Source organism: Halogranum amylolyticum, from assembly GCF_900110465.1.
In the GTDB taxonomy this organism is placed as follows: domain Archaea; phylum Halobacteriota; class Halobacteria; order Halobacteriales; family Haloferacaceae; genus Halogranum; species Halogranum amylolyticum.
Map to the genome: position 1 here is coordinate 384350 of NZ_FODV01000002.1, position 55045 is coordinate 439394.

Here is a 55045-nt window from a genome sequence, read left to right on the forward strand (position 1 = left end):
CGTCGTCGAGTCGCGGGACGAGGTCCGCCGCGGCGATGGTCGGTCCCGCGTCCGTCCCGAACAGGACGTAGACGCCGATGAGCGTCGCGACGACTCGCGAGAACACCGTCGCGACGGCCGCACCCTCGATCGCCATCGCCGGGAACGGCCCCCAGCCGAAGATGAGAAACGGGTCGAGGACGACGTTGACGACGACGCTAACGAGCATGACGACGAGCGGCGTCCGCGTGTTGCCGTAACCGCGCATGAGCGACGTGAAGATGAAGAAGCCGAACAGCGCGGGCATCCCGAGGAAGAACAGCCGCATGTAGTCGGCCGCCAGCGGGACGATCTGTCTCGCCGTCGCCGCGTCGGCGGGAAGCAGACCGAGCATCGAGTCCGTCAGCAGGAAGCCGGCGACGGCGATGCCGACGGCGACGACGGTGACGAACGAGAGCGTCTGCCCGGCGATGTGGCCCGCCGCCCGCTCGCTGTCCGCACCCATATGCTGTGCGACGAGGATCGTCCCCGCCGTCGTGAACCCGCCGCCGACCGAGATAAGGAGGAAGATGAGCGGGAACGCGAGACTCAGCGCGCCCACCGCGTCCGCCGAGAGCGCACCCAGCCAAAAGGTGTCGGCGAGGTTGTAGGCGACCTGCAGCAGTTGGATGGCGACCATCGGCCACGCGAGGTTCAACATCGGGCGAACGAGGTCGCCCTCCGTGAGAGTCGAAGTGGAGGACGAGGAGGTCACTACAGACGGGACACGCTGGGGGTACTTCAACGCTCCCGACGTGTGGTATCAGCTGACACAAACGCGGAGAGGCGTGGAGTGTCGCCGAGGACGCGCCGCGAGCGTCTCCAGAAGCGGACGATTTAGGTGGCTGCTGGCCGCATCTGCTCGCATGACGATCGGTTTCATCGGCGGCAGCGGCATCTACGAGGCGCTCCCGCTGGAGAACACTCGCGAGGAAGAGATAGACACCCCGTACGGCGACCCGAGTGCGCCGGTCACGATCGGCGAGTTCGGCGACACCGGCCGCGAGGTGGCGTTCCTCCCCCGCCACGGGTCGGAACACGGCCGTTCGCCGACGAACCTCCCGTACCGCGCGAACATCTACGCGTTCAAGAAGCTCGGCGTCACTCACATCCTCGCCAGCAACGCCGTCGGCAGCCTCAAAGAGGAGCTACCGCCGGGAACGCTCGTCGTCCCGGACCAGATCTTCGACCGGACCAAACACCGGACGTCGACGTTCTTCGGCGACGGCATCGTCGTCCACCAACCGATCACGGAACCGTACGCGCCCGAACTCGTCGACCACCTCACCGAGGCGGCCGGGGAGGCGACCGACGCGGACGTCCAGCGGGGCGGCACCTACGTCTGCATCGAGGGGCCGCAGTACTCCACGCGCGCCGAGAGCGAGTTCTACCGCGAGCAGGGGTGGGACGTCGTCGGCATGACCGCCGTCCCCGAGGCGAAACTCGCCCGCGAGGCCGAGATCGCCTACGCGACCGTGGCGGGCGTCACCGACTACGACGTCTGGAAACAGGACCACGAGGTGACGCTCGAGGAGGTGCTGGAGAACGCCGAGAGGAACCAGGAGGCGATCAAACGGACCGTCGAGGAGGCGATCCGGACGCTCCCCGAGGACCACGAGTGCGCCGCACACTCATCGCTCGAAGGCACCATCAACACTCCCGCCGACGCCATCCCCGAGGCGACCCGCGAACGTGTCGACCTGCTGGTGGGCGACTACCTCGACGACTGAGTGGTTCCGGTCGCCCCCGTTCGGCCGCGTCGACGGGTCTCGGAGGCGACGACGCCCGACACGACATTATTTCGGACGCTCCGAAGTTCTATATAGTCGGCCGCAGAACCCTCTGCCGATGGAGGGAGACGTCGAGCGACTCGATACGCATCTGCAGTCGCTCAAGCGACGCGGTGCGAACGTTCTCGTGCTCACAGACCCCTCTGAGACGACCGTCTGCAGCCAGCTGCTCGGGTCGGAGTCGATGCTCCGCCGACGACTCCTCGTCAGGACGCACGGCGACGAACAGCTCGACCCGACCACCGACCCGACCCGGTTCGGACTGCTCGACGTCCCCGGCATCGAGACGCGGACGGCGCTCGCCGACACCGCCCTCGGTGGCGACCGGCCAGCCGACACCCGGGCTGTCGAACCGCAGACGCCGCACAGAACCACGTCGACCGTCGACGCACCCGACTGGTTCAGTCGACTGGAGCCACGACCGGAGCCGTCGTTGTCGACGCTCGCTCGACACCTTCACGACCACCTCACACGGTTCGAGGCGGCGGACCCCGACCCCGGCGAGATACGCGTCTGTTTCGACTCACTGGATCCGCTCGTCGACGACGTCGCTTACCCCCGGCTACACCGGTTTCTCCACGTCGTGACCGCCCGCGTCCGTACCGCCCGCGGCATCGGCCACTACCACCTCTCGGCGTCGGTCGGCCGGGAGATCGACGCCGACTTCGAACGACTGTTCGACGCGACGGTCGAGACGCGTCCGTCGGTGTCCGGTCCGCAACAGCGCTGGACGTTACACGAACCGGGAATACAGACCGACTGGTTACAGCTGGGCTGACCGGGAGCGCCGTCTCGAAACGGTCGCTCAGTCGGCGACTGCTTCGAGTTCGTCTCGTTCGGAGGCGGTCGGGTCCTGTATCCAGAGGTCGCCGAACAGTTCGTCCTGTTCGAGTCGGACCGCTCCGCGGTGGGCGAGAAACAGCAGCGCGAGAAACGTCTGAAACGCCCGCCCGCCGGCGTCGCGGATCTCGGCGAACAACACCTCGTCGCGGCCCTCGTCGTACTGCGTCGCCAGCGCCGCCTCGACGTCGTCGATGGTCGCCTCGATGTCCTCTTCGTGGGCGGTCCCCGTCACGTCTGCCTCGTCGGGTTCGCCCTCGCGGCGGAAGTCGTCGGCCGCGTGGTAGTCGAGCGTCTGCGTCCCTCGCCCGAACCCGCTCGGGGAGTCGGAGGTGTCGTACTCGCGGGACTCCTTCCACCACGACCCGCGTTCGGCCTCGCGGAGTTCGCGGACGAGTTCGTCCAGCGTCTCGGGCGACCCACGGGCACGCTTGCGCTCGAGTCGACGGTCCATCTCCTCTTCGAGCGCGTCGACCGGGTCGAACCCGCCCCCGTTCGTCGCGGGGCCGTCGTCGGCCGGGTCGCCGCCCTGCATCGCCATCTCCCACGGCTCCAACTCCGGTTCGTCCGGTTCGGGGTCGTCCGGCGAGAGCAGTTCGTCGCTCTTCATCCGCAGGAGGACGCTCGCGTAGAACAGCGCGCGACCGGAGGTTCGGAGGTCCGTCGCGTCCAGTCGCTCGAGGAAGGCGTCGGTGACGGCGACGATGTCGATGTCCCACGGCTCTATCTCGCCGTCCTCGGCCAGCTGGACCAGAAGTTCGACCGGTTCGACCTCGTCGTCGTCGGTGTCGACGTCGGCGTCGGTTGCGAGGTCGTCAGTGACGTCGCCGGGGAGGAGGCCGTTCGACCCGTTCGTCCGCTCGTCGCCGTTCTCGCGGGGGTCAGTCATCCGCGCTGACCTCCGCACCCTCGAGGTCGCCCAACTGGATACCCGTGACGGCGCTGACGTTGTCCTCCTGCATCGTCACGCCGATGGCGCGCTCGGACCGTTCGAGCAGTGCCGACCGGTGGGAGACGACGACGAACTGCGCGTCGCCCGCGAGGTCGTCGACCATCTGGCCGACGCGTTCGGCGTTGACCGCGTCGAGGAACGCGTCGACCTCGTCGAGCGCGTAGAACGGTGCCGGGTTGTGCCGCTGGATGGCGAAGATGAACGCCAGCGCCGTCAGCGACTTCTCGCCGCCGGACATGGCGTCGAGTCGCTGGACCGGTTTGTCGCCGGGTTGGGCCTTCATCGTCAACCCGTCCTCGAACGGGTCCTCGGGGTTCTCGAGGACGAGTTCGCCCGTCCCGGCCGAGAGTCGCTCGAAGATGTCCTGGAAGTGGTCGTTGATGGCGTCGAACGCCGTCATGAACGTCTGTTTCTTCTGGGACTCGTAGGACTCGATGCGCTCTCGGATGCCGTCCCGCTCCTCGACGAGCGTGTCGCGACCCTCCTGGAGCGTCTCGAGGTCGTCTTCGACCTCGTCGTACTCGTCGATGGCGAGCATGTTGACCGGTTCGAGCGCCTCCATCTGCTCGGTGAGCCGCTCGATGGTCGACTGCACCTCGTCGTGGTCGGGGACGTTCTCAGGGTCGTAGTCGCCGACCTCGGTCTCGAGTTCGTCGATCTCCCACTCCAGCCGTTCGACGGCGCTCTCGAGACTGGAGAGTCGCGACTCGACGGTGGAGACCTTCTCCTTCTGCGCGTCGCGTTCGTCTTTGGCCTCGCGCAGTTCCTCCTTCAGCTCGCTGCGCTCCGCTTTGAGTTCCGCGAGTTCGTCTTCGAGGTCGGAGACCGCCTCGCGTTTCTCCTCGAGGACGGCCTCCTGCTCCTCGATCGCCGCCTCGTACTCCTCGATGTCCTCCTCGGCGGCCGCCTTGCGGTTCTGGGCGGACTCGACCGTGTCGTGGAGGTCGTCGACGGCGTCCTCGGCGTACTGTTTCTCCAACTGGAGTTCGTTGAGTCGGCCGTCGAGGTCGTCCATCCGGTCTTCCAACTCGTCGACGTCGTCGCGGATCTCGTCGGCCTGCTGGGTGAGTTCCGGGATCTTCGAGTCCTTCAGCTCGGTCTCTAACTCCTCGACGTCGCTCTCGACGGCGGCGATGGTCTCGGCCTTCGCCGAGATCTGCTCGTCGAGCGACTGCATCTCGGCGTCGACGTCCTCGCGTTCGTCCTGTAGCTCCTCGAGGCGGTCTTCGAGCGACTCGATCTCCGCCTCCGCCTCCTCGACGTCCGACTCGACGCGGTCGATGTCGCTCTGGATCGAACGGACCTTCTCGGTGGCGTCGGCCTGTCGGTCGCGGACGTCGTCGATGCGTCCCTCGACGTCCTCTATCTCCGACTGCAGCGTCTGTCGACGATCTTCCAGATCCGAGATCTCCGTGGCGAGACGTTCGAGTTGGCCCTCGCCGGACTTCGAGAAGGAGTAGCGCGACCCGCCGCCGGAGCCGCCGGTCATCGCTCCGGAACGCTCGACGAGGTCGCCGTCGAGCGTCACCATCCGGTAGTCGCCCATCAGGTCGCGAGCGGTGTCCATATCCTCGACGACGAGCGTCGACCCGAGGACGTAAGAGAAGACGCTCGCGTACCGACCGTCGAAGTCGACGAGGTTGTACGCGAAGTCGACGACGCCCGGTCTGTTGGGTTTTCGCGGGAGACTCCGGTTGTCCATCTTCGTGATGGGGAGGAACGTCGCCCGACCCGCGTTGCGGCGCTTCAGGTAGTCGATACAGTTCGAGCCGACGCCGTCGTCGTCGACGACGACGTTCGCCAGTCGGCCGCCGGCGGCCGTCTCACAGGCGGTGGCGTACTCGCCTGGGACGCTTCCCAGTTGGCCGACCGCGCCGTGGACGCCGCTCATCTCGGCGTTGATGATCGTCGTCACCGCACGCGGCCAGGAGTTGCCGCCGTCGTTCGAACGCGACTCCAACTCGGCGTACTGGCTCTGCTTTCGCCGGATCTTCTCTTCGACGTCGGAGAGTTCGTCTTTGATCTCCTTGCGCTCGTCGCGGAGGTCGTTGACGACCCCCTGAACCTTCGATTTGTTCTTCTCGGCCTTGTCGAGTTCGCTGTGGAGCTCCGACAGTTTGGCCTTCAGTTCGGGGATTCGCTCGTGGGCGGCCTCGATCTCGTCGCGCGTCTCGCTGATCTCGTTGGAGCGACGACGCGCGTCGTCCAGCAGGCGGTCTTTCTCGCGCTGAAGGTCGTTCTTCTCGGTCTTCAGCTCCTCCAGCGTCTCTTTTCGGTCGGCGAGCTCGTCTTTGAGTTCGTCGAACTCGGTGTCGACGCTCTCGATCTCGGCTTGGACCTCGGCGAGTTCGACCTGCTTCGACTGGACGTCGCTCTTGACGGAGGCCTTCTCGACTTTGACGGAGCGGATCTCGTCTTCGTACTCCTCGACCTGCTCCTCCTTGCGGTCGATGCCGACGAACGCCTGTCGGCGCTCGCTCTCGGCCTCCTCGATGCGCTCCTCGGCCGTCTCTATCTTCCCCTCGAGACGGCTGATCTCGCCTTTGACCTCCTCGATCTCCGATTTGATGCGGAGCTGTTCGTCCTCGCCCTTCCGCTCGATCTCGCGGTTGAGCTCCTCCAGCTCGTCGTCGAGGCGGGTGACGCGACCCTGCTTCTCGTCGAGCACCGACTGCAGCTCGTCGAGCTCCGACTCCTTCGTCTCGAGTTTCGTCGTCGTCCGTTCGAGGTCGGCGCGTTTGTCTTCGAGTTCGGCGGCTTTGAGGTAGCCTTCGTACTCCTCTTTCTCCTCGCGGAGCGATTTGTACTCCAAGGCCGTCTCACGTTCGTCTCTCAGTTGGTCGAGCCGCTCTTCCTTCTCGGCGATGCGGAGGTCGGCCTCGCCGATGCGTTCCTCGACGGTCTCGAGTTCGCCGAAGGCGTCCTCTTTCTTCGCGTCGAACTCGGCGACGCCGGCGATCTCGTCGATGATGCCTCGCCGCTGGTAGGGCGTCATGTTGATGATCTCGGTGACGTCGCCCTGCATGACGACGTTGTACCCCTCGGGCGTGACGCCGGCCTGCGCCAGCAGGTCCTGGATGTCCGAGAGGTTGACCGAGCGTTCGTTCAGATAGTAGTACGAGTAGTAGTTGTCCTCGGTCTCCTTCACTCGGCGCTTGATGGTGATCTCGTCGACGTCGCCGACGTTGTCCGTGCCGGCGGCGTTGACTACCTGTGACCGCTCGAGGGTCCGGTCGCCGTTGTCGAGGACGACGGTGACGCTGGCCTCCTTCGTCCCGGGTGGCTCCTCGCCGTCGTCGTAGCCGGGGTTGTAGATGAGGTCGGTCAGTTTCTCTGCGCGAATCCCGCGGGTACGGGCGAGTCCGAGCGCGAAGAGGACCCCGTCGATGATGTTGGACTTCCCCGAACCGTTCGGTCCGGTGACCACCGTGAAGTCCTCGTAGAACGGGATTCGGGTCTTCCGCCCGAAGCTCTTGAAGTCGTCGAGGACGAGCTCTTTGATATGCATGGGTTGTCTTCACGTTCCGACGTGAACGGCTCGATGAACGTCGTTCATCGGCGCTCGCGAGGGGAGAAGTCGCGAGCTTACGCGACGATGATGTCGCTTCCGCTGGACTCTTCCTCGTCGTCTCCTTCCTTGGCGTCGTCGGCTTTATCCTCTTCGACCTCTCCGTCGTCGGCCGTCTGTTCGAGCTGCTCGCGTCGACTCGGCGCGACGTCGACGCCGACCTCCTCTTCAAGCTGCCGAACGCGTTCTTTCGTCTCGACGAGCTCTTCGGTCAGCCCGTTGACTGCTGCCTGTAGCTCCTTCACCGTCGATTCGAGTTCCTCCACCCGGTTGCTCATGGACCTACTGGCTGTCGCCGGCCGTATAAAGGTACGTCAGACGTTAAGTAGGGATGTATGATACTTCGTCACACGACCGGCCACGGAGCGGCCTCTGCGGTCCGTTCACCCCGGTAACAGGTAGTTGACGGCTGCGACGACGAGTCCCGCAAGCCCCATCCGCGCACCGGCGACGTACCACCGCTGCCGGGAGATCGTACTCAGGTACGCGCCGAACGTGAACAGGACGGCGACGCCGACTGCGACGCCGACGACGGTCGCCTGCAGCATCGTCAGCCCCCGTCCCTCGAAGAGGAACGGGAGAAGCGGCAAGAGAACGCCGAAGATTGGTCCGAGACCGCTCATCACGGCGTGTACCGACCGAGCGCTGGCCTTCCGCCGCTGGACGGCCGTGTCGTCGAGGTCGGTCAACATCGCTCGCTCCAGTCGGAGGATCGCCGCCTGCGTCTCGGCGCGTTCGATCTCCCAGACGCTCCAGACGCCAGACGTGGCGAGGCCGACGGCGGCCCCGAGGCCGACGGCGACGACGGTCGCCCCGTCGGGGACGCCCGAGAGCAGCGACCCGACGACGACGCCGATGCTCGTCAGCGTCCCGTCGAACCCGTTAGAGATGAAGTAGCGCCGCGAGATCGACCGGACCTCCTCGTCCTGCAGGAGCGACCGAAACTGGGAGACGAGGCGACGCATCGGCGCGTCAGTCCTGCGGTGTCGCGCTCTCTTCGACGACGACGTCCCCGCAGACGACCTGGTCGACGGAGTGGACCGTCGCGCCGATCTCCTCGATGGTGCCGAAGACGGCAGTCTCGTCGACGTCGTCGCCCGCGATGGTGAGCTTCAGGTTCTGGACCTCGCGGTCGGTCTCGACGAGCGCCGCGTTCACGCCCGAGACGCCGTCGCAGGCGGCCACGTGGCGAGTGAGCGTGACGATGTCGGGGTCGTGGGGTTTCAGGAGGTCGACGACGAGTCGCCTGACGGGTTCCATGGGGGGAACGTGGACAGACGGGAGCAAAAGGATACGGGACTGTTCTCCTGGGCGGACCGCAGTCCCGTTAGCCTTTAGCCATCGGCACGCAAACCCCGGACAATGACTGCTCAGGCGCTCGAACAGCGAGACCTCGCCTCCGTCATCGGGCTGGAAGTCCACGTCCAACTCGAGACGGCGACGAAGATCTTCTGCGGTTGTTCCACCGCGGCGGTGGCCGACGAAGAGCCCAACAGCCGGACCTGTCCCGTCTGTCTCGGCCTCCCCGGTGCGCTGCCCGTACTCAACGAAGGAGCCGTCGAGGCGGCCGTCAAGATCGGCAAGGCGCTCGACGCCGACATCCCCGAGGAGACGACGTTCCACCGGAAGAACTACTACTACCCCGACCTGCCGAAGAACTTCCAGATCACCCAGTACGACGCCCCTATCTGTCAGGACGGCCGACTGGCGGTCGACATCCGAGACGAGCGGCGCGTCATCGACGTCCGGCGCGCCCACCTCGAAGAGGACCCCGGCAGCCTCCAGCATAAGGGTGGCAGCATCGACACCGCCGACTACACGCTCGTCAACTACAACCGCGCGGGGACGCCGCTGATGGAGATCGTCACCGAACCCGACTTCCGGAGCCCCAAAGAGGTCCGGAACTTCCTCGCGAAACTCGAAGAGGTGCTCGAATATCTCGGCGTCTTCGACTCTACCCGTGACGGGTCGCTCCGTATCGACGCCAACATCTCGATGGTGCCGGCCGACGAGGTCGACGACAACGGCGACGTCGCCGTCGAGACGCTCGAATCGGCGAACCGGACCGAAGTCAAGAACATCTCCAGTCACAAAGGTGCGGAGAAGGCGCTGGCCTACGAGGTCACCCGCCAGAAGAACGCCATCCAGCGCGGTCGCGCCGTCGAACAGGAGACGCGCCACTGGGACGAGTCTCGTGGCATCACCGTCTCGATGCGCTCCAAGGAGGAGGAGAAGGACTACCGCTACTTCCGCGAGGCCGACCTGCCGCCGCTGCAAGTTTCAGACTGGAAAGAGCAGATCCCGATCCCGGAACTCCCCGACGCCCGCCGCGAGCGGTTCCGCGAGGAGTACGACCTCGATGAGGAGTCCGCCTCGAAGCTTACGTCGACGAAGGAGGTCGCGGACTTCTACGAGGACGTCGCCGAGTCGTTCGACCCCGATCTGGCGGCGACGTGGGTCGCCGACAACCTGCTCGGCGAACTCAACTACCGCGACATGGAGATCACCGACGTCACCGACCGACTCGACGAGTTCAAGCGCCTCGTCGAACTCGTCGACGCCGACGACATCACGACGAAGAACGCCGAGGAGGTCGTCCTCCGGCAGATGCTCGACGAGGGCGTCGACCCCGACACCGTCATCGACGAAGAAGGATTAGGAAAGGCCGACGACGACGAGATCGGCGGCTTCGTCGACGAGGCCATCGAGGAGAACCCCGACGCCATCGACGACTACCACGCCGGCGAGGGCGGCGCGCTCAACTTCCTCGTCGGACAGGTGATGCAGAAGTCCCGCGGCTCGGCCGATCCGGGGACGGTCAACGAACTGCTCCGCGAGCGACTGGACGAGTAACGCCCACTCGGCCGCCTGCTCAGACGACTACTGGTTCGTCTCTGACTCGTAGTGCGGCCACTGCTCGATGGCGACGAACTCCTCGCCGTCGCATCCTGAGCACACGTCGGGTGCTTCGTAGCTGTGACCAGTCTCTGTCTTCACGGGTGAGCCGGCATAGGCTGACTGACAGCTCGCACAGACGAACAGTTCGACGCGTTCGGGGATGTGAGACATGTGTTGACATACGTCGAGCGCGTGCTTCATTGTTGGCGTGTCGTCGCGAGCGGCCATTCACGAACGCGACACGTTTTTCGGGTCACTGTTCGACTCCAGTCACGTGTCTACGATGTCCGAGAACGAGTCTCCGCTCCCGCTGTTTCTCGCCTTCGCGTTCGTCCTCCTCCTCGCCGCCGTCGTCGCCTTCACACAGGGTGACACGGCGGTCTTCGAACACGTGTCGGGAACCGACCTCGTCGTCCTCGTGCTCTGTTTCCTCGCCGGCGTGCTCGTCGTCGTGACGTGGATGGTCCACGCGCTTCGACAGTGGTTCGAGGAGACGATGGACCGTCGTGTCGCCGCTCGGTTGGAGGACGAGGGGTCGTCTGTTCCCGAAGACGGCTAACGGGACCCGACACGAGCGAGCACGTCGACGTCCACCGTCCCGTCACTCGTCGTTCGGGTCGGGGTCGTAGCCCGGCCCGACGCAGACCGAGAGCGTCTTCGGCCGGTCGTGTAACACCAGTCGGTCGTGCCGACTCGGTTCGCCGTCGATACTGAAGTTGATGGGGTCGTCGTCGAGCGCGTCAAACGTGACCTGACTCGCCTGGAAGCGGTGGACGTGCTCCGTCTCTTGGCCAAACACGCGATGGGCGGCGGCCTCCGCGACCGCGCGACTCGGCGGCATCTGTTCGATGACGACCACCTCGAGCAGACCGTCTTCGACGTTCGCTTGTCCCCCCTCTCTCGCGAACCGACGGACGTTGCCGACGAGCGCACCCAGCACCTCCCCCTCCCACGTCCGTTCCTCGCCGTTCGAGACGGCCGTGAAGTCGATGTGGAGGCCGTCGAAGTCCGTCGCCTCCTGGACGCCGGTGATGGCGAACGCCAGCGACCCGAACCGCTCTTTCAACTCGCTGGACGTCGAGATGCTCGCCTCCGCGGTCAACCCGGCGACACAGGAGATGAGAAACGGGGTGTCGTCGGCGACGCCGAGATCGACTCGCCGCCGCTCACCCACGTCGAGTATGCCGAACGCCTGCTCGACGTCGGTGATTCCGACGTTCGTCGCGAACAGGTTCTCAGTGCCCGTCGGGACGACGCCGACCGTCACGTCGTCGAGACCGTCGGCGGCGACGAGGCCGCGGACGACCTCGTTGAGCGTCCCGTCGCCGCCGGCGACGCCGAGGACATCGACGTCGTGGTCGGCAGCCATCGCCGCGAGTTCGACCGCGTGTCCCTCCGCCTCCGTCTCCTCGACGCGGTAGCCTCGCTCGGCGGCGAGCGAACGGACGCGGTCGACGTGGTCGGCGGTCCCACTCGTCGGGTTGAGGACGAGCCAGCGGTCGTGCACGTACAGAGTGGCGTCCGCCGAGGTCATTGATGTACCGGCCGCCGCAGGGGACACGGGACGACACACACGGCGGGACGACATCTACGACACCTGTTGCACCCGCACACGTCCGTACGCATAATGCACGCTCGCTCGCGCACGTTGAGTCGACGCTGTCTTGCGGTTTTCTCGTCCGAGGCACGAAAGATTTAGGCCGTCGCTTCGCCTATCGCTGGCCAATGAGTCGAGGCCCCGAACTGATCATCACGGAGAAAGACAACGCCGCGAGGCGAATCGCGGCCATTCTCAGCGGCGACTCCGCCGAGGCCGAGCGGATGAACGGCGTCAACGTCTACAAGTGGGGTGGGAAGCGCTGTATCGGCCTGTCCGGCCACGTCGTCGGCGTCGACTTCCCGCCGGAGTACAACGACTGGCGGGACGTCGAACCGGTCGAGCTCATCGACGCCCCCATCGACAAACAGCCGACACAGGAGAGCATCGTCGCCGCGCTCCGACGACTCGCACGGAAGGCGGGGCGGGTCGTCATCGCGACCGACTACGACCGCGAGGGAGAGTTGATCGGGAAGGAGGCGTACGAACTCGTCCGTGAGGTCAACGAGGAGGTCCCCGTCGACCGCGTGCGTTTCTCGTCTATCACGAAACGCGAGGTGACCGAGGCGTTCGAAAACCGCGACGACCTCGACTTCGATCTGGCCGCTGCTGGCGAGGCGCGACAGGTCATCGACCTCGTGTGGGGGGCGGCGCTCACGCGCTTCCTCTCGCTGTCGGCGCGGCAGCTCGGCAACGACTTCATCTCGGTCGGCCGAGTACAGGGGCCGACGTTGAAGCTCATCGTCGACCGCGAACGCGAGATCGACGCGTTCGACCCCGAGGACTACTGGGAGCTGTTTGCGGGTCTGGAGAAGGATAGCGACGCGTTCGAGGCGCAGTACTTCTATCTCGACGAGGACGGCAACGAAGCCGAGCGCGTCTGGGACGAAGACGCCGCACAGGAGGCCTACGAGACGCTCCAGAGCGAGTCGACGGCGACGGTCACCTCCGTCAGGCGGCGGACGCGGACGGACGAACCGCCCGCGCCGTTCAACACGACGCAGTTCATCCGCGCCGCCGGTTCTATCGGCTACTCAGCCCAGCGGGCGATGAGCATCGCCGAAGACCTCTACACGGCCGGGTACGTCACCTACCCCCGAACGGACAACACGCACTACCCCGAGGATCTCGACCCGCGGGAACTGCTCGACGCGTTCACCGGGAGTCGGCAGTTCGGCGAGGACGCCGAGTCGCTGCTCGAACAGGAGGAGATCGAACCGACCGCGGGCGAGAAGGAGACCACCGACCACCCCCCGATCCACCCGACGGGCGAGCTCCCGTCCGCGTCGGATCTCTCGGAGGACGAACGCGAGGTGTACGAACTCGTCGTCCGGCGCTTCTTCGCGACGGTCGCCGAGGCCGCGAAGTGGGAGCATCTGCGCGTCGTCGCCGACGTCGCCGGCCTCTCGCTGAAGGCCAACGGGAAGCGCCTCATCGAGGAGGGCTACCACGCGGTCTACCCGTACTTCAACAACACCGAGAGCTTCGTGCCGGACGTCGAGGAGGGTGAGGAGCTCGCAGTCACCGACACCCGCATCGAGGCCAAGCAGACCCAGCCGCCGCGGCGCTACGGCCAGTCGCGACTCATCGAGACGATGGAACAGATGGGCATCGGGACGAAAGCGACGCGCCACGACGTCATCCAGAAGCTCTACGACCGCGGCTACATCGAGTCGGATCCGCCGAAGCCGACGCGGTTGGCGCGGGCGGTCGTCAAGGCCGGCGAGGACTTCGCTGACCTCATCGTCAGCGAGGAGATGACCGCCCAACTCGAGGAGGATATGCTCGCCATCGCCGACGGCGAGGCCGACTACGAGGACGTCACCGACGAGTCCCGCGAGATGCTCCAGCAGGTGTTCGAGGGGCTGATGGAGAACAGCGAGGAGCTGGGTTCACAGCTCAAGGAGTCGCTGAAGGCGGACAAGACGCTCGGGCCGTGTCCGGAGTGCGGCGAGGACCTCCTCGTTCGGAAGTCCCGACACGGCTCGTACTTCGTCGGCTGTGACGGCTACCCCGACTGCACCTACACGCTCCCGCTGCCGTCGACCGGCAAACCGCTCATCCTCGAGGATACCTGCGAGGAGCACGACCTCCACGAGGTGAAGATGCTCGCCGGCCGGAAGACGTTCACCCACGGTTGTCCGCAGTGTAAGGCCGACGAGGCCGACGAACAGGAGGACGAGGTGATCGGTGTCTGTCCCGAATGCGGCGAGGAGCACGGCGGCGAGCTCGCGATCAAACAGCTCCGCTCCGGCTCGCGGCTCGTGGGCTGTACGCGCTACCCCGACTGCGACTACTCGCTACCGCTGCCCCGGCGCGGGGAGATCGAAATCACCGACGAAGAGTGTGAGGAGCACGGGCTGCCACATCTGGTCGTCCACTCGGGCGACGAGCCGTGGGAACTCGGCTGTCCCATCTGCAACTACCGCGAGTATCAGGCCCGTCAGGCGGGCGGGTCGGAGCTGGAGTCGATCCAAGGAATCGGCGAGAAGACCGCCGAGAAACTGAAGGAGGCCGGTATCGAGGACGTCCCCGGGCTGAAGGAGTCGGACCCCGACGACGTCGCGGCGAAGGTGAGCGGCGTCGGCGCCGACACGGTGCGGAAGTGGCAGGCGAGTGCGGATTGAGAGCGTGAAGCTCTAGTCGGCGTTTTTTGTCGCGAGTCGTCGGACGTAGTGTTGATTGGTTTCGTCTGACACTTGGAGCACATCTTGAAAGCCCCTGCACGCTCGTGACTCCGCGAACCGCGCTGTGCGCCGCAGTCGCTTCACTCCTTGCGGTGCTTGCGGGTTCGGGCCGACGAGCGTACAGCCCCTTTCTATCCCACCCACAGCAACCGATTCGCTCACTCGCACTGCTCGTTCGCTCATCCCTTGCGAGAGCGAAGCTCTCGCCGCCCCTCACTCGCTCACGCTCGTGAAGACCTCGCAGGAGTATCACGCGCCGTGGCTGACGGTTGCATCTTGTGTGGCCCACTCTCCAAGAACACCGCGCACTCCACGGCTTCTCCGCCGACTGAGCGTCGCTACCGTACCACTCGCCGATTCGCACCCTTTTTCATCCCCTCACGGAGTATAGCCCCCAATGACTGCTCCCTGGACAGACTGGGACCACATCACCAAGATCGACCCGGACAAAGATCTCGTCGAGGGCGAGACGTTCGAAGACGTCTGTGCGACCGGCACCGACGCCCTCGAGATCGGCGGCACGCTCGACATGACCGAAGAGAAGATGGAACGCGTCGTCGACGCCTGTGCGAAGTACGACGTCCCCATCTATCAGGAGCCGTCGAACCCCGGCGTCGTCATCGACGACGACGCCCTCGACGGCTATCTCATCCCGACGGTGTTCAACGCGAAGGACTCCTTCTGGGTCACCGGCGCGCACAAGGAGTGGGTCCGCATCGAGGACGGCCTCGACTGGGACCGCACCCACACCGAGGCGTACATCGTGCTCAACCCCGACTCCTCCGTGGCGGAGTACACCGAGGCCGACTGCGACCAGAACGCCGACGACGTCGCCTCCTTCGCCCGCGTCGCCGAGAAGATGTTCGGCCAAGAGATCGTCTACGTCGAGTACTCCGGCACCTACGGCGACCCCGAGAAGGTCGGTGCCGCTCACGACGCGCTGGAGGAGTCGACGCTGTTCTACGGCGGCGGCATCCACGACTACGAGACAGCCTACGAGATGGGAGGCAACGCGGACGTCGTCGTCGTCGGCAACCTCCTGCACGACGAGGGCGTCGACGCGGTCCGAGAGACGGTCGAGGGCGTCACCGACGCTCACGCCGAACTGGCCGAACCCTGAGCGGCGGTCGGTCGTCCGTCACGTCTCCGACCCGCGAGTCGGGTTCCGAGCAGTGTCGCTTCTCGCTACGCGCCGTTCGGGTCCGAATCGGAGGCCTGTTCCTCCCCGGGCGACGTCGTGTCCTGTCCGAACCAGTAGAACGGGCAGGAGTACTCGTTGTGGACCAGTTCCTCTTCGACGATCTCGAGGCCGAGTTTCGAGAGGTCGCGTCCGATACGGCTGAGGTCGTCGCTGTCGCGGCCGACCGCGACGACGTGGAGGTTCTCCTCGCCGGTCATCAGTTCGCGGACGGAGACGACGCCGGGGACGTCCATCGCCTCGCGTGCGAGCTGTTCGCGCTTAGGAATCGGCGCGGTACAGAAGATGATCGTGAACAGCTGGTAGCCGACGAGCTCGTAGTCGATGTCGAGATGCGTCCCCTGGATGACGCCGTCGCTCTCGAGGCGGCCGATCCGGTTCCGAACCGTGCTCGGCGACACGCCGTAGTCCTCTGCGATCTCTGCGGCCGACGTACTCCGTGCGTTCTGCTGGAGGCGGTACACGATGTACCGGTCGAGTTCGTCCAACTCGCGGTTCGGCATACCCTGTCAGGTGGCCCGGTCGCTGAAAGCGTTTGTGTTCCCTAGAGCAGCTTTCGTTCGAGTCTGCGGCCGAGCCACCCCGGCGTCGTCTCCTCGCGGGGACGGACGAGCACCGAGGGGCAGTCGACGGCGACGGAGACGGAGTCGCTTCCCGTGACCAGGAGGTCGGTCTCGCCGGTCTCGAGATCGGAGGCTCCACTCTCCGGGAGGAGGAACCCGGTCCGGACGGGCGACGAACAGAGACTCGCGATCTCCTCGTGGTAGTCGTCAATAGCGTGTCGCTGGCCCTCGGAACCGAACTCGTCGACGACGTACTCGAAGCGGATCTCCGCGTCGTGTGCGGTCGCGATCGCGTCCGCGATCGCCACCTTCGCCGGGTCGTACGGCCCCTCGTCGGTGACGACCGAGACGACGTCGATCCGACCGAGACCGGCGTCGTCGACGTCGAGTTCGCCGTTCGTCGCCGGATCGCTGACGTCGACCGAGCCAGCGGGGTCGACGAGCACCGCGTCGCAGTCAGTGTGAGCGAGTACCCACTCGACGTCGGAGCCGAACAGCCGCTCCCGGAGTCCGTCGGGCTCGGTCTCCATGACCAGCACGTCGACACCGGTCGACTCGACGTGGTGGGCGAGCGCGTGTCGGGTGTCGTGGCTGACGACCTCGCTCACGCGGACGGGGACGTCGAAGTCGTCGGTCATCGCGTCGGTCCGTTCCTCGAACTCGACGTCTGCGGGCGACTGCGCCGTCGCGGCGTCGAGCGGTACCTGGTCTGCGACGTGGTCGAACCGAACCACGGAGACGCTCCCGTGCTGTGGACGTGCGAGGTCCGCTGCGACCTCGACGAGCGTCCGTTCGTTCGAGCGGTTCATCTCTTCGGGGACGGCGACCAGCACCTCGTAGCCGCCGGTCGCGGGCGTGACTGCCTCACGAGTGCGTTCGACGGCTTGACTGCCGAGTTCGCGCCGGATGGCGTCGACGGCGGCCCCCTCGCGGTCGACGCGACTCCGACCGTACGCGAGATACCACGCGATGCCGACGACGGTGATGACGACGGCACCGACGAGCGGGACCGTCCCCATCTGCGTGAGCAGGAGGAGGCCGCTGCCGACGCCGAACAGTTGGACCCACGGGTACAGCGGTGCGTGGAACTCGGGTTCGTACTCCATCGCGCCCCGACGGAACGCGACGAGCGCCACGTTGACCAGGATGAACACGAGGATCTGGAACGCGCTCGCCAACTTCGCGATGTCCGCGATGGGGACGAACGCGATGAGCAGGAGGAGCACCACACCGGTGACGGTGATGGAGGTACTGGGGGTGCCGAACCGGTCGCTGATCTCACCCAGCGACGGCGGCGCGAGGTTGTCGCGACTCATCGCGAAGGGGTACCGCGAGGAGGAGAGCACGCCCGCGTTGGCCGTGCTCACGAGTGCGAGCAGCGCGGCGACGACGACGGCGAGGACGCCGACCGTCCCGAGTGTGGCGTCGGCCGCGACCGCCATCGGTGCGCTGGAGTCGCTGAGCGACCCCGGTTCGGTGACGCCCAGCATCACGAACACGATGAGCACGTACAGCACCGTCGTGAAGGCGAGCGAGCCGAGGATGCCGAGCGGGATGTTCCTACCGGGGTCCTCGATCTCCTCGGCGACGCTGGCGATCTTCGTGACGCCCGCGTAGGAGACGAACACCAGCCCCGTCGCCTCGAGGATGCCGCCGGCACCGCTGTCGAAGAACCCGTCGTAGTACGCCATCTCGACGCTCGGGACGCCGCCGAGGGCGAACCACCCCAGCGCGACGAGCATCACGGCGACGATGGCGATCTGTAGCTGACCGGTCTGCTTCGCACCGAGGACGTTGACGACGACGAGCAGCGCCGCCAGCGCCAGCGCCAGCGGCGTCGTGATGCTCTGGGGGACGTCGAACAGGTACAGGAGATACGGGACGCCACCGACGAGCGCCAGCGCACCCTTGAACGACAGCGCGAACCACGTCCCCGCACCGGCGACCGTTCCCAGCAACGGCCCCATCCCACGTTCGATGAACAGATACGTGCCGCCGGATTCGGGCATGGCGGTCGCCATCTCGGACTTCGAGAGCGCCGCCGGCACCACCAACAGTCCGGCGATGAGATACGCGAGCACCACCGCCGGCCCGGCGATGTCGGCGGCGAGGGCAGGGAGGATGAAGATGCCGCTGCCGATCATCGCACCGATGCTGATCGCGAGCACCGATAACAGCCCCAGGTCGCGTTCGAGGCTCTTCGGCACTACGTCTCACCTCCCCGCTCTGGCGGATCTCCGAACGCCGGGGTGAGTGATGTGGTGACTGTCCTCCCGTCGTCGAGGGCTCTGTCGTGACTCATAACGAATCGTCTCTCTATTAGGTTTTATCTGCTGAATCAAGATAAAGTAGCCGTTCTAGTTGCGTAATTGTCCTCTCCATAACGAACGTTGATGAACGAGTCCGGAGAGCGCAACGCCGTCGAATCGACCGTTTTTAAGCCCCGTACGATGAAACGAGCACACATGCAGGACCGAACGTACACCGCAGACGCCGAACCCGGTGACCACGTCAAAGTCGCCGGTTGGGTCCACGAGATCCGCGACCTCGGCGGCATCGCCTTCTTGATCCTCCGAGACAAGTCGGGGAAGATCCAGGTCAAGTTCGAGAAAGACGAGATGGACGAGGAGCTCGTCGAGACGGGACTCGGCGTCCACCGAGAGAGCGTCGTCGTCGTCGAGGGCGACGTCGAGGAGGAGCCTCGCGCGCCGACGGGCGTCGAGGTCACGCCCGAGTCGGTCGAGGTGCTCGCCGACGCGGACCCCGAGCTCCCGCTCGATCCCTCCGGGAAAGTCGACGCCGAGCTCTCGACGCGGCTCGACAACCGGACGCTCGACCTCCGGAAGGACGAAGTGAAGGCGATCTTCGAGATCCGCGCGGAGGTGCTGCGCGCCGTCCGCGAGCAGTTCCGCGACTTCTACGCCACCGAGATCAACACGCCGAAGATCGTCGCCACGGGGACCGAAGGCGGCACCGAACTGTTCCCCATCACCTACTTCGGCAAGGAGGCGTTCATGAACCAGTCGCCGCAGCTGTTCAAGCAGCTGATGGTCGGCTCCGGCCTCGAGCGCGTCTTCGAGATCGGACCGATCTTCCGCGCCGAGGAGCACAACACGCCGCGACATCTCAACGAGGCGACCTCTATCGACTTCGAGTCGGCGTTCGCCGACCACACCGAGGCGATGGACGTCTGTGAGGCCGTCGTCAAGGCGGCCTACGAAGCAGTCGCCGAGAACTGCGAGGAAGAGCTGGAGGCGCTCGACCTGCAAGGCGAGTTCGAGGTTCCCGAGGGCGACTTCCCGCGTCTCAGCTACGAGGAGGCCATCGAGCGCATCAACGCGACGGGCGAACTCGACGAACAGCTCGTCTGGGGCGACGACCTCCCGACCGAGGGCGAGAAGGCGCTCGGCGACGACGTCGGCAGCCACTACTTCATCACCGACTGGCCCAGCGAGATCAAGCCGTTCTACATCAAGGACCACGACGACGACGAGCAGCTGTCGACGGGGTTCGACATGATGCACCCGACGATGGAGCTCGTCTCGGGCGGCCAGCGTGAGCACCGCTACGAACAGCTCGTCGAAGGCTTCGAACAGCAGGGGCTCGACCCCGAGTCGTTCGACTACTACACGAAGATGTTCAAGTACGGGATGCCCCCGCACGCCGGCTTCGGCCTCGGCGGCGAGCGACTCATCATGACGATGCTCGGCCTCGGCAACATCCGCGAGGCCGTGTTGTTCCCACGCGACAGGCAGCGACTGAGCCCGTAGGGCGAAGGAGTCGCCTGAGCGTGGAAACAGGGAGCAAATCTCCGATTTGCGACCACGTTCCCGCGAGACCGTCAGCGCCTGTCGCCGTATAGCGACAGACCGACAAACGGTCGCACCACCGCGGTGCGTTTATGTTTCTCACGTCCGACACTACGACTATGCATCGAGGACCGTCTTCCCTCCGTGCCGACGGCGGAGCGGACGACGAGACGCCGCTGCAGGAGCTCGTCGCCGGCGTCGTCGTCGCCCTCGTCTTCCTCGTCGGCTTCGGCCTGTTGGCGGTCGGCTATCCGTGGTTCTGGGTCGCCTTCCCCGTCGGGTTCGCCGGCGTCCTCCCCGCGGCGCTCGCGCTCACGAAACTGTACGAGCGAAGCCAGAGGACGAACGACGCCGACGACGTCGGCGTCCCCGACGAGCGTGCCGACGCGTTGGCGACGCTCCGCGCCCGGTACGCCCGCGGCGAACTCGACGAGGCGGAGTTCGAACGGCGACTAGAGCGACTGCTCGAGACCGAGAGCGTCGCCGACGCGAGCGAACACGTCGCTCGTGAGCGCGAGCGAGAGCGAGTCTGAGAGCGCCGACGGCGACGGCCCGTCGGCCCGCTGTCTCGACGGCCACGTCGCTTTTTCCGTGTTGGCCCTTACGTCGCGTATGGCCGAGTTCAACGATCACGTGCTCGCGGAGGCGGGAGACCGCGGAGAGAAACTACTCGTCGACGATCTCGTCCTCCTCATCGAACGCCACGACGGCGGCACCGGCCCCGGCGTCGCCGTCGATCGGGTCGAGGCGTACGCCGAGAAACTGGCCGCACAGGACGCCCCCGTGAAGCCGGAGAAGGTCGGGCCTGCCATCGAGGAGCGCCGGATTGACAGTTACCGCTGGGCGGCCGACGCGACCACGAGCGGCACCTGGTTCGGTTCCGGCACGCTCTACGACGTCGGCGACGGTCGCGTGAGCGTCCTCCCGGCGTACTGGCACGACGAACTCGCCGGGGAGACCGATCTGACGCGCTATCTCGAACTGATCGCCGCCGACCTCGACGATAGCCGTGAGTTCGACAGCGGCGGCCCCGACACCGGCGTCCCCGAGACGCTGCTGGTGAACGCGGCGAGCGTCCTGAGCGACCTCCGGTGGCGCGAGGCACGGGCGCGACTAGCCGACCTCCGCGAGGAGGGGGTCGTCGCCGAATCGGCCGACCAACACCCCAACGCCCGCGTCCACCTCGACGACGAGTAACCCTCTACGGCGCGACAGCAGCCGACCGAGGGGTCTCGGCGGCCTACGAACGCTGCCCTCCGGTCGGGCGGAGATAACAACCGTTAATCGGTCCCCTGTACTCCTTGTCGACGATGACCGACGAAGCCACGGCGTTCGTCCCCGGCCACGTCACCGGCTTCTTCAGCGCCCATCCGGCCGACGAACCGGTGAAGGCGGGTTCCCGTGGCGCGGGCGTGACGCTCTCGCACGGCGTCGAGGTGACTGCCCGGCCGAGCGACGAATCGACCGTACTGGAACTCGACGGCGACGCCGTCTCGATGCCGCCCGTCGAGCGCGTCCTCGACGCACTCGGCGTCGACGCCGCCGTCCGCGCCGAGACGTCGCTCCCGATCGGAGCGGGGTTCGGCGTCTCGGGCGCGATGGCGCTCGGGACGGCGCTGACCGCCAACGTCGTCTTCGACTGCGGCCGCTCGGAGAACGAGCTCGTGGCGCTCGCACACGTCGCGGAGGTGCAGTCGGGGACGGGGCTCGGCGACGTCGTCGCACAGGCCCGCGGGGGCGTCCCCATCCGGCTCGACCCCGGCGCACCCGGCTACGGTCGACTGGACGGCGTTCCCGCCAGACCCGACGTCGAGTACGTCACTTTCGGCGAACTACCGACCGAAGCGGTGCTGTCGGGCGACACCGACCGACTGTCGGCCGCCGGGGAGGACGCGCTCGCCCGACTCGTCCGCGAACCGACCCTCGCGCAGTTCATGTACGCCTCCCGGCGGTTCGCCCGCGAGGCCGGTCTCCTGACCGACGAAGTGACCGAGGCGATCCGCGCGGTCAGCGACGCCGGCGGCGAGGCGTCGATGGCGATGCTCGGCCGGACCGTGTTCGCGCTCGGGTCGGGGCTCACCGACGCGGGCTACGACGCCGTCTCCTGTCGGACCCACCCGGCGGGTGCGACGCTCCAATGACGACCGGAAGCGAGGGTTCCTGCGGCTTTTTGAGTCTCGGCGTCTCACTCGGGGTATGAGCGACATCGACGTCCCCGAAGACCACCCGCGATACGAGTCGTTGCTCACTCGACACCGTATCGAGGACGGCGTGGAGAAGGGTATCACCAGTCGACAGGGACTCATCGCACAGGGGCGCGGCGAGGCGTTCGACTACCTGCTTGGCGAGCGAACGATCCCGAGCGCCGACGCCGCCGAACGGGCGGCCGCCGCCCAACTGCTGCTCGCCGACCACGCGGTGCTCTCGGTGAACGGCAACGTTGCCGCGCTCGTCCCCGGCGAACTGGTCGAACTGGCCGAGGAGACCGGCGCGGAGCTCGAGGTGAACCTCTTCAACCGGACCGACGAACGGATGCAGGCCATCGTCGACCACCTGCGCGAGCACGGTGCCGACGAGGTGAAGGGACTCGCCGCCGACGGCCGCATCCCGAACCTCTCGCACGAACGCGCGAAGGTCGACAGCGACGGCATCGGCGACGCCGACGTCGTCCTCGTCCCGCTGGAGGACGGCGACCGCGCGGAGGCGCTGGCGGCGATGGGGAAAGTCGAGATCGTCGTCGACCTCAACCCGATGTCGCGGTCGGCGCAGTCCGCCGACGTCCCCATCGTCGACAACATCGTCCGCGCCGTGCCGAACGTGACCCGTCACGCCCGCGAACTCGCCGACGCGTCCCGCGAGGAACTGCAGGGCATCGTCGACGAGTTCGACCGCGAGGCGGCGCTCGCGGCCGCCGAGCGGGCGATTCGCGAGGGCGTCGGACGAGACGAGTGATCGAGCGAGTCTCAGTCGAAGCCGGAGACCAGGGTCGCGATCCACTGTGCCGGATCGCGTCGGTCTCTGACCTCGACCGCCTCGACCCACTTGACCCACTGGAACCCCCGTCGACCGGGGGCGACCAGTCGCAGCGGCGCGCCGTGGCCGTGGCTCAGTCGCTCGCCCGCGACGTGGGTCGCGAGCAGGGCGTCGCGGGCCTCCGCGAGCGGGAGACTCCACCGATAGCCCGTCACCGACCGGAACCGTACCCACCGCCCCGTCTCGTCGACACCGGCTTCGGCCAGCAGGTCGCCGACGCGGACGCCCCGCCAGTTCTGGACGGTGTACCAGCCGCTCGTACAGTCCAACAGCGCCCGGCGTTCGCTCCCGCCGTCGAGTTTCTCGACCCCTAGTTCGAGCGGGTCGGCGACGAGGCCGTCGACGCGGAGTCGCCACGCCTCGCGGTCGACCGGGTCGGGGTCGTCGGCGACCCAGCTGGTGACCGGGAACGCCGAGCCCTCGACCGGTTTCGACCCGGTGAACCGTCGCGTCGCGCCCGCCGTCTCGAACGCCCGGTTGACGGCCTGTTGACCGCGCCAGAGCAGCGCACCGCCGACGAGCAGACCGGTGTAACGGAGCACGTCGCGGCGGCCGTCGACGTCGGACCGCCGCGGGCGGCGAAAGCCGGGGAGCGCCCGACGCGTCCAGAGATGCGCGAGGAGCAACGGGACGACGAGCAGTCCGAACAGGATGTGGACGTTCAGCGCCCCCCAGAACAGTAGTCGGAAGTCGCCGCCGAACACCCAGAACAGTCCCGTCGCCAGCGCGCCGACGGTGACGACGGTGAGTCCGACCGACAGCCACGTTGCTCTCGTTCGGAGCCGACGGTCGGTGAGTCGATCGCGGACGCGCCAGAGTTTGACCCCGACCACGGCGACGAGCGCCACGCCGGCGACGCCGTGCGCCCAGAAGACGACCGCACCCGACGGGTCGCCGACCGTGAGACTCAGCAGTCCCGACCCGACCAGGAAGCCGGCGAGGACGAGCAGGGTCCAGTCGACGAGGCGGGCCGACGGCGTCGCTCCGGCGAGCCACCGTCGCAGTCGGTTCGTCACAGTCGAACTAGTGGCTCGACGCCTATCACTGCATCGCGAAGAAAGGGAAGTTCGGAGGCTGCAGTTCGGTTACTGCTCGTCGTCTTCGTCTTCGTCGCCTTCGTCGCCTACGTCGCTTTCATCGCCTTCGATGACGTTGGTCGTCGCTTCGTTGTCCTCGTCGGCGTCGGTCTCGGTCTCCGTGTCCGCTTCGTCCGTCTCCGCGTCGGCGTCGAGACCCGCCTCGTGTCCCCCGGTATCGGTCTCGCCGCTGTCGTCGATATCAGCTTCGTGTCCACCGGCGTCGGTCTCCTCGTCGACGTCGTCCGTCACGTCCTCGAAGGTCGACTGAGTCGTGTCGGACTGACTGCGACGGCGGTACTTCATCGCGGCGTACGCGCCGGCGGCGGCGGCGCCGACGAGTGCCAAGCGGGGGAGCGTGACCAGTCCGGACCCCGAGTCGGCGTCCTCCTCGTCGTCCGCCGAGTCGGGGGCGACGTCGGTGTCGGCCGACTCGCCCTCGACCGCCTCGACGTCGACGGCCGTCGACCGGTCGGCGTCCGCCGTGGCGTCGGCGTCGGTCTCGGTCTCGGAGGAACTCCGACGGCGGTCGATCAGGGTGGCCCCGCCGACGATAGCCGCCGAGAGCAGTTCGCGCTTGAGTTCTGCGTCGGTCATCTCGCCGAGCGCCTCGACGGCGCTCGCGACGTCCATCTCCTCATTCAACACTGCCGTCGCGATGTTGCTGTCGTCTGTTGTGTTCATCGGTAGACTACGCCAACCTTCGAGTGTCTCCCTTCCAAACGTTTCGGCCGTCTGCCGTCCGGCCGACTCGTTATACCGTCTCCCACCGTACTCTCCCCCATGACAAGTACTGACACACCAGGCCCGGGTGGCGTCGACGACACCGCGCTCGCCGAGTTACGGGCGCACGAGGCGTGGCACGGGCCGAATCTGATCCGCGGGATCGAACGCCACCATCCGGAGACGCATCCGGGCATCCCGCTGGCGCTGTTCGACGCCTACGCCGAACGGCTGGGGTACGACGTCGACCGGTCGCACGCCGACGTCGAGGCGAAACTCGTCGACGACACCGAATGGCAGTCCGACGCCGTCTACTACCGTGTCGGCGACCACGTCAGCGCCTACCCGGCGAGTTGGCACGACCAGTACGAGGAGGGCGGACTCCGAGGGCTGGTCGGAGAGATGCGGCGGCAACTCGGTCACGACGTCAGCCGCGACGAACTCCTGCGAGCGCTGGGGTCGATCGCGGGCGTCGACCGGCGGACGGCCGACGCGATGCTGACGGACGCACGCCGGAGAGAACGAGTCGTCGTCCGACCGCGGACGAACCCCGAGGCGTTCGTCTACCCCGCGAAACTCACCGAGTGAGCGCCCGAACTACGCGCCAGACTACTCGAACAGCGCCTCCGGCGGCCCGCCCGGCAGTCGGTCGCGGTCGTGTTCGGCGCTGAAGTCGATCTCCGGGCCGACCGGCACCAACCGCTTGGGGTTGACGTCGCCGTGGCTCCGGTAGTAGTGTTCGACGATGTGCTCTACGTTGACGGTCTGGGCGATGCCGGGGAGCTGGTAGAGCTCCTTCGTGTAGTTCCAGAGGTTCGGATACTCGTGGATGGCTCGTCGGTTACACTTGAAGTGAGTGTGGTAGACGTGGTCGAATCTGACGAGCGTCGCGAACATCGCGAGGTCGGCCTCCGTGAGCACGTCGCCGGCGAGATAGCGCTGCTCCGAGAGGAGGTCCTCGTAGTGGTCCAGCGCATCGAAGAGGTCCGTCACCGCGCGGTCGTAGGCGTCTTGTGACCCGGCGAACCCCGCCCGGTAGACACCGTTGTTGATCGAGTCGTAGATGTCGTCGATCAGTCGGTCGACTTCGTCGCGGTGGCCCTCCGGATACAGGTCGACGTCGTGTTCTGCGAGGCCGTCGAACTCGGTGTCGAGCATCCGCATGATCTCCTCGGACTCGTTGTTGACGATGGTCTCGCGTTCTTTGTCCCAGAGCACTGGTACTGTGACGCGACCGGTGAACTCGTCGTCGGCCTTCGCGTAGACGTCGCGGAGGTACTCCGTTCCGTAGAGGGGGTCGGGGTACTGCTCGGAGAACTCCCAGCCGTCGTCGATGCGGACGGGTTCGACGAGCGACAGCGAGACGGCGTGCTCGAGCCCCTTCAGCGCCCGCATCATCGCCGTCCGGTGGGCCCACGGGCACGCGCGACAGATGTAGAGGTGATAGCGACCGGCCTCGGCGGGGAACCCGTCCTCGCCGATCCAGTTCCGAAACGAGGTCTCCTGTCGGTCGAACTCCCCGTCCTCGTCGGTGGTCTCGTAGGTGTCGGCGCGCCATTCGCCGTCGACGAGCATGTTCATGCGCTCCCCTCCCAGTAGACGAATCGGTCGTTCACGGCGGAGATAGCGGCCGCCGCTCGAAAAGGGTTCGGGGGTCGTGCGTCGGTTGCTGCATCCGACGCCCGCTCCGGGCGTACTGTGTCATCTTCGTGAGGTTTCCCGAAAAAATGATGATGGAGACTGGTGATAGACACACGAGTCATGGTAGCAATAGACATAGAGTCACCAGAGGGACAGCGCGAGGCGCTCCGCCGGATGTTGACGATCCGAGCGTTCGACACGAAGGCGGGCGAGTTGTTCGGCGACGGCGAACTGCCGGGGTTCGTCCACCTCTACATCGGCGAGGAGGCCGTCGCGGTCGGCGCGTGTGCGGCGCTGGAGGAGGATGACTACATCACGAGTACCCACCGGGGGCACGGCCACTGTATCGCGAAGGGGCTCGACCCCGACGAGATGATGGCGGAGCTGTACGGGAAGCGAGACGGCTACTGCAACGGCAAAGGCGGGTCCATGCACATCGCGGACGTCGACGCCGGGATGCTCGGCGCCAACGGCATCGTCGGTGCGGGACCGCCGCTAGCGACAGGTGCGGCGCTCACCTCCCACCTGAAGGGAGACGACGGCGTCTCGCTGGCGTTCTTCGGCGACGGTGCGGTGGCACAGGGGCAGATCCACGAAGCGATCAACCTCGCGGCGACGTGGGACCTGCCGGCGGTGTTCCTCGTCGAGAACAACCAGTTCGGTGAGGGGACGCCGGTCGAGAAGCAGCACAACGTCCAGAATCTCAGCGAGACCGCAGAGGCGTACAACATCCCCGGGTTCACCGTCGACGGGATGGACGTGACGGCCGTCTTCGAGGCGGTTCGCGAGGCCCGGAAACGCGCCCGCGACGGCGAGGGGCCGACGTTCATCGAGGCTAACACGTACCGGTACCGCGGCCACTTCGAGGGCGACCAACAGCCCTACCGGACGGAGGAGGACGTCGCCGTCTGGCAGGACCGCGACGCGATCGAGTCGTTCAAACAGCAGCTGATCGAGGCGGGCACCATCACCGAAGACGAGTTCGACGAGATGGAGTCGGAGATCGGCGACCAGATCGAGCAGGCGGCCGCCGACGCCAAGGAGGCATCCTACCCCGACCCGAGCGAAGCGTACGAAGACATGTTCAGCGCGACAGTCCCGGAGATCAACCAGTTCGCGACGCAGATGCGGACCGACGGAGGTGACCGACCATGAGCACACAGAGTAGATCAGGTTCCGGCCCAGCACAGACAGAGGAGATGACGGTACGCGAGGCGATCCGTCTCGCACTCCGCGAGGAGCTCGAACGCGACGAGGACGTCTTCGTCATGGGCGAAGACGTCGGCGAGTTCGGCGGCGTCTTCGAGGTCACCGGCGGCCTCGTCGAGGAGTTCGGCGAGAAGCGCATCCGTGACACCCCCATCAGCGAGGCGGGGTTCACCGGCGCGGCCGTCGGTGCGGCGGCGACGGGCACCCGGCCGGTCGTCGAGATCATGTTCTCGGACTTCATGGGCGTCTGTTCGGAGCAGATCATCAACCAGATGGCGAAGAACCGCTACATGTTCGGCGGTAAGACCGAGATGCCCGTCACCGTCCGGACGACGGAGGGCGGCGGGATGGGCGCGGCCAGTCAGCACTCGGGGACGCTCCACACCTGGTTCGCCCACTTCCCCGGCGTGATGGCCGTCGCCCCCGGCACGCCCCGAGCGGCCAAGGGACTCCTGAAGTCCGCCATCCGCTCGAACGATCCGGTGTTCGTCTTCGAGAACAAGATGATCTACGAGCAGACGGGCGAAGTACCGCTCGACGAGGACTACACCATCCCGCTCGGCCAGGCGAAGGTCGAACGCGAGGGCTCCGACGTCACCGTCGTCGCGACCCAGCGGATGGTCGGCGAGTCGCTCGAGTTGGCCGAGGACCTCGAAGGCGACGTCAGCGCCGAGGTCATCGACCTCCGGTCGCTCTACCCGCTCGACACGGACACGCTCGTCGAGAGCGTGAAGAAGACCGGACGGCTGGTGATCGCCGACGAGAGTCCGCTCTCGTACGGTACGCACGCCGAGGTAGCGACGCGCGTGATGGAGAACGCGTTCTTCAGCCTCGATGCGCCGATCCAACGGGTCGGCGTCGCCGACGTCCACATCCCGTTCAGCCCGGAGCTGGAGAACGAAGTGCTGCCGCACGGGAGTGACGTCGAGGCGGCCATCCGGCGGATCGTGTGACGAGGAACAGACAGACGACGGTCGGGCTCGTCGTCAACCCGGCCGCCGGCCGCGACATCCGCCGGCTGACGGGCGGGGCGAGCGTCAGCGACAACTACGCCAAGCGCCGGACGGCCGAGTGTGTCCTCGAAGGACTCACCGTCGTCGACGACGTCCACGTGTCAGTCATGCCCGACACCACCGGACTGGCGAGCGCGCTCGTCGACGACGCGCCCGCCGACCTCGACGTCGAACTCCTCGACATGACGGTGACGGCGTCCGGCCGCGACACCCAGCAGGCGGCCGAACGCTTTGCCGACGAGGCCGACGTCGCGGTCGTCCTCGGCGGCGACGGTACCAACCGCGATATCGCCCACGGCATCGGCGACGTCCCCGTCGTCAGCGTCTCGACCGGGACGAACAACGTCGTTCCCACGCCCGTCGACGGGACGGTCGCGGGCGCTGCCGCGGCGCTCGTCGGATCGGGGATGGTTCCGGCCGACGAGGCGACGTACCGCCACGGGATGGTCGAGGCACAGATCGACCGCGATGGCGCGGACGACGGCGTCGAGTCGATCCGCGGGCTGGCGACGCTCGGCGTCCTCGACCGGCCGTTCGTCGGCACCAGAGCGATCCTCGACCCCGACGACGTGATCGGTGGGGTAGTCTCGCGGGCCTCGTCGACCGAGATCGGTCTCTCGGGTATCCCCGGCGGGTTCCTCACTCACCGCCCGGACGACCCGGGCGGGGTCGGGTTCCGCCTCGCCCCGCCGCGGGAGGCGACCCGGTGCGTCCGCTCGATCACCGTCCCGGGCGTGCTCTCGACGGTCGGCGTCGACGATTACCGCGTCCTCGACGACGAGGAGGCGTACGTCTTCGAGGTCGACCGCGGCGTCGTCAGCGTCGACGGCGAACGCGAGCTGGCGGTGCGAGACGCGACGGTTCGCGCCCGCCCCGTCGCCGATGGCCCGCGGTTCGTTCGCATCGAAGAGGTCGTCGAACGGGGTGCGGAGACGGGGCTGTTCCGCGTCGAGCGCCCGACCCCCGAGTGACTCCGTCCGGAGACCGCCGTTCTCCGACGGTCACGGGACCGTTTCCCGCTTCTAGCGATCCTTCAGCAGAGCTATCTGTGTGAGGGCTGAACGACGTTCCGATGGACTCTCTCCCACCGTTCGTCGATAGCGAGACGAGCTCGTTGGACACCAGTCGCATCTGGCAGGAGGCGGCCCCGCTCGCGGGACTGATCCTGTTGTTCGGCGCACTGGCGCTCGTGCCCTACCTCCTCGTGTTACTGTTCGCCGGCAACTCGCTGGTCGGGGCGCTGTTCACGCTGGTGGCACAGTTCGTCCTCGCCGTCGGGGGCGGCGTCGTCCTGCTGTACGTCGTCGCGCGGGGGATCCAACTGGCCGACGAGTGAGTCGCCGGCTCCACCCGAGCGAATCGTCACCGAGTGGATCGCCCTCCGTCACCCCCTGTCCCACGTCACCTCGACCGGGAGATCCTCGCGCAGCAACTCGGCGACGTGGCAGGTGCGTTCGCCGTTGGTGACGATGCGGTCGACGATGGCGTCGTCGGCGTCGGTGGCGACGCTGACGTGGACCGCGAGCGACTCGACGGAGCCCTCCGGCGGCGTCGCCTCGACGTCGACGGTGATGTCGTCGAAGTCGACGTCCCGCATGTTCGCCTGCACGCCGATGCTGGAGGAGAGACAGGCCGCCAGCGACCCGAGGAAGAAGTCGACCGGCGTCGGCGCGCCGCCGCTGCCGCCGAACTGCTCGGTGACGCCGAACTCGTAGTCGAACGACCCCGCGGAGATGGATCCGTCGAAGTCGGCGTCGACCGACGCCGAGACGTGTCCCTCGGGGAGTTCGACGGGCGTCGCCTCTCGTCGGTCGACGCCTTCGAGTAGCGGCCAGGGGTCCTCGAGGTTGTCGACGAGCGTGTCGAGGAACCGCGCGGCGTCCGCGCCGTCGACGATACGGTGGTCGAACGAGAGGTCGAGCGGGAGCGCGCGTCGGAAGACGACGCTCCCGTCGTCGCCCCTGGTCGGCCGCTCGCTGATGGCGTTGACGCCGAGGATGGCGACCTGCGGCGGGTTGATCACCGGGTCGAACGACTCGACGCCGAGCACGCCGAGGTTGGTGACGGTGAACGTGCCGCCCGAGAGGTCGTCCATCGTGTAGTCGCCAGAGAGCGCCCGCTCGGTCACCTCGGCACGCTTCTCGGCGATGTCGACGACGTGGTCCGGCCCGACGTTCCGGACGACCGGCGCGATGAGTCCCGCTTCGACGTCGACGGCGACACAGAGGTTGTGGTCCTCGTGGAGGCGATGGACGTCGTCCTCGAACGTGGCGTTGAACTCGGGGTGGTCCGTGAGCGCCGCCGAGAGCGCCCGGAGCAGCACGTCGGTGACGGAGACGTCGGCGGAGAACGTCTCGCTCGCGGCGTCGGCCGCCGCGAGCACCGCCTCCGCGTCGGCCGTCCGGTGTTCGGTGACGTGGACGGCCTCGCGGTAACTCTGCCCGAGGCGGTCGGCGATGGTCCGGCGCATCCCCGAGAGGGGACGCTCGGTCGTTCGTCCGGCGGCACCGCTCGCCTCCCCCGACTCGGCCGCCGTCTCGACGTCCTCCTCGGTGACCGACCCCTGCGGCCCGGTCCCCTCGACGCTCGTCAGGTCGACGCCGAGGTCCTCGGCGCGCTTCTTCGCCCGCGGCGAGGCGCGGACGTCGCTCGTCGAGACGGAGTCGCCGACACCCTCGGCGGCCGCGACGACGTCCTGCTCGGTGATCGACCCCTGCGGTCCGGTTCCCTCCACAGTCACGAGGTCGACGTCGAGATCGTCGGCCCGCTGTCTCGCCCGCGGCGACGCCTTCACGTCACCCGACGACCCGCTGTCGCTCCGGCGTGTGACGGACGACGACCGTTCGGACGAAGCCGCCTGCGTACTCGCCTGAGCGGGTTCCTCGGCCTCGGTCTCGACCGCTCCCGACTCGCCGACCTCCGCTTCGAGCGCCGCGATCTCCTCGTCGGCTGCGGCGACGATACCGAGGACGCCACCGGGTTCCGTCGCGTCCCCCTCGTCGAGATACCGCCGTCGAAGCACGCCGTCCTCGCGCGCCTCGATCTCGGCGGCCGTCTTTTCGGACTCGATCTCCGCCAGCGTGTCGCCCTTTTCAACCGACTCCCCCTCGTCGACGACCCACTTCGTGATGGTCCCCGACTTCATCTCCATCCCGAGTTTCGGCATCTTGACGATATATCCCATGACATAACACCACACAGTCGTTCGTGATAAATCGCTACGGTGGAGAAGACGTGACCCAAGGTTTAACTACCCAGTAATATCACTAGGTAGTATGTCGGCATTCACCGGCTTCAGCGACGCAGACGAGGCACAGGTCACACGCGCGATCGCCAACGAGTGGGGCGACGAGTTCCTCGATTTCACGGAGAGCGACGTCATCGTCGTCGGCGGCGGACCGTCGGGACTCGTCGCGGCTAAGGAGCTCGCGGAGCGCGGCGTGAAGACGATGATCGTCGAGAAGAACAACTATCTCGGTGGCGGGTTCTGGCTCGGCGGGTTCCTGATGAACACGGTCACCGTCCGCGACCCGGCACAGGAAGTGCTCGACGAGCTCGGCGTCCCCTACGAGGCGACCGAGGAGGTCGACGGGCTCTACACGGCGAAGGGGCCGCACGCCTGTTCGGCGCTCATCGCCGCCGCCTGTGACGCCGGCGTGAAGGTACAGAACATGACCGAGTTCACCGACGTCGTCGTCCGCGAGAACCACCGCGTCTCGGGCGTCGTGATGAACTGGACGCCGGTCCACGCGCTCCCTCGGGAGCTGACCTGTGTCGACCCCATCGCCGTCGAGTCGGAACTCGTCGTCGACGCGACGGGTCACGACGCGGTCGTCGTCTCCAAGCTACAGGAGCGTGACGTCCTCGACGCACCCGGTATCGAACACGCCCGCGAACACAACACCGGGATGGACCAGACCGAGGACGGCCAGTACGGTGCCCCCGGCCACGACTCGCCGGGCCACGACTCGATGTGGGTCAAAGAGAGCGAGGACAAGGTCGTCGACTACACCGGGAAGGTCCACGACGGACTCGTCGCGACGGGACTGGCGACGGCGACGACCCACGGGCTGCCCCGGATGGGGCCGACGTTCGGCGCGATGTTACTCTCCGGCAAGCGCGCCGCCCAGGTCGCCCTCGACGAACTCGAGGTCGACGCCGACCCCGTCGACCTGACCCGGCCGGTCCCCGCCGACGACTGACCACAGGTCGGCTCTCTTCTCCCTCAGACGTTTTCAGTTCTCGACGGAGCTACGTCCCGTCGAGTGCGTCGTCGGCGTCCATCGTGAGTTCGAACGACCGGAGCGCGTCGGGGTACGGTGAACGCGGCAGCGACAGATCGTCCGCCTCGACGGCATCGACGAAGGCCGCTAGTTCCTTCTCGTAGGGACGCCTGTCACCCTCGACATGGATCATCTCGCCGTCGACGGTCCCACGGAGGGTGTGAGAGACGAGATCGAGTTCGAGACGACAGTTCTCCGCGACGACTTCGAGGCTCACGTCTTTCTCCGGCGAGACGGACGTCGAGGAGACCTGACTCACCGCCCCGTTCTCGTGACGCATCGCGACCACCGACGAGTCGGCGAAGTCGATGTCGTCTGTGACGACGCGCTGGCCGCCGAAGGCGGCGTAGTCGGCCACTTCGCCACCGAAGTCGCGGACGAGGTCGAAGACGTGGACGGACTGTTCGACGAGTTGCCCGCCCGACTCGGCTTTCTGCGTCCACCACGGGAGCGGGGAGACGCCGTCCACCCAGCGTCCCTCGATGTGGGTCACCGGACGACCGGCGAGGAGTTCGTGGGCGCGCTCGACCACGTCGGCGTAGCGGAACTGGTGGCCGACCTGCGTCACGACGTCGTTTGTCTCGACGGCGTCGCGGACCTCGCGTGCAGTCTCACGCGAGAGGGCGAGTGGCTTCTCGACGAACAGCGCGACGCCGTGTTCGGCGATCAGCTGTTCCTGTCCCTCGTGTGCGAACGGCGGGACTGCCACGATAACGGCGTCGGGGTCTGCGCCTGTGAGGAGCGACTCGACGTCCGGATAAGTGGATGCATCCCGCGGTTCGGCGAGTGCGCGGGCGCTCTCCTCTGTTCGGGAACAGACGCCGACGAGTCTCGCGCCGACGGCGTCGAAATGCTCCAGATGCATCTTCGCCATCCCACCAGCACCGACGAGTCCGATATCGACTGTCATACCGGCGGCAGAGACGCCGCACAGTTCAAGATGTGGGTTCGACGAAGTCTGCAGGGGACGTCTCGGACGTCGTACCTCTCCTCCGACTAATCACCGGTCTCGACCGTGGGAGAGTCCTCGAGTCGCCAGTCCGGGGAGACGCCGACGAGACCCGCACTCACGTCCCACAGTCGTCGTCTGGCGACCTCGTCGTACGAGGCGTCCGACGACTCCGTCACCTCGCCGTCGCTGAGGTACGCACCGGTCACGTCGGCGAGGTCCGGGTCCACCGCCGCCCGGATCAGCGTTTCTGCGCCCGCCTTGACGTCTTTCGTGAACGGCAGCGGGAGTCGTTTGAACGCGCCGAACAACAGGCGGGTCCGGAGCGACGCCTCACGCGTGAGTCCGGTACTCGGGACGAAGCCCGGATTGACGGCGGTGGCGACGACGCCGGTCCCCCCGAGACGGTCGGCGAGTTCGTACGTGAAGAGCAGGTTCGCCAGTTTCGAGCGGGCGTACGCCTGCATCCCGTCGTAGTCGCGTTCGCTTTGAAGGTTCGAGAACTCCATCGACGCCCGGGTGTGAATCCCCGAAGAGACGGTGACGACCCGGGCCGGTGCACTGTCGACCAGCAGGTCGGCGAGGTCGTGGGTCAGGAGGTACGGCGCGAGGTGGTTGACGGCGAGCGTCGACTCGACGCCGTCGTCGGTCTCGGTTCGTCGGCTCCGGTGGATTCCCGCGTTGTTCACGAGCACGTCCAGTCGGTCGTGTCGGTCGCGGAAGCGGGCGGCGAGTCGACGGACGCTCGCCTGCGAAGCGAGGTCCGCACGGTAGAACTCGCTCCAGCCGTCGCCGTTTCGCTCGGCCACGTCGGCCGCCACGTCCTCGCCGCGAGCGCGGTCGCGGCCGACGACGGCGAGAGACGCGCCGCGGTCGGCGAGCGTGCGGGCGGTTTCGGCACCGAGGCCACTGGTGCCGCCGGTGAGGAGGACGACCGTTCCGTCGAGACTGTCGGAGGACGTCATGTCCGCGGGCTACTCGCGGCGAGGGGATAAACCCGAGTGCGACTCGGAGAGCGCTACTCGACCGTCCCGGCGGCCAACCGGGCGAACCCCAGCGCGTGCGTCGAGTAGTGGGCGTCCTCGCAGCGGTCGCGGAGCGCGCGCTGGGCCGCGGCGACCCGGTCGTCGAGGAGGCGAGGCGCGTCGGCGACGTTGCGCCGGCGCTTCGAGGGGAGGCCGGCGAACACTAGCCCGGAAAAGAGAGCGTTGAGCGGCCGACCTACCTGCTCCGTGCTCCGGGCGAGGTCGAGCAACCCGAGTCGGCCGCCCTCGCCGACGAGGTCAGCCCAGTCGTCGACCGCGGCGACGGGGTTGGCGAGCATCCCCGAGACGAACGAGGCGAAGACGGCGTCGGCGTCGGCGACGGGCGGACGGGCGGCGTCACCGGCGACGACGTGGACGTTCTCCCAGCCCTCGCGCTCGATGCGGTCGCGGGCCTCCGCGAGCATCCCCCCTGTGAGGTCGACGCCGACGACGGTTCCCTCGTCGCCGACGCGGTCGCGGAGGTAGGGGAAGTTCGCGCCCGTTCCACAGCCCATCTCGACGACCGTGTCGCCGGGGTTCGCCGCGAGGCGGGTGATGGCCCGCTCGCGGAGGCCGCCGAGCCCGGGTGTGTGACTCGCGAGTGTATCGTACAACCCCGCCCAGCGGGTGTAGAACTGTTGTGTCTCGGCGACGCCGGGGGTGCCCTCGGTCATGCCTCCCTAGAGGAGGACCTCACGGACGACGCTTGCGGCCGTCGCCGCGTCGGGAGCCAGCACGTACGTGATCGCTTCGATGCCGTAGCCGCCGGTCTGATACAGCACGAACGTCTCGGCGTGGTCCGCTCCCTCCAGCGCCGCGACGATGGGGTCGGTCGGTGCTTCGGGGTCGAACTCGACGGTCTCGTAGCCGGCGTCGGCGAACCGCTGGACGACGTCGGCGTCGTAGCGGAGGTTGACTGCGGCGCGGACGTCGGTGTCGGCCTCGCGCGCCGCCAACAGGACGCCCGCGACGTGCTCGCTGACGCCGAACTCCGGGTCGCTCGGCACCGTCGCTCGCCCCTTGACGTCGAAGATGCGGCCGGGGACGGCCGCGACGTCTTCGATCCCCTGGGCGTCGGGGAGACACTCCGCGATGTTCGACCCGACGTTCGGGATGAGGTTCGCGAAGCCGCTGGCGCTCGTGAGCGTCCGGACGCCGCGACGGACCGACGAGAGCACCCGCTCGGTCGTCCTGAGACTGCTCTCGGGGTCGTGGATGTTAAAGTCGCCCTCGTAGTCGGCGAGTTCGGGCATCGACTCCTCGTGGAGCGCCGCCAGCAGGTCGCCGTCCTCCAACTGCCGGATGAGCACCTCGGTCTCGACGAGCGCCTGCACGCTCGACACGTCGCCGGCGGCGAGCCCGTCGGCGACGCGCTCGACGAGGTCCAACACCCGTTCGTCGTCGAGCACCTCCTGTCGCTGGGCGACGCTGCCGTGGGCGTACTTCGAAACGGCGCTCTGGCTGATGCCGAGCGCCCCGGCGACCTCGTGCTGGGTGAACCCGCGCTCGCGGAGTTCGCTCGCGAGCATCGACCGGAACGTCGGGAGGAACTCCTCGACGACGACCTCTTCGATGAACTTCATTTGCTGAACTCGGGGTCGTTGCCGATCCGGGACGCCTGCGGTCCCGCCTGGTCCTGGTACTTCGACCCTCGCTCCTCGCCGTACGGGCGGGCGGCAGGCGACGTGAGTTTCGTGAACGTCAACTGCGAGATGCGCATCCCGGGCGTGAGCGCGACGGGTGCGGAGCCGAGGTTCGACAGTTCGAGCGTGATCTGCCCCTGGTACCCCGGATCGCACAGGCCGGCCGTGGCGTGGACCACGACCGCCAGTCGGCCGAGCGACGAGCGTCCCTCGACGTGGGCGACGAGGTCCGGCGGGATCTCGACGCGTTCGGCGGTGGTGCCGAGCACGAAGTCGCCGGGGTGGAGGATGAACTCATCGCCCTCCGCGACGGTCGTCTCGCGGATGTACGTCGACACCTCGTCCTCGCGGTTGGGGTGGATACAGGAGATGTTGGTCCGCTGGAACTCCAGGAACTCCGACCCGAGTCGGAGGTCGATGCTGGCCGGTTGGACCTGCATGTCGATGTCCTCGAGCGGGTCGACGACGAGGTCGCCCTCCTCGAGCCGTTTCAGCAGGTCGGCGTCCGAGAGTATCATATGCTGAGGGTACGCCGGAGGGGGTAAAAACTCCCCGTCAGCGACCTCGACCGTGGAACGGCGTCGGATCGGCGGAGTGTCTCTCCCGAGCGACTGACTGTCGGCCTGAGTACTCAGGGGGGAAGAGTATCTGTAACGAGCGCATATCGTCTCACGGGTGAACGACACCCGCAGGACAGGCCGGGTGTGTCTGTACGTACACACCGCCGACCAGCAGACAGTCGGCGATCGGTCACCGTCTGGCAGTTCCAAACCCGTCACGTCAGTTCCTCAGACGTGACGTTCCCTTTCTCCGACCGCCGTCGACGACCCCCCAGCGGTGGCGCGGGACGGACGGCGATGGCAGGTGATTTACCGTCGGCCGGATGACAACGGGTATGAAACAGGCCATCGTCGCTCGCACGGACATCGGGATGGGTCGCGGAAAGCTCGCCGCGCAGGTCGCCCACGCGTCGCTGTCGGCCTACGAGGACGCCGACGACCGGACGCGCAAGAAGTGGAAGGGAGAGGGACAGAAGAAGGTCGTACTGAAGGCCAGCGGCGAGAAGGCGCTGTTCGAGCTAGCCGACCTCGCCGAACGCGAGGGGCTGCCGAACGCCATCATCCGCGACGCCGGTCACACCCAGTTGGAGCCCGGGACGGTGACCGCTCTCGCGGTCGGCCCCGGACCGGACAACCTCGTCGACAAGGTGACCGGCGACCTCTCGCTGTACTGAGCCCGCTCAGACCATCTCTTCTGCGGTGTCGACGCCGACGACGACGCCGACCGTCCCCTCGTCGAACTGCACGCTCTCGACGGCCGAGTCGAACAGCAGTTTCGCCTGTCGCGTGTGTGCCTCCCGCGCGGCGGTGACGAGCGGCTCCTCGAAGTCGACCGTCTCCGTCGCCGCGGTCCAGTCGTCCGTCGAGACCGCGTACGCCCGGCGGTCCTCGACGGTCACGTACTCACCGTGTTCGAAGTCGGAGTGGTGGCCGCGGAGTTCGGCGTCGATCACCACGAGCGCGTCGGCGACGTCGGCGGTCTCGAGGTCGCGTTCTGCTGCCGCTTCTTCGACGACGCGTTCGTCGATCGGGGCTTCGCGGATCGCTTTGGTGGACACGTCGGACATAATTCTCGTATCGAGGGAGGGGTCTGCGTCGTTTTTAGGGCTGTGGCCGCCCGACCGAACTGCGGGGCGAGAGTGGAGCGTTTATCCGCGTCCTCGCGAAAAGACGACCGATGACGAGAGTTCCCGCGACGGAGGACGTCGACGATGCGTGAGGCCCACCCCATCGAACGACAGGTCGGAATCGCCCGCTACGTGAGCGACGCCGACGGCGTCGGCGGGAGACTCCGCGTCGCCCCCGAAGACTTCCAGGTGCGGGAGCTAGAGCGGTTCGACACCCACCCGGTCGACGCCGACCCCGGCGACTTCGGCCATCTCGTGCTGCGAGTGACCCTTCGCGGGTGGGACACCAACGACTTCGTTCGCCAGCTCACGAACCAGATGGGTATCAGTCGCGAACGTCTCTCGTGGGCCGGGACGAAGGACAAACACGCCGTGACGACTCAGCTGTTCACGGTCGAACGGGCCGATCCCGACGACGTGCCGGCGGTCAACAACGCCGACATCGACGTCGTCGGCCGTGCGGGGCGCGGGCTGCAGTTCGGCGACCTCGCGGGCAACGCGTTCACTATCCGCGTCCGCGACCCCGAGCGTCCGGAGAACGTCGACGCCATCACCGACCAACTCCGCGAGTTCGCCGGTTCCGACGGGCACGTCGGCGTCCCGAACTACTTCGGTCAACAGCGGTTCGGCAGTCGGCGGCCGGTGACGCATACCGTCGGTCTCCACGTCGTCCGCGAGGAGTGGCGCGAGGCCGTCCTCGCCTACGTCGGCAACCCGGGGGAGACCGAACCCGACGACACGCGAGCGGCTCGCCAGTTCGTCGACGAGGAGGCCGCCAGCGACGACCCCGACTGGCAGGAGGCGTTAGAGCGGATCCCGAACCGCCTGCGCTACGAGCGGTCGATGCTCCACCGACTGCACCAGGACGGCGACCAGACTCCGGAAGACTGGCGACACGCGCTCGAGGCCGTCCCGTCGAACCTCCAGCGGCTGTTCGTCAACGCCGCGCAGTCGTACGCCTTCAACCGCATCCTGAGCGAGCGCCTGGAGCGGGGACTCCCCTTCGACAAACCCGTCGAGGGCGACGTCGTCTGTTTCGCCGACCGCGACGCGCCCGACAAACTCGTGATGCCCGACGTCGACCGACTGCAGGAGGCGACGGGTCGCCGCGTCGACGTGATGGCTCGCCACTGCGAGCGCGGCCGTGCGTTCGTCACCGCGCCGCTCGTCGGCACGGAGACGGAGTTAGCAGGTGGACGACAGGGCGACGTCGAACGCGACGTGCTCGACGAGTTGGATCTCGAACCGGCCGACTTCTCGCTGCCGGGGAACTTCGACTCGTCGGGGACGCGCCGGGCGATCCTCCTGCGGACCGGGATGGACGTCGAGCGCGACCCGCTGTCGTTCTCCTTCGCGCTCCCGTCGGGGTCCTACGCGACGGTGGTGATGCGGGAGTATCTGAAGTCGGGGCCGCTGGAGCTCTAACTCTCGGCCGGCGCTCAGTCGACGATCCGCGTCGTCTCCGCCGCCCCGTCGGAGGGGTTCGAGGGATCGGCCGCGAGTGACGCACCGACGGTGAGCAGCGGACTGCCGACGACGGCGACGGCGGTGCCCCCGACGAGCGTCAGCAGGGCGACGAGCAGGCCGTTGCCGAGTGCCGGCGTCGTGACGGGGACGAGCGGCAGTATCGTGACGAGGAATCCCGAGACGGCCGTCGCGAGGGCGAGACGGCGGTCCCCCCGGCCGGCCGCGTAGCCCGCCGGGAGGAGCGCGAAGAGGGCGACGAAGAACCACAGACTCGAGAGTAGCGACCGCGTCACGCCGTTCTGTCGCAGTACGACGGCTGCGGCGACCGTCACGGCTGCCGCGAGGAGCACCGCGACCGCCGCGACGACGACCAGCGTCCGGTAGCTCAGGCGGTCTCGGACGGCGGGCCGCGAGAGCGCGACGCCGACGAGCGTCGTCGTCACGCCCGCTCCGACCGCCGGCGCGGCGGAACCGCCGAACAGCGAGGCCACGCCGGCGAACAACGACCCGAACGTGACGAAGAGGCCGGCGACAGTGAGCACGGCACCCGCGCGCTCGCCGAGGCGGGAGAGCGGTCGGGTCGACCGTGCTCTCGCCCACGAGAGCCCACCCAGGAGCGCCCCGACGAGCAGTCCGAAGGCGGCCGTCGGGAGCGCGAGGAACACGACGGCGTTCGCGGCGGCGACCAGCCAGACGGCGCTCCCGACGGCGACGAGGCTCAAGAGCGGCCCGGCCGGCGAGTCGCCCGGGACGAACGTGACGAACTCCCCCTCCTGATCCTCGGTGAACTCCGTGAGCGTCGTCCGGGTTCCGTCGTCCGAGCGTGTCGACCCGGACACCGTCGCGGCGACGTGCATCCCGTCGGGGGCGACGACGGTGAGTTCGTCCGCGCCGAGCCCGGCGAGGTTGCGGAGGCTGTAGCTCTCGGTGAACGCGTCCGAGCGGAGTGCGCCGCCAGGCGTCCGTTCGGCGAAGTCGTCGTCGCGGTAACGGGCGACGACGCCGTCGTCGGTCGCCGCCGTCGACAGCAGGTCCGTGTTCCACATCGCGCGGTCCGCGACGGCGGTGCGGAGACCGGCGTCCGAGCGGAGTCGATCCGCCCCGGCGTCGTCGGCGAGGCGGTTCCGGACGACCCACGTCGCGCTGCCGTTCTCGTGGACGCGAACCGTGGCGGTGCTGTGCTGGACGGTGACGTCGACGCCGCGTTCGGCGGCGGCCTCGGCGAATGAGTCGCCACAGCCGTCACAGAGGGGTCGTGGAGGCGGGGCGGCGAGAGCGGGTACGACGGCGGCAGAGGCGACGACGCTCGCGAGCAGCGCGAGGAGGACGATGCCGACGACCGTGTGGCGTCGGGGACGTGGAGGGATCATGCCTCCACCTCTCGGTGTCCCGGAAAGTATCTTTCGACGAACATAACGGTCGTGAAACCCGTCGCCCGCCGTGCGGAATAAACGGACTTATCCACGGCGACAGTAAGATTCAGTTATGAACTGTGGGCGGTGTGAGTCTCCGTTAGAGAAGCCCGGGGACTACTGTCTCACCTGCAACACCGCCAACTGCGACGCCGTCGTCGTCGAGTTCCAGCGCGATCGCGCGACGCTGACGATGCTCGACGGGGAGGAGGTGGTCGCCGAGACCGTCGTGACGACGCTCCCCGAACCGGACGAGGAACGTGGCGGCGTCGAACTGCGGAACTTCGCGGGGCGCGTCGCCGACGAGATACAGCGCAAGCGTCCCGAGACGGTGTACGCGGCCGCCAATCGCGGCGACGACGCCGGGACGCAGTACGACGCTCGCGACGCGCTCCGCGAGACGAAAGCCCAGTTACACTACGAGTTCTACCGGGTGACTGGCGACGACGTCGTCGGGAGCGTCCTCGACCGTCGTGGCGAGCGCTCGCTCGAGGTCGTCGAGACGCCACCGCGCGAGAAGATCGGCGGCACGCACAGCACGCTCATCGGCGGTCGGAAGGGGCGGAAAGCGATCGCGCTCGTCGCCGACCACCCGCACGTGAAGAAGATCATCCCCGGTCCCATCGACGCCGGGGGGACGGGGTCGCGGACGGGGTTGCGTGCGAAGGTGACCCGCGCCGACGACAACGGCAACGTCCGTCTGTTGCTCCGCGACGGGTCGAGCGTCCAAGAGAACCGCGTGGTGACGACGGCGATGGACCGCGAGACCGGCGAGTGGGTCCGCGACGACCTGAACGAGGCACTCGCGGAAGCGGAGCTCCAGGAGTAGGCGCTAGCCTTCGACCGTCGCCGCCGTACTGTCGACCGATCCGTCCTCGTCGAGCGACGTCTCGAGCAGCGACTTCAACGCCCGACGGAGTCGTTCCGAGGCCGCCTGTCCGGTGATCCCCAGCGACTCGCCGAGCTCCGCCAGCGACGCGCTCCGGGGGATGTCGAAGTAGCCGAGTTTGATCGCCTGCAGGAGGATGTCGCGCTGTGGTTCGGTGAGTCCGAACCGGTTCTCTTGGTTCATCGCGTCGTACGAGGAGAGTCCACGGAGATCCATCCTGAGGTCGTGCTCGGCACAGTAGTCGCGGAACGAGCAGAGCGCTTCGCGAGAGGGCAGCGCCAGCCGGACCGTCCACTCCTCGTCGCTACGGCGAGCCTCGAGGAGCATCCCGTCGCAGTCGACCCACCCCCGGTACGTCGACGTGTGGACGGCGGCGGGGACGAGGCTGATCCGGTAGCGTCGGCTGTCGGAGTCGGTCGTGAGAGCGGCGAACGCCGAGACGTCGTCGGCCTCGGCCAGCGCCCGTTCGAACGGCCCGAACGCGTCGGCGGTGACGCGACAGTGTAGTAGGACGGATTCGTCGTCCGTCGCGTACATCCGGTCGACAGCGACCACGACGTCCGGAACGGTTTCGAAGACCGTCGCGAGAAGCGGGGTGTCGAGACGGAGATCGGCGGCGATCACGGTTGGTTTGGAATCTCGGTTGGCTCGAATAAAACGCTGCGGGCCACCCATCAGAAAGGCAGTAACTACGGCCGTCGAAACCGTCGAAACCGTGGGAACGACCGGCAGGACCGGGGGCGACTCGTAGCCTTTTTGTGTCCGCTGGCGGTAACTCGCAGTACTATGGCCGACAAGAAGGCACGAAAGACCGGGAGCTCCGGCCGGTTCGGCGCCCGCTACGGGCGTGTCGCACGGAAGCGCGTCTCCGACATCGAGAACGACATGCGCAACGCCACGGTCGACGGCGACGACGTCAAGCGCCTCGGCGCAGGCATCTGGGTGAACGAGAAGACCGGTGAGAAGTTCACCGGCGGCGCTTACCGCCCCGAGACCCCCGGTGGCCGCACCGTCAAGCGCTCGATCCGCGCGGCGCTCTCGACCGACGAGGAATAATGAGTTACAAGTGCTCCCGGTGCAAGCGCGACGTAGAACTTGACGAGTACGGCGGCGTCCGCTGTCCGTACTGCGGTCACCGCGTCCTCCTGAAGGAGCGCGGCGGCGACATCAAGGAAGTCGACGTCCAGTAGCCGCGTGGAGCACCACGACGCACAGTCGGGCCGCGATGGATCGCGTGCCCACACCGCCTCTCTCTCTTTCGACTACGCCGACGAGCGGCGCGCACGGACCGTCGAACGGAGCGTCGCCGTCGAGGTCGGCGACATCGACGACGCCCGCTCGGGGGCGACGGTCGCCCACGAGGACGACACCGTCACGGTGACGGTTCGGGCGAGCGACCTCGTCGCGCTCCGCGCCGGCGTCAACTCGTGGACGCGCATGGTCGGCGTCGCCGAGGACGTCGCCGTCGCCGCCGAATCGAAAGGCACGTCTCGGTCGACTCGCTAGCGCACGTATGGAACGACGTGCCTTCCTCACGACGCTCGCCGTCGGAACCGTCGGCGTCGCCGGCTGTCTCGGCGGCGGCAGTGCCCAGTCCTCGTCGGGGGGCTCCGGCGACTCGGGGAGTTCAAGCGAGTACGACGGCTGGTTCGACAACGTGTCGAACTACGACGGAACCGTCGACCGGACGGGACAGGACGAGGTGACCGTGAAGGTCGGGACGCAGGCCAACGGTGGCGGCAACGGGTTCGGCCCGGCCGCAGTCGAGGTGACCGCAGGGACGACCGTCGTCTGGAAGTGGACCGGCGCGGGCGGGACACACAACGTCGTCGCCGAAGACGGGAGTTTCCAGAGCGACTACGCCACGAAGCAGGGGGCGACCTTCGAACACACGTTCGCGGAGACGGGGACGTACACCTACTACTGCAAACCCCACCTCGGGATGGGAATGAAGGGCGCGGTTCGGGTCGTCGAGTAGTCACGACCTCTCGCGGCAGCGAGTAGCCGCGACACCGAGAAATCGTCTCGCATCGCGACGCCGAAACGGCCGCCGTGTCCCCATCACCGGCGACTCGGCGACGGATCACCTCCCGGTCGACACGACGACGGTGGGGGGTGCGCTCACGAGACGGAATACGGGGCTTTTTCACTCCGGGACTCATCCGTCAGACCATGCAGGGTAATCTACCGCCGGACGCACAGGAGAAGATCGAGGAACTGCAGGACCTTCAGGAGACGGCTCAGCAGCTGACCGCCCAGAAGCAGCAGGCCGAGACGACGCTCTCGGAGTCCAAGAGCGCCCTCGAGGCACTCGACGACATCGACGAGGACACCACCATGTACCGCGAGGTCGGCGAACTGCTCGTCGAGACGGACTACGAGCAGGCACACGACTCCCTCGAGGAGAAGGTCGACAGCCTCGAGATCCGCGTCGAGCAGCTCGACAAACAGGAAGAGCGCATCCAGAGCCAGTTCGAGGAGCTCCAAGAGGAGCTCCAGCAGATGCTCCAGGGCGGTGCAGGCGGCGGCCCGATGGGCCCCGGCGGCGCCGGCGGCGCGTAAGCGCACCTAGTCGATGAGCGATCCAACGGACGAAGAGGTCGTCCAGACCGCGGCCGAAGCCGCGGAGGGCGTCATCTTCAAGCACTACAAGCAGTCCGACGTCAAGGACTTCGACGTCACCGTCACGTTCGAAGACGGCGTGTTGGACGTCGACGTCTATCTGAACGCGCCGGGGGACGAGGTCGACCCCGACGCGGTGGCCGACGAGGCCGCCAGGACGGCACAGGACGCCGTCGACGACCTGTTTACCGAGGCGGAGTAGTCGTTCTCCCGTCTCGTCTCTCCACCACTTTCGAGGCAAAGCTTAATCGCCCCGAGTGTGAACTGTTATCACATGGCAGCCGAGCGTGGAGCGGGAACGACGGCGCTGGATCGACTCAGAACCCACTACGACAACGTTGACATGACCTGTCCGGAGTGCGGGTACGAAGACACCGACGGAAGTTGGCGCAGTGAGATGAGTGGCAACCGGGTCGACTACCAGCATCTGTGTCCGAGTTGTGGGGCGATCCGTCGGCGGTCGATCCGACTCGACTGATCGGCGCTGTCCTTGACGCCGTCGAGAGCGACCGTAACCGCAGAGCGGTGGCGCAGTGGTGCGCTCAGGCCAGGAAGAAGATGAGCACGCTGACCACCATCGCCGAGAGGATGACCGCGGCGGCGAACGCTCCGCCCATCGAGACGGCGACGTTCGCGTGACTGGCGAGCGTCTCGGTGCGGTCGTTGCCGAACACGGTGACCGTGACCTCCTCGACGGCCATCCCCGCAGTGACCGGTTCGCAGTCGGCGCGCGCCTCGGCGACGAGATCGGCGATGCGGTCGAGCAGCTCGTCCTCGTCGAGCGCGGCACCGACTTGGTTGTCCGCCTCGACCGTGTTGACGATGTGCGTGTCGGTGGTCATCACCTCGACCGCGTCGACGGCTCGGGGGGCTGCCCCGTCGGCGGCGACGGCTCGTCCGGTGGCCGTCTGCGTGGCCGACTCGTCGGTGAGCGCCGTCACGATACGGTCTCGGAGCCCCGGCTCCATGTTGTTGCCGTCGACGAGGACGTACGCCGTCGTCTGGTCGGCGACCTCGGTGACGGCGACGCGGACGCCGAGCGGACCGATCCCTTCCCGGGGCGTCCAGTCGGTTCGGTCCCAGGCGGTGCCGAGCGAGAGGTCTCCCCGTCGAGCGTCGTCGATCGCCTCCCCGGCGAGCCCCGCAGCGTGGATCATATCGAACGAGCGTCTGCTTCCAGGGGTGACGTGACCGAGATCCGGGCCGTCCAGCCCGTTGTTCGAGTTGTGGGCGTCGACGAGCAGGACGTCGTCTAGCCCGTGCGTCCGGGCCTCCGTCGCGGCGGTGAGACCGACTCCGTACTCGACGTCGTCGGCGAACGCCGGCGCGTAACTGGAGACGAGCACCGCGTCGTCGCCGAACCCCTGTCCGAGCATCTTCGCCTCGCCCGACTCGGTTCGGACGCTCGCGGTCGCCTCGCTGGTGTACTCGATGCGTTCGGCGGCGTCGTCGACGGCGTCGAGGATGGTGTCGACCTCGCGCTCGGTGACGAGGTTGAAGTCGTGGCCGGCGGTCGCGTGCGGCGGAAACGCCAACCCCTCCGAGCGGCGTGCGGCCCGTTCGGGGAAGTTACCGCCGCCGATCTCGCCCATCGGACCGGGGTGGATCATCGGGAGGACGAACCGGGCTTTCTCCTCGACGTCGGCGTCGGCCTCGGTGTCGGCGCGACGGAACGAGAGGACGGTGACGGGGACGACCGCCTCCTGGCCCAACTGCTCGAAGAAGTCCTCCAGCTCGCGCGACCCCTCGGCGATGTGGCCGATGAACCCTCGGATGAAGTCGAGGACGGAGACGCCGAGGCTGTTGCGCCACGGACGGTCGACGACGTAGAGGAAGGCGTAGACTGCGGTGGCGTAGATGACACACATGATCCCGAGCAGTCCGAAGTGACTCGGCTGGATCGCGGAGAGTGCGGCGGGCGCCTGATCGGAGCGAGCGAGATACTGTCCGACGTAGGGGATGAGATACGCGTCGAGGATCGGCCCGCCGAACTCGAAGAGGCGGAGCGTCCCGCCGTAGATGAACAGCAGTACGGCCGAGGCGACCGTCTGGATGCTCGCCGGGATCGACGCGACCAGCATCGACGACCGCGAGACGGCCATGATGACCAGCAGGCGGAGCGCGAACACCGACGCGAGCGCGACGACGAGAGCGTTGAAGACGAACCCCTGACCGAGCGGGAGGAACACCGACGCGATGGCCGCGACCGTGACGACGGCGACGATGATGACCTCACACGCGAGCGCAAGCAACGACGAGCGGTTGGGGGTGAGTCGGCCGCCGACGAACCGGTCGACGCCGGTCGTCCCGAAGGCGGCGATCACCGTCGGCACGCCGATGAAGAAAATACCCTCCCAGGCGTCCCGCCCGAGCAAGAAGAGCCCCGACCACGTTCGTTCCGGGACGCCTGTCTCGAAGGCGGCGACGCCGGCCATCGCGGCGACGAGGAGGGCGAACGCGAGACTGGAGTACCATCTCGGCGCACGGAAGATGAACCGCGACAGCCCAGCGAGATTGCTCTGCGTCGCTGTCATTAGCGCGTCTTTTCTCGGCCTCCGTCTAAAACTCTCGCACTTTCTCGAAGCGAGTACCGTCGGCCACTACCGAACGCGAAGCGACGCTACTGCGAACAGACGTCGACGAAGTTCTCGAACAGTTCCTCTCCCTCGGCGGTGTGGGCGACCTCCGGATGCCACTGGACGCCGTAGAGATCTTCCTCGGCGTTGCTCATCGCCTCGATCCCGCAGACGTCGCTCGTCGCGGTGTGCGTGAACCCCTCGGGGAGTTCCTTCACCTCGTCGGCGTGACTCGCCCAGACGCGGGTCTCCGGTGCCAGCGACCCGATGAGCGGGTCGGTCTCGTCGAGCACCTCGACGGTCACGTCGGCGTAGCCGCCGTAGTCGCCGGAACCGACGGTCCCGCCGAGTTCCGTCGCGATGATCTGCAGACCGAGGCAGATGCCGAGCACCGGAACGTCCATCTCCAGATACTCCGCACAGCGGCCGATGCGGCCCATGTTCGGGCCGCCGGAGAGCACGAGGCCGTCGGCGTCGATCTCCGCGGGCGGCGTGGTGTTGTCGACGATCTCCGTGTCGACCCCGAGGTCGCGCAGTGCGCGCCCCTCCAGATGCGTGAACTGTCCGTGGTTGTCGATGACGACGATTCTGGTCATACAGCGAGTTGGACGGACGCGCCTAAAAGTCAATCGAACTCCGGTTGTTTTGCGCATCCCTGTGCATCACTCCCGCGTCAGTCGGGAGCGTCGTCGTCGAACCGGTCGCGCGCCGACCGGAAACCGAACTCCTGCATCTCCTTGCCGCGACGCTCCTCGCGGGCGGCGATCGCCTCCGGGTCCGGGCCGGCGTCGTCGTCGATGCGAGCGAACGAGTCGTGGACCTTCGCGTGACACCACCGACAGAGCGCGACGGTGATCTCGTGGCTCACCTCCTCGCCCTCCGACCCGCCGTTGCCGTACGAGAGGTGATGCTCCTCGAGGAGCGGCCGGGTCGACTCGTGGGCCATCCGCATCTCTTCGAGGCCACATCTCACACACGACTCGCCGTCAGTGGTCGCCCGATAGTGCGGACAGTCCTGCCAGTTACAGCCTTCCTCGCCGACTAGACAGGCGTAGTCGTCGGCGCGACGGGCGGCGGCGAACTCGGGGTCGTGCCCGGCGTACTGGAGGGCGTAGCGACACCGGCCGTCGTCCGTCAGATGGTCGCAGCGTCCCGCCACCTCGTAGGGGTCGTCTACGCCGACCGGCGTTCCAGTGGGCGTCTTCTCCATGGGAGCGGTTGCGTCCGTGCGTGTTTCAATCCATCTCTCGGACGCCGATCGCGACACCGTCCACCGAGTCGCAGCGCGTCGGTCAGACGCGTTCGACGCGACCGAACGCGACGAGCGGGAGTCGCCCCGCGAACTCGGACAGTTCACAGTAACCGACTTGTAGCTGGGCGGTCAGTATCGGACAACTCTCCTCTCCGGCTGACCGGCGAGACAGGGAGAGACGGAGCTATTCAGTGATGGACGTTCACAATAAATCGGACGAGGTACAGTGGCTCGACGCGGTCGGGCGTGCGGACCTCCCGCTGGTCGGTGGGAAGGGGGCGAACCTCGGGGAGCTGCTCCGGGCCGGACTCCCGGTGCCGCCGGGGTTCGTGGTCACGACCGCCGTCTACCGGTCGCTGGTCGACGCTCCGGCCGTTCGCGAGGCGCTCTCCCGACTGGAACGTCTCGACGCCGACGAGAGTGCCGCGCTCGCGGCCGCGGCGGCGGAGCTCCGCTCGGCCATCCGAGCCCAGGAGCTCGCCGCGTCGGCGCGAGACGGGCTCTCGGCTGCGCTGGACGCCGTCGATCCGGGAGAGACGTACGCAGTTCGGTCGAGTGCGACGGCCGAGGACTCGCCGACCGCGTCGTTCGCCGGGCAGCACGAGACGTTTCTGGGCGTCGACGCGGCGGACGTCCCCGACTGCGTCCGCGAGTGCATGGCGAGTCTGTTCACCGACCGCGCCGTCTCGTATCGAGCGCACGACGACGTCGCCCACAGCGACGTCGCGATGGCCGTCGTCGTCCAGCCGATGGTCGAGGCGGAGGCCGGGGGGGTTCTCTTCACCGCGGACGCGGAGACGGGGAACCGACGCGTGAGCACCGTCGACGCGAGTTTCGGTCTCGGCGAAGCGGTCGTCGGTGGCGACGTCACCCCGGACCACGCTCGGGTGGACACGGAGACGGGCGAGATCCTCGCGTACGACGTCGCCACCAAGGACGTCGCCGTCCGCTCTCGCGGGATTGCCGACGACGCGGACGAGACGACCGGCGTGGAGACGGTCGAGCTATCGGCGAGGGAGCGCGAACGACGCGTCCTCTCGGACGAACAGCTCCGAACGCTCGTCGGACTCGGCGAGCGCGTCCAGACGCTGTTCGGCACGCCGCAGGACGTCGAGTGGGCACTGGTAGACGGTGCGTTCGTCCTCCTGCAGTCGCGGCCGATCACCGCGCTGTTCCCCCTCCCGTCGCCGCTGCCCGACGACGACAGACTTCACGTCTATCTGAGCATGGGCCACATGCAGGCGATGCCGGAGGCGTTGCCGCCGCTCGTCTGCGACTTCTGGCGGGACTGGGTCGATTCAGCGATGGCCGCGTTCGGAGTCGCCACCGTCTGGCCAACTCCAGCAATCGAGGCGGGAAGTCGCGTCTACGTCGACGTGACGCCGTTCGTTCGGAGCGATACGGTCCGCGACGAGCTGATCGACGGACTCGCGGCCATCAGCGAACCCGCGTCCACCGGTCTGGACGACCTGACGGCACGACGGTCCGAGGCGTTCGAGAGCGCCGGGCTCTCTCTCTCGGCACTGCCGAAGCTCGTGAGGCCAGCGTGGCAGGTGTCGACGCTCGTCGTCGCGGTGATTCCCGGTATCGCCAGCGGTGTCGTCCAGGCGTTCACCAGCGAACCGACGAAACAGGACCTCGAGGAGACGTGGCGGGAGTTGAGTAAGACGTTCACCGCGGAGGTCGCTCGTGCGGAGACGCCGGCTGAGCGCGCTCGCGCAGTATTCTCCAGCACGGACGTCACGGGCATCGTCACCGAGATGTACCCGAAGGTCGCCCCGCTGTACGTCGCCTTCGCTATCGGTGGCTGGCTCAAGCGGGCGTTTCCGGAGACACAGGCGGACGTCAACGCCGTCGGGAGCGGCTTCGAGCGCGACGTCGTCACCCGCATCAACCTCGGTCTCGGTGACCTCGCAGACGTCGCTCGCGAGCACCCCGCGGTCGCCGAGGCGCTTCGGGAGCGACGCTCGCTCGACGGGATTCGGACTGTCGACGGCGGCGACGTCTTCGTCGCCGCCGTCGAGTCGTTCCTCGACGAGTTCGGCCACCGCGCGACCGGCGAACTCGACCTCAGTCGGCCGCGCTGGCGCGAGGACCCCTCCGGATTACTCGCGATCGTTCGCGCAAACCTCGCACACGAGGAGGCCGGCGACCACCGCGAACGGATTCGACGACTGGCTGCCGAAGGAGAGGTAGCGGCGACCCGTCTCGAACGACGGGCCGATCACGGACCCCTCGGACCGCTCCGAAGCCGGCTCGTCCGTCTGCTCGTCCAGACGTACCGTAACACCGTCTACACGCGCGAGTACCCGAAACACGAGGCCGCCCGGGCGTTCACGACGTGGCGGCAGGCACTGCTCGACGCCGGGCGCCACCTCGTCGACGCGGGACGACTCGACGATCCGGAGGACGTGTGGTTCCTCCACGCGGACGAACTGTTCGCCGCGCTCGACGGCGAGTCGGTCGACGTGGACGTCGCCGCTCGGAGACGGGAGTTCGATCGTCACACGACGCTGGACGCGCCGCCGGTACTGACGAGCGAGGGCGAGACGATCCGCGGGAGGTTCGACCGGACCGACGTTCCCGACGGTGCGCTCGTCGGCACGGGCGTCTCTGCGGGTGTCGTCGAAGGGCGCGCCCGCGTCGTCCGCGACCCGACCGAGGCGACGGTCGAACCGGGCGAGATACTCGTCGCCCCCTCCTCGGACCCCGGGTGGACGCCGCTGTTTCTGAACGCGGCGGGCATGGTCGTCGAAGTCGGGGGGCCGGTCAGCCACGGAGCGCTCGTCGCTCGCGAGTACGGCCTTCCCGCCGTCGTCTCCGTCCACGGCGCAACGAAGCGAATCCAGACGGGACAACGGCTCCGAATCGACGGATCGCGAGGAACCGTCGAGATACTGGACGACTGAAGACGACGGAACGAGAGCGTCAGTGAAGCGTTCCGTCCCTTCTCCAGATAGTTTTTGACGCGGTGACGACAGGGTTGACTCGTGCAGCTTATCCACGAGTCGACGGACGGTATCCGAGTGCTCGCCAGCGACGTCGACGTCGCAGACGGCTTTCTCGCCCAGGCTCGAGGGTTGATGTTCCGGCGCTCGGTTCCCGACGACTACGCGCTGGCGTTCCCGTTCGACGGCCCGGGGACGCGCAGCCTCCACATGGTGTTAGTCCCGTTCCCTATCGACGCGCTCTGGGTCGTCGACGGCGAGGTGGTGAAGACGAAACGACTCGCGGCGTGGACCGGACTCGGGTGGGGCACCGCCGATACCGTCTACGAGCTCCCCGCGGGGACCGCAGCAGGCGTCACAGTCGGCCTCGAGTCGGACGGACAGCTCTGACCGGCGATGGACGACGATGAACGACGATGGAGGTTGACACCAAATGCTGTTCGAACCCGCTCCTTTATGCTACCCGAACGCATGGTGGCGAGTACAATGTCGGAACACACCCCGACAGACGAGGATAGAGTAAGTCGCCGCGAGGCGGCTGGCCGTGAAATTCTCCGAGTCGACTAACGCTTCAGACCACACCGTGACCGATCTATTCCGGGGTTCTCCCGAGGTTCCCCTCACTTCTGACAGACATGTACAGCTTCTCGACACCACACTCCGCGACGGCGAGCAGGCACCGGGCGTCTCGCTGACGCCGGCGGAGAAGGCCGACATCGCGCGTGCGCTCGACCGCGCGAGCGTCTCCGTCATCGAGGCCGGTAGCGCCTGCACGGGCGCGGGCGAGCGCGAGACGATCCGCCGCGTGACGGAGCTCGGTCTCGACGCCAAGGTGACGAGTTTCGCCCGCGGCGTGCAGAACGACATCGATCTCGCGCTCGACTGCGACGTCGACGGCGTCACACTCGTCGTACCCGCCAGTGATCGCCACGTCGAGACGAAGGTCGGGACGACGCGGGACGACGTGGTCGCGAAGACCGAGGAGCTCGTCGCCTACGCGAAAGACCACGGGCTCTGGGTCGAAATCCTGGGTGAAGACGGCTCGCGAGCCGATCTGGACTTCCTCGAGCGGCTCGCCGCTGCCGGTCTCGACGCCGGTGCCGACCGCTCGTGTTTCGCCGACACGGTCGGCCACACCAGCCCCGAACACACCTACGAGGCGGTCTCTCGACTCGCCGCACTGGGTCCGACGAGCACGCACACCCACGACGACCTCGGACTGGCGATGACGAACGTCTACGCCAGTCTCGCCGCCGGCGCCGATATGGTCCACACGACCGTCAACGGTATCGGCGAGCGCGCGGGCAACGTCGCACTCGAGGAGGTCGCCATCGCGCTCCACCACTGCTACGACGTCGAGACGGTGAAACTCGACGAGGTGTACGACCTCGCGCAGTTGGTCGCACAGTCGACCGGCGTCGACCTCGCGCCCAACAAGGCGGTCGTCGGCCAGAACGCGTTCACGCACGAGAGCGGCATCCACACCGACGGGACGCTCAAAGACGACTCGATGTACGAGCCGTACCCGCCGGAGACCGTCGGTCGCGAACGCCGTCTCGTCCTCGGGAAGCACGCCGGCCGCGCCGGCGTCCGCGCCGCACTCGAGGAACACGGTGTCGACGTCGACAGCGACGAGCTCTCGGCTGTCGTCGAGCGCGTCAAGACGCTCGGCGACCGCGGTAAGCGCGTCACCGACGCCGACCTGCTCACCATCGCCGAGGAGGTCCAGGGTCGCGAGCGCGAACGCCGGGTCGAACTCAAAGACCTCACCGCCGCGAGCGGCGGCGGGACGCCGACCGCGAGCGTCCGCCTCCTCGTCGACGGCGAGGAGCGCGTCGCCTCGGGCACCGGCAGCGGTCCCGTCGACGCCGCAGTCGAGGCTGTCCGTTCGGCGCTCGGCGCGAGTGCGAACGCACAGTTGGACTCCTACCACGTCGACGCCATCACCGGCGGCACCGACGCGATGGTGACCGTCGAGGTACAGATGACTCGCGACGACCGGACGGTGACCGTCGCCGCCTCCGACTCGGACATCACCCGCGCGAGCGTGGTCTCGATGGTCGACGCGCTCGACCGCCTGCTCGCCTCGGAGCCGGCACCGACACCCGCCGACGACTGACGGCGACGGGACTGACCCGTCTTCGCTCCTCACGCACCTACACGCACGTAGTCGAGACTGTCGCGTCGCCGAGTGGACTCTTGTCGTAGACACCGGCACGCGGCCCGAAGTGTGCGAGAAAGCCGCGGCCACGTGCGGTGCGGTTCCGTCGCGTCGCAGAGGTGGCCTAACGCAACGACCGTGTGACAGAACACCAGAACTCGGCACGATAGCGCAGATAAGCGCGTCGGAGTCGCACGGCTGGACGGGAGGTCCCCCTCCGTTCGTCGCCGCCGGCGGAGTCGCGATGTCGACCGGTTCATGTGTCTCGGTCGACTACGGCGGAGCGTGTGCGACTACGTCGTCGACGTGAAACCGTCCGCCCGCCGAACGAACGGTGCCGTCGGCGCCGCCGTCTGTCGGACGGGGTCGCGCCGACGGTTCGACAGTCGGGCGGACGCCGAGGCGTGGGCGAGCGAGCTCTCGGAACGCGGCGACGGACGCGTCTGGATCCGCCGGGCCGACCCCGACGACCGGTCGGCCGCGGACGCCTACCTCGTCGGCCGGTATCCGCGCCCGGAACTCGACGGCGCGTACGACAAGCGTCGCCGACGACTGCGCGCCCCGTCGGTCGAACAGGTCGGTCTCGGAGCGTACGACGCTCGGTAGCTCCGAACGGATCAGTTGACGCCGTCGGCGACGAGATACGTTCGGTTCGCCCGCCGTTCTAGACGGACGGTCGCGTCGGCGAGTTCGTCGTCGACGTACTCGGCGAGCGTCGCGGCGTCCATCTCGGTGACGTCGATGCGCCGGTTGCCCGTCGTCGCGGCCGCGGTCGGACTGGTGGTGTGCAGGATGTCCATATCCGAGGATGCGAGGGGAACGGACTTGTAGTTCATCCAAGCAGAGTGAAAGTGAAACTGTCGGACTGCGGGGACCAGTGACTGTGAGTGACACGCTCCAGCGAGACACGTTTTCACCGCGAGCGATACGGGCGTCGCTCGCGGAGTGGTGTCCGTGAGAAGCGCCGAGAGTGAGGTTTGAACCACGGTCGCTCACTGCCGTTCGCTCCCTGATTCAAATCACACGGAGACGGACACAGTGACTCAGGTAGTCCGAGAGACAGAGTGGTCTCTCAAGGACTGAGTTCACTGAGAAGCGCCGAGAGTGAGAGTTGAACCACGGTCGTTCCGTTCGCTTCCGCTCACTTCACTCTCTGGTTCAAACCTCACGGTCTCGTACACAGGGACACCGAAGTCGTGCGAGCGACACGAGCGTCGCTCATGAAGTGGTGTCCGTGAGAAGCGCCGAGAGTGAGATTTGAACTCACGTGTCCGAAATGGACAGTAGATTTCGAATCTACCGCCTTGGCCGGGCTAGGCTATCTCGGCTTCCACTCACAACTGTGCCGTGGTACGTTTAATCGGTTTCGGTTTTCGAGAGCCGTGAGAGCGACAGGTGTGTGACGTGGGACCGGATAACATAAGTGCGGGGGTCATCTCCGTTCGCGCATGGACATCGCAGAGGCAAGTAGCGCCTGCGAAGACGTGTTCGAGACCGTCCGCGGTGCCGTCATCGC

59 protein-coding genes and 1 tRNA gene (2 of these 60 cut by a window edge) are annotated in these 55045 nt (G+C 67.3%); 33 read left to right on the forward strand and 27 right to left on the reverse strand.

Annotated features, from left to right (window positions below; genetic code table 11):
- Positions 1 to 679 carry the 5' portion of an MATE family efflux transporter gene (locus BSG17_RS05155; protein ID WP_089822013.1) on the reverse strand. The gene continues 719 nt to the left of window position 1, outside the view, so 679 of the gene's 1398 nt are visible here — the first part of the coding sequence; the start codon lies at positions 677 to 679; the stop codon falls past the left edge of the window.
- Between the two features lie 205 nt (positions 680 to 884).
- On the opposite strand from BSG17_RS05155, the gene mtnP reads away from it, so the two are divergent.
- Together mtnP and BSG17_RS05165 are read left to right on the forward strand one after the other, a co-directional pair.
- Positions 885 to 1748: an S-methyl-5'-thioadenosine phosphorylase gene (gene mtnP, locus BSG17_RS05160; RefSeq protein WP_089821690.1), complete on the forward strand. Its 864-nt coding sequence runs from the start codon at positions 885 to 887 to the stop codon at positions 1746 to 1748.
- A 118-nt stretch (positions 1749 to 1866) separates the two neighbouring features.
- Entirely contained in the window at positions 1867 to 2586 is a 720-nt protein-coding gene (locus BSG17_RS05165) for a DUF7504 family protein (protein WP_089821692.1), read from the forward strand.
- Positions 2587 to 2613: 27 nt separating this feature from the next.
- Here the strand turns inward: BSG17_RS05165 and BSG17_RS05170 are convergent, their stop codons facing one another.
- The 5 genes from BSG17_RS05170 to BSG17_RS05190 all read right to left on the reverse strand — a co-directional run bounded on the left by BSG17_RS05170 (position 2614) and on the right by BSG17_RS05190 (position 8428).
- A complete protein-coding gene (locus BSG17_RS05170; protein ID WP_089821693.1) occupies positions 2614 to 3537 on the reverse strand; it encodes a segregation and condensation protein A in 924 nt (307 codons plus the stop codon).
- Positions 3530 to 7108 carry a chromosome segregation protein SMC gene (gene smc, locus BSG17_RS05175; protein ID WP_089821695.1) on the reverse strand — a complete coding sequence of 1193 codons (3579 nt, stop codon included), beginning with the start codon at positions 7106 to 7108 and terminating at the stop codon, positions 3530 to 3532. Before smc ends, BSG17_RS05170 begins: the two co-directional genes overlap by 8 nt.
- Positions 7109 to 7185: 77 nt before the next feature.
- Positions 7186 to 7446 (reverse strand): DUF7518 family protein, encoded by a 261-nt coding sequence (locus BSG17_RS05180; RefSeq protein ID WP_089821697.1) that lies wholly within the window; start codon positions 7444 to 7446, stop codon positions 7186 to 7188.
- A gap of 105 nt (positions 7447 to 7551) precedes the next feature.
- Complete coding sequence (locus BSG17_RS05185) at positions 7552 to 8133, reverse strand: VIT1/CCC1 transporter family protein (protein ID WP_089821698.1); 582 nt, start codon at positions 8131 to 8133, stop codon at positions 7552 to 7554.
- A gap of 7 nt (positions 8134 to 8140) precedes the next feature.
- The gene (locus tag BSG17_RS05190) at positions 8141 to 8428 is read right to left on the reverse strand and encodes a DUF211 domain-containing protein (RefSeq protein ID WP_089821700.1); all 288 of its coding nucleotides are present in this window, start codon (positions 8426 to 8428) and stop codon (positions 8141 to 8143) included.
- A 102-nt stretch (positions 8429 to 8530) separates the two neighbouring features.
- Here BSG17_RS05190 and gatB point away from each other — a divergent pair, with 102 nt between their 5' ends.
- Positions 8531 to 10021, forward strand: a complete 1491-nt coding sequence (gene gatB / locus BSG17_RS05195) for an Asp-tRNA(Asn)/Glu-tRNA(Gln) amidotransferase subunit GatB (protein ID WP_089821702.1) — start codon at positions 8531 to 8533, stop codon at positions 10019 to 10021.
- Positions 10022 to 10048: 27 nt separating this feature from the next.
- Here gatB and BSG17_RS05200 read toward each other — a convergent pair whose 3' ends face one another.
- Positions 10049 to 10237 (reverse strand): hypothetical protein, encoded by a 189-nt coding sequence (locus BSG17_RS05200; RefSeq protein ID WP_089822015.1) that lies wholly within the window; start codon positions 10235 to 10237, stop codon positions 10049 to 10051.
- A 103-nt stretch (positions 10238 to 10340) separates the two neighbouring features.
- Between BSG17_RS05200 and BSG17_RS05205 the strand changes: the two genes are divergently transcribed.
- Complete coding sequence (locus BSG17_RS05205) at positions 10341 to 10625, forward strand: hypothetical protein (protein ID WP_139246551.1); 285 nt, start codon at positions 10341 to 10343, stop codon at positions 10623 to 10625.
- 42 nt (positions 10626 to 10667) lie between these two features.
- On the opposite strand, the gene BSG17_RS05210 is transcribed toward BSG17_RS05205, so the two are convergent.
- Positions 10668 to 11573 carry a diacylglycerol/lipid kinase family protein gene (locus BSG17_RS05210; RefSeq protein ID WP_244531484.1) on the reverse strand — a complete coding sequence of 302 codons (906 nt, stop codon included), beginning with the start codon at positions 11571 to 11573 and terminating at the stop codon, positions 10668 to 10670.
- A 218-nt stretch (positions 11574 to 11791) separates the two neighbouring features.
- Here BSG17_RS05210 and BSG17_RS05215 point away from each other — a divergent pair, with 218 nt between their 5' ends.
- Positions 11792 to 14290, forward strand: a complete 2499-nt coding sequence (locus BSG17_RS05215) for a DNA topoisomerase I (protein WP_089821707.1) — start codon at positions 11792 to 11794, stop codon at positions 14288 to 14290.
- Between the two features lie 457 nt (positions 14291 to 14747).
- Complete coding sequence (locus tag BSG17_RS05220; protein WP_089821709.1) at positions 14748 to 15470, forward strand: phosphoglycerol geranylgeranyltransferase; 723 nt, start codon at positions 14748 to 14750, stop codon at positions 15468 to 15470.
- Positions 15471 to 15535: 65 nt separating this feature from the next.
- On the opposite strand, the gene BSG17_RS05225 is transcribed toward BSG17_RS05220, so the two are convergent.
- Positions 15536 to 16051 carry an Lrp/AsnC family transcriptional regulator gene (locus tag BSG17_RS05225; RefSeq protein WP_089821710.1) on the reverse strand — a complete coding sequence of 172 codons (516 nt, stop codon included), beginning with the start codon at positions 16049 to 16051 and terminating at the stop codon, positions 15536 to 15538.
- Positions 16052 to 16092: 41 nt separating this feature from the next.
- A complete protein-coding gene (locus BSG17_RS05230) occupies positions 16093 to 18318 on the reverse strand; it encodes an amino acid permease (protein ID WP_089821712.1) in 2226 nt (741 codons plus the stop codon).
- Between the two features lie 258 nt (positions 18319 to 18576).
- Here BSG17_RS05230 and aspS point away from each other — a divergent pair, with 258 nt between their 5' ends.
- The 5 genes from aspS to BSG17_RS05255 all read left to right on the forward strand — a co-directional run bounded on the left by aspS (position 18577) and on the right by BSG17_RS05255 (position 22872).
- Positions 18577 to 19881 (forward strand): aspartate--tRNA(Asn) ligase, encoded by a 1305-nt coding sequence (gene aspS, locus BSG17_RS05235; RefSeq protein WP_089821714.1) that lies wholly within the window; start codon positions 18577 to 18579, stop codon positions 19879 to 19881.
- A 158-nt stretch (positions 19882 to 20039) separates the two neighbouring features.
- The gene (locus BSG17_RS05240; protein WP_089821716.1) at positions 20040 to 20453 is read left to right on the forward strand and encodes an SHOCT domain-containing protein; all 414 of its coding nucleotides are present in this window, start codon (positions 20040 to 20042) and stop codon (positions 20451 to 20453) included.
- Between the two features lie 79 nt (positions 20454 to 20532).
- Positions 20533 to 21117 carry a hypothetical protein gene (locus BSG17_RS05245; protein WP_139246552.1) on the forward strand — a complete coding sequence of 195 codons (585 nt, stop codon included), beginning with the start codon at positions 20533 to 20535 and terminating at the stop codon, positions 21115 to 21117.
- A gap of 113 nt (positions 21118 to 21230) precedes the next feature.
- Positions 21231 to 22061, forward strand: coding sequence for a pantoate kinase (locus BSG17_RS05250; protein ID WP_089821720.1), 831 nt, complete (start codon positions 21231 to 21233; stop codon positions 22059 to 22061).
- Between the two features lie 55 nt (positions 22062 to 22116).
- Entirely contained in the window at positions 22117 to 22872 is a 756-nt protein-coding gene (locus BSG17_RS05255; protein ID WP_089821721.1) for a 4-phosphopantoate--beta-alanine ligase, read from the forward strand.
- Between the two features lie 11 nt (positions 22873 to 22883).
- Here the strand turns inward: BSG17_RS05255 and BSG17_RS05260 are convergent, their stop codons facing one another.
- Entirely contained in the window at positions 22884 to 23969 is a 1086-nt protein-coding gene (locus tag BSG17_RS05260; RefSeq protein ID WP_089821723.1) for a molybdopterin-dependent oxidoreductase, read from the reverse strand.
- A 69-nt stretch (positions 23970 to 24038) separates the two neighbouring features.
- A complete protein-coding gene (locus tag BSG17_RS26775) occupies positions 24039 to 24713 on the reverse strand; it encodes a hypothetical protein (protein ID WP_089821725.1) in 675 nt (224 codons plus the stop codon).
- Between the two features lie 99 nt (positions 24714 to 24812).
- Between BSG17_RS26775 and BSG17_RS05270 the strand changes: the two genes are divergently transcribed.
- Positions 24813 to 25340, forward strand: coding sequence for a hypothetical protein (locus BSG17_RS05270; RefSeq protein ID WP_089821727.1), 528 nt, complete (start codon positions 24813 to 24815; stop codon positions 25338 to 25340).
- A 21-nt stretch (positions 25341 to 25361) separates the two neighbouring features.
- On the opposite strand, the gene BSG17_RS05275 is transcribed toward BSG17_RS05270, so the two are convergent.
- Entirely contained in the window at positions 25362 to 26333 is a 972-nt protein-coding gene (locus BSG17_RS05275; RefSeq protein ID WP_089821729.1) for a glutathione S-transferase family protein, read from the reverse strand.
- 180 nt (positions 26334 to 26513) lie between these two features.
- Here BSG17_RS05275 and BSG17_RS05280 point away from each other — a divergent pair, with 180 nt between their 5' ends.
- The 4 genes from BSG17_RS05280 (at position 26514) to BSG17_RS05295 (ending at position 29951) form a co-directional block, all read left to right on the forward strand.
- Positions 26514 to 27548, forward strand: coding sequence for a thiamine pyrophosphate-dependent dehydrogenase E1 component subunit alpha (locus tag BSG17_RS05280; RefSeq protein WP_089821731.1), 1035 nt, complete (start codon positions 26514 to 26516; stop codon positions 27546 to 27548).
- A complete protein-coding gene (locus tag BSG17_RS05285) occupies positions 27545 to 28555 on the forward strand; it encodes an alpha-ketoacid dehydrogenase subunit beta (protein WP_089821734.1) in 1011 nt (336 codons plus the stop codon). The genes BSG17_RS05280 and BSG17_RS05285 overlap by 4 nt, the downstream gene beginning before the upstream one ends.
- Positions 28552 to 29586: an NAD(+)/NADH kinase gene (locus tag BSG17_RS05290; protein ID WP_089821735.1), complete on the forward strand. Its 1035-nt coding sequence runs from the start codon at positions 28552 to 28554 to the stop codon at positions 29584 to 29586. Before BSG17_RS05285 ends, BSG17_RS05290 begins: the two co-directional genes overlap by 4 nt.
- 101 nt (positions 29587 to 29687) lie before the next feature.
- Positions 29688 to 29951 carry a hypothetical protein gene (locus BSG17_RS05295; RefSeq protein ID WP_089821737.1) on the forward strand — a complete coding sequence of 88 codons (264 nt, stop codon included), beginning with the start codon at positions 29688 to 29690 and terminating at the stop codon, positions 29949 to 29951.
- A 48-nt stretch (positions 29952 to 29999) separates the two neighbouring features.
- Here BSG17_RS05295 and BSG17_RS05300 read toward each other — a convergent pair whose 3' ends face one another.
- A complete protein-coding gene (locus BSG17_RS05300) occupies positions 30000 to 31799 on the reverse strand; it encodes a 2-oxo acid dehydrogenase subunit E2 (RefSeq protein WP_089821740.1) in 1800 nt (599 codons plus the stop codon).
- Between the two features lie 91 nt (positions 31800 to 31890).
- Between BSG17_RS05300 and BSG17_RS05305 the strand changes: the two genes are divergently transcribed.
- Positions 31891 to 32817 carry a sulfide-dependent adenosine diphosphate thiazole synthase gene (locus tag BSG17_RS05305; protein ID WP_089821742.1) on the forward strand — a complete coding sequence of 309 codons (927 nt, stop codon included), beginning with the start codon at positions 31891 to 31893 and terminating at the stop codon, positions 32815 to 32817.
- Positions 32818 to 32866: 49 nt separating this feature from the next.
- On the opposite strand, the gene BSG17_RS05310 is transcribed toward BSG17_RS05305, so the two are convergent.
- From BSG17_RS05310 to dcd, 5 genes are all read right to left on the reverse strand, one after another.
- Positions 32867 to 33808 (reverse strand): Gfo/Idh/MocA family protein, encoded by a 942-nt coding sequence (locus BSG17_RS05310; protein ID WP_089821744.1) that lies wholly within the window; start codon positions 33806 to 33808, stop codon positions 32867 to 32869.
- Between the two features lie 86 nt (positions 33809 to 33894).
- Positions 33895 to 34812, reverse strand: a complete 918-nt coding sequence (locus BSG17_RS05315; protein ID WP_089821746.1) for an SDR family oxidoreductase — start codon at positions 34810 to 34812, stop codon at positions 33895 to 33897.
- A gap of 53 nt (positions 34813 to 34865) precedes the next feature.
- Complete coding sequence (locus tag BSG17_RS05320; protein ID WP_089821748.1) at positions 34866 to 35546, reverse strand: class I SAM-dependent methyltransferase; 681 nt, start codon at positions 35544 to 35546, stop codon at positions 34866 to 34868.
- A 6-nt stretch (positions 35547 to 35552) separates the two neighbouring features.
- A complete protein-coding gene (locus tag BSG17_RS05325) occupies positions 35553 to 36455 on the reverse strand; it encodes a thiamine-phosphate synthase family protein (protein ID WP_089821750.1) in 903 nt (300 codons plus the stop codon).
- Positions 36452 to 37033: a dCTP deaminase gene (dcd, locus tag BSG17_RS05330; protein ID WP_089821752.1), complete on the reverse strand. Its 582-nt coding sequence runs from the start codon at positions 37031 to 37033 to the stop codon at positions 36452 to 36454. The genes BSG17_RS05325 and dcd overlap by 4 nt, the downstream gene beginning before the upstream one ends.
- A gap of 377 nt (positions 37034 to 37410) precedes the next feature.
- On the opposite strand from dcd, the gene pth2 reads away from it, so the two are divergent.
- Positions 37411 to 37749, forward strand: coding sequence for a peptidyl-tRNA hydrolase Pth2 (pth2, locus tag BSG17_RS05335; protein ID WP_089821754.1), 339 nt, complete (start codon positions 37411 to 37413; stop codon positions 37747 to 37749).
- A gap of 6 nt (positions 37750 to 37755) precedes the next feature.
- Here pth2 and BSG17_RS05340 read toward each other — a convergent pair whose 3' ends face one another.
- Positions 37756 to 38142 carry a DUF8048 family protein gene (locus BSG17_RS05340; RefSeq protein WP_089821756.1) on the reverse strand — a complete coding sequence of 129 codons (387 nt, stop codon included), beginning with the start codon at positions 38140 to 38142 and terminating at the stop codon, positions 37756 to 37758.
- A gap of 144 nt (positions 38143 to 38286) precedes the next feature.
- Here BSG17_RS05340 and truD point away from each other — a divergent pair, with 144 nt between their 5' ends.
- Positions 38287 to 39627 (forward strand): tRNA pseudouridine(13) synthase TruD, encoded by a 1341-nt coding sequence (truD, locus tag BSG17_RS05345; protein WP_089821758.1) that lies wholly within the window; start codon positions 38287 to 38289, stop codon positions 39625 to 39627.
- A gap of 14 nt (positions 39628 to 39641) precedes the next feature.
- Here the strand turns inward: truD and BSG17_RS05350 are convergent, their stop codons facing one another.
- On the reverse strand, positions 39642 to 41039 hold the full coding sequence (locus tag BSG17_RS05350) for a hypothetical protein (protein WP_211609058.1): 1398 nt from the start codon (positions 41037 to 41039) through the stop codon (positions 39642 to 39644).
- 115 nt (positions 41040 to 41154) lie between these two features.
- Here BSG17_RS05350 and BSG17_RS05355 point away from each other — a divergent pair, with 115 nt between their 5' ends.
- Entirely contained in the window at positions 41155 to 41910 is a 756-nt protein-coding gene (locus BSG17_RS05355; RefSeq protein WP_089821760.1) for a DUF2103 domain-containing protein, read from the forward strand.
- A gap of 3 nt (positions 41911 to 41913) precedes the next feature.
- On the opposite strand, the gene BSG17_RS05360 is transcribed toward BSG17_RS05355, so the two are convergent.
- Positions 41914 to 42594: a helix-turn-helix domain-containing protein gene (locus BSG17_RS05360; protein ID WP_170864714.1), complete on the reverse strand. Its 681-nt coding sequence runs from the start codon at positions 42592 to 42594 to the stop codon at positions 41914 to 41916.
- 162 nt (positions 42595 to 42756) lie between these two features.
- Here BSG17_RS05360 and BSG17_RS05365 point away from each other — a divergent pair, with 162 nt between their 5' ends.
- The 7 genes from BSG17_RS05365 to BSG17_RS05395 all read left to right on the forward strand — a co-directional run bounded on the left by BSG17_RS05365 (position 42757) and on the right by BSG17_RS05395 (position 45070).
- Entirely contained in the window at positions 42757 to 43026 is a 270-nt protein-coding gene (locus tag BSG17_RS05365; RefSeq protein ID WP_089821764.1) for a 50S ribosomal protein L37ae, read from the forward strand.
- Positions 43026 to 43160 carry a DNA-directed RNA polymerase subunit P gene (locus tag BSG17_RS05370; protein ID WP_089821766.1) on the forward strand — a complete coding sequence of 45 codons (135 nt, stop codon included), beginning with the start codon at positions 43026 to 43028 and terminating at the stop codon, positions 43158 to 43160. Before BSG17_RS05365 ends, BSG17_RS05370 begins: the two co-directional genes overlap by 1 nt.
- 4 nt (positions 43161 to 43164) lie before the next feature.
- Positions 43165 to 43476 carry a KEOPS complex subunit Pcc1 gene (locus BSG17_RS05375; protein WP_089821768.1) on the forward strand — a complete coding sequence of 104 codons (312 nt, stop codon included), beginning with the start codon at positions 43165 to 43167 and terminating at the stop codon, positions 43474 to 43476.
- A 7-nt stretch (positions 43477 to 43483) separates the two neighbouring features.
- A complete protein-coding gene (locus BSG17_RS05380; protein WP_089821770.1) occupies positions 43484 to 43948 on the forward strand; it encodes a halocyanin domain-containing protein in 465 nt (154 codons plus the stop codon).
- A 194-nt stretch (positions 43949 to 44142) separates the two neighbouring features.
- Positions 44143 to 44532: a prefoldin subunit beta gene (locus tag BSG17_RS05385; RefSeq protein ID WP_089821771.1), complete on the forward strand. Its 390-nt coding sequence runs from the start codon at positions 44143 to 44145 to the stop codon at positions 44530 to 44532.
- Positions 44533 to 44545: 13 nt separating this feature from the next.
- Positions 44546 to 44794, forward strand: a complete 249-nt coding sequence (locus BSG17_RS05390; RefSeq protein ID WP_089821773.1) for a DUF3194 domain-containing protein — start codon at positions 44546 to 44548, stop codon at positions 44792 to 44794.
- A 72-nt stretch (positions 44795 to 44866) separates the two neighbouring features.
- The gene (locus BSG17_RS05395; RefSeq protein ID WP_089821775.1) at positions 44867 to 45070 is read left to right on the forward strand and encodes an HVO_0649 family zinc finger protein; all 204 of its coding nucleotides are present in this window, start codon (positions 44867 to 44869) and stop codon (positions 45068 to 45070) included.
- 64 nt (positions 45071 to 45134) lie between these two features.
- On the opposite strand, the gene BSG17_RS05400 is transcribed toward BSG17_RS05395, so the two are convergent.
- The 3 genes from BSG17_RS05400 to BSG17_RS05410 all read right to left on the reverse strand — a co-directional run bounded on the left by BSG17_RS05400 (position 45135) and on the right by BSG17_RS05410 (position 48378).
- Complete coding sequence (locus BSG17_RS05400) at positions 45135 to 47126, reverse strand: DUF2070 family protein (protein ID WP_089821777.1); 1992 nt, start codon at positions 47124 to 47126, stop codon at positions 45135 to 45137.
- 86 nt (positions 47127 to 47212) lie between these two features.
- Positions 47213 to 47764, reverse strand: a complete 552-nt coding sequence (locus BSG17_RS05405; RefSeq protein WP_089821779.1) for a GMP synthase subunit A — start codon at positions 47762 to 47764, stop codon at positions 47213 to 47215.
- Positions 47765 to 47841: 77 nt separating this feature from the next.
- Positions 47842 to 48378 carry a DUF7097 family protein gene (locus BSG17_RS05410; RefSeq protein ID WP_089821781.1) on the reverse strand — a complete coding sequence of 179 codons (537 nt, stop codon included), beginning with the start codon at positions 48376 to 48378 and terminating at the stop codon, positions 47842 to 47844.
- A gap of 16 nt (positions 48379 to 48394) precedes the next feature.
- On the opposite strand from BSG17_RS05410, the gene BSG17_RS26780 reads away from it, so the two are divergent.
- The 5 genes from BSG17_RS26780 to BSG17_RS05430 all read left to right on the forward strand — a co-directional run bounded on the left by BSG17_RS26780 (position 48395) and on the right by BSG17_RS05430 (position 54135).
- Positions 48395 to 48541, forward strand: coding sequence for a hypothetical protein (locus tag BSG17_RS26780; protein WP_170864715.1), 147 nt, complete (start codon positions 48395 to 48397; stop codon positions 48539 to 48541).
- Positions 48542 to 48614: 73 nt separating this feature from the next.
- On the forward strand, positions 48615 to 51329 hold the full coding sequence (locus tag BSG17_RS05415; protein WP_089821782.1) for a PEP/pyruvate-binding domain-containing protein: 2715 nt from the start codon (positions 48615 to 48617) through the stop codon (positions 51327 to 51329).
- Between the two features lie 81 nt (positions 51330 to 51410).
- Positions 51411 to 51758 (forward strand): DUF192 domain-containing protein, encoded by a 348-nt coding sequence (locus BSG17_RS05420; protein ID WP_089821785.1) that lies wholly within the window; start codon positions 51411 to 51413, stop codon positions 51756 to 51758.
- Positions 51759 to 51951: 193 nt separating this feature from the next.
- Positions 51952 to 53487 carry a (R)-citramalate synthase gene (locus BSG17_RS05425; RefSeq protein ID WP_089821787.1) on the forward strand — a complete coding sequence of 512 codons (1536 nt, stop codon included), beginning with the start codon at positions 51952 to 51954 and terminating at the stop codon, positions 53485 to 53487.
- Positions 53488 to 53814: 327 nt separating this feature from the next.
- Positions 53815 to 54135 (forward strand): DUF8081 domain-containing protein, encoded by a 321-nt coding sequence (locus tag BSG17_RS05430; RefSeq protein ID WP_244531485.1) that lies wholly within the window; start codon positions 53815 to 53817, stop codon positions 54133 to 54135.
- 11 nt (positions 54136 to 54146) lie between these two features.
- Here BSG17_RS05430 and BSG17_RS05435 read toward each other — a convergent pair whose 3' ends face one another.
- Positions 54147 to 54329, reverse strand: a complete 183-nt coding sequence (locus tag BSG17_RS05435; RefSeq protein ID WP_139246553.1) for a hypothetical protein — start codon at positions 54327 to 54329, stop codon at positions 54147 to 54149.
- Positions 54330 to 54771: 442 nt separating this feature from the next.
- A tRNA-Ser gene (locus tag BSG17_RS05440) sits at positions 54772 to 54857 on the reverse strand.
- A gap of 120 nt (positions 54858 to 54977) precedes the next feature.
- On the opposite strand from BSG17_RS05440, the gene BSG17_RS05445 reads away from it, so the two are divergent.
- A protein-coding gene (locus BSG17_RS05445) for an AAA family ATPase (protein ID WP_089821792.1) crosses the window boundary here: on the forward strand, positions 54978 to 55045 show its beginning. 883 nt of this gene lie beyond the right edge of the window; the window shows 68 of its 951 coding nt (coding positions 1-68); the start codon lies at positions 54978 to 54980; its stop codon lies off the right edge, out of view.

Bases quoted from the DNA above. Each gene is read 5' to 3' on its own strand.
- BSG17_RS05275 (WP_089821729.1), bottom strand. From the start codon at position 26,333: ATGAACATGCTCGTCGACGGCGAATGGCGCGCCGACACCTACGAGACC.
- BSG17_RS05225 (WP_089821710.1), bottom strand. From the start codon at position 16,051: ATGCCGAACCGCGAGTTGGACGAACTCGACCGGTACATCGTGTACCGC.
- BSG17_RS05180 (WP_089821697.1), bottom strand. From the start codon at position 7,446: ATGAGCAACCGGGTGGAGGAACTCGAATCGACGGTGAAGGAGCTACAG.
- BSG17_RS05315 (WP_089821746.1), bottom strand. From the start codon at position 34,812: ATGACGTCCTCCGACAGTCTCGACGGAACGGTCGTCCTCCTCACCGGC.
- BSG17_RS05395 (WP_089821775.1), top strand. From the start codon at position 44,867: ATGGCAGCCGAGCGTGGAGCGGGAACGACGGCGCTGGATCGACTCAGA.
- BSG17_RS05190 (WP_089821700.1), bottom strand. From the start codon at position 8,428: ATGGAACCCGTCAGGCGACTCGTCGTCGACCTCCTGAAACCCCACGAC.
- BSG17_RS05170 (WP_089821693.1), bottom strand. From the start codon at position 3,537: ATGACTGACCCCCGCGAGAACGGCGACGAGCGGACGAACGGGTCGAAC.
- BSG17_RS05220 (WP_089821709.1), top strand. From the start codon at position 14,748: ATGACTGCTCCCTGGACAGACTGGGACCACATCACCAAGATCGACCCG.
- gatB (WP_089821702.1), top strand. From the start codon at position 8,531: ATGACTGCTCAGGCGCTCGAACAGCGAGACCTCGCCTCCGTCATCGGG.
- mtnP (WP_089821690.1), top strand. From the start codon at position 885: ATGACGATCGGTTTCATCGGCGGCAGCGGCATCTACGAGGCGCTCCCG.
- BSG17_RS05400 (WP_089821777.1), bottom strand. From the start codon at position 47,126: ATGACAGCGACGCAGAGCAATCTCGCTGGGCTGTCGCGGTTCATCTTC.
- BSG17_RS05385 (WP_089821771.1), top strand. From the start codon at position 44,143: ATGCAGGGTAATCTACCGCCGGACGCACAGGAGAAGATCGAGGAACTG.
- BSG17_RS05355 (WP_089821760.1), top strand. From the start codon at position 41,155: ATGAACTGTGGGCGGTGTGAGTCTCCGTTAGAGAAGCCCGGGGACTAC.
- BSG17_RS05200 (WP_089822015.1), bottom strand. From the start codon at position 10,237: ATGTCTCACATCCCCGAACGCGTCGAACTGTTCGTCTGTGCGAGCTGT.
- BSG17_RS05185 (WP_089821698.1), bottom strand. From the start codon at position 8,133: ATGCGTCGCCTCGTCTCCCAGTTTCGGTCGCTCCTGCAGGACGAGGAG.
- BSG17_RS05245 (WP_139246552.1), top strand. From the start codon at position 20,533: ATGGCCGAGTTCAACGATCACGTGCTCGCGGAGGCGGGAGACCGCGGA.
- BSG17_RS26775 (WP_089821725.1), bottom strand. From the start codon at position 24,713: ATGAACACAACAGACGACAGCAACATCGCGACGGCAGTGTTGAATGAG.
- BSG17_RS05325 (WP_089821750.1), bottom strand. From the start codon at position 36,455: ATGAAGTTCATCGAAGAGGTCGTCGTCGAGGAGTTCCTCCCGACGTTC.
- BSG17_RS05300 (WP_089821740.1), bottom strand. From the start codon at position 31,799: ATGGGATATATCGTCAAGATGCCGAAACTCGGGATGGAGATGAAGTCG.
- BSG17_RS05255 (WP_089821721.1), top strand. From the start codon at position 22,117: ATGAGCGACATCGACGTCCCCGAAGACCACCCGCGATACGAGTCGTTG.
- BSG17_RS05410 (WP_089821781.1), bottom strand. From the start codon at position 48,378: ATGGAGAAGACGCCCACTGGAACGCCGGTCGGCGTAGACGACCCCTAC.
- BSG17_RS05350 (WP_211609058.1), bottom strand. From the start codon at position 41,039: ATGATCCCTCCACGTCCCCGACGCCACACGGTCGTCGGCATCGTCCTC.
- pth2 (WP_089821754.1), top strand. From the start codon at position 37,411: ATGAAACAGGCCATCGTCGCTCGCACGGACATCGGGATGGGTCGCGGA.
- BSG17_RS05340 (WP_089821756.1), bottom strand. From the start codon at position 38,142: ATGTCCGACGTGTCCACCAAAGCGATCCGCGAAGCCCCGATCGACGAA.
- BSG17_RS05365 (WP_089821764.1), top strand. From the start codon at position 42,757: ATGGCCGACAAGAAGGCACGAAAGACCGGGAGCTCCGGCCGGTTCGGC.
- BSG17_RS05250 (WP_089821720.1), top strand. From the start codon at position 21,231: ATGACCGACGAAGCCACGGCGTTCGTCCCCGGCCACGTCACCGGCTTC.
- smc (WP_089821695.1), bottom strand. From the start codon at position 7,108: ATGCATATCAAAGAGCTCGTCCTCGACGACTTCAAGAGCTTCGGGCGG.
- BSG17_RS05310 (WP_089821744.1), bottom strand. From the start codon at position 33,808: ATGACAGTCGATATCGGACTCGTCGGTGCTGGTGGGATGGCGAAGATG.
- BSG17_RS05435 (WP_139246553.1), bottom strand. From the start codon at position 54,329: ATGGACATCCTGCACACCACCAGTCCGACCGCGGCCGCGACGACGGGC.
- BSG17_RS05380 (WP_089821770.1), top strand. From the start codon at position 43,484: ATGGAACGACGTGCCTTCCTCACGACGCTCGCCGTCGGAACCGTCGGC.
- BSG17_RS05215 (WP_089821707.1), top strand. From the start codon at position 11,792: ATGAGTCGAGGCCCCGAACTGATCATCACGGAGAAAGACAACGCCGCG.
- BSG17_RS05295 (WP_089821737.1), top strand. From the start codon at position 29,688: ATGGACTCTCTCCCACCGTTCGTCGATAGCGAGACGAGCTCGTTGGAC.
- BSG17_RS05240 (WP_089821716.1), top strand. From the start codon at position 20,040: ATGCATCGAGGACCGTCTTCCCTCCGTGCCGACGGCGGAGCGGACGAC.
- BSG17_RS05305 (WP_089821742.1), top strand. From the start codon at position 31,891: ATGTCGGCATTCACCGGCTTCAGCGACGCAGACGAGGCACAGGTCACA.
- truD (WP_089821758.1), top strand. From the start codon at position 38,287: ATGCGTGAGGCCCACCCCATCGAACGACAGGTCGGAATCGCCCGCTAC.
- BSG17_RS05390 (WP_089821773.1), top strand. From the start codon at position 44,546: ATGAGCGATCCAACGGACGAAGAGGTCGTCCAGACCGCGGCCGAAGCC.
- BSG17_RS05270 (WP_089821727.1), top strand. From the start codon at position 24,813: ATGACAAGTACTGACACACCAGGCCCGGGTGGCGTCGACGACACCGCG.
- BSG17_RS05165 (WP_089821692.1), top strand. From the start codon at position 1,867: ATGGAGGGAGACGTCGAGCGACTCGATACGCATCTGCAGTCGCTCAAG.
- BSG17_RS05370 (WP_089821766.1), top strand. From the start codon at position 43,026: ATGAGTTACAAGTGCTCCCGGTGCAAGCGCGACGTAGAACTTGACGAG.
- BSG17_RS05285 (WP_089821734.1), top strand. From the start codon at position 27,545: ATGAGCACACAGAGTAGATCAGGTTCCGGCCCAGCACAGACAGAGGAG.
- BSG17_RS05280 (WP_089821731.1), top strand. From the start codon at position 26,514: ATGGTAGCAATAGACATAGAGTCACCAGAGGGACAGCGCGAGGCGCTC.
- dcd (WP_089821752.1), bottom strand. From the start codon at position 37,033: ATGATACTCTCGGACGCCGACCTGCTGAAACGGCTCGAGGAGGGCGAC.
- BSG17_RS05405 (WP_089821779.1), bottom strand. From the start codon at position 47,764: ATGACCAGAATCGTCGTCATCGACAACCACGGACAGTTCACGCATCTG.
- BSG17_RS05415 (WP_089821782.1), top strand. From the start codon at position 48,615: ATGGACGTTCACAATAAATCGGACGAGGTACAGTGGCTCGACGCGGTC.
- aspS (WP_089821714.1), top strand. From the start codon at position 18,577: ATGCAGGACCGAACGTACACCGCAGACGCCGAACCCGGTGACCACGTC.
- BSG17_RS05320 (WP_089821748.1), bottom strand. From the start codon at position 35,546: ATGACCGAGGGCACCCCCGGCGTCGCCGAGACACAACAGTTCTACACC.